The 57671-nt window shown below is 57.0% G+C and carries 43 protein-coding genes (1 of these 43 running past the window's edge); 30 read left to right on the top strand and 13 right to left on the bottom strand.

Annotated elements, in window-relative coordinates; all coding sequences use genetic code 11:
• Positions 1 to 1098, bottom strand: the 5' portion of a protein-coding gene (locus ACIQU2_RS12295) for an NAD(P)/FAD-dependent oxidoreductase (RefSeq protein WP_403140875.1). 306 nt of this gene lie to the left of the window's left edge; the window shows 1098 of its 1404 coding nt (coding positions 1-1098); its start codon is at positions 1096 to 1098; its stop codon lies beyond the left edge, outside the window.
• 50 nt (positions 1099 to 1148) lie between these two features.
• Positions 1149 to 1964, bottom strand: coding sequence for a helix-turn-helix domain-containing protein (locus ACIQU2_RS12290; protein WP_347804713.1), 816 nt, complete (start codon positions 1962 to 1964; stop codon positions 1149 to 1151).
• Positions 1965 to 2227: 263 nt separating this feature from the next.
• On the opposite strand from ACIQU2_RS12290, the gene ACIQU2_RS12285 reads away from it, so the two are divergent.
• The gene (locus ACIQU2_RS12285) at positions 2228 to 2500 is read left to right on the top strand and encodes a DUF1652 domain-containing protein (RefSeq protein ID WP_008156356.1); all 273 of its coding nucleotides are present in this window, start codon (positions 2228 to 2230) and stop codon (positions 2498 to 2500) included.
• A 65-nt stretch (positions 2501 to 2565) separates the two neighbouring features.
• Here ACIQU2_RS12285 and ACIQU2_RS12280 read toward each other — a convergent pair whose 3' ends face one another.
• A complete protein-coding gene (locus tag ACIQU2_RS12280) occupies positions 2566 to 5040 on the bottom strand; it encodes a UvrD-helicase domain-containing protein (protein WP_403140871.1) in 2475 nt (824 codons plus the stop codon).
• Between the two features lie 280 nt (positions 5041 to 5320).
• On the opposite strand from ACIQU2_RS12280, the gene ACIQU2_RS12275 reads away from it, so the two are divergent.
• Positions 5321 to 6016: a pirin family protein gene (locus ACIQU2_RS12275; protein ID WP_403140869.1), complete on the top strand. Its 696-nt coding sequence runs from the start codon at positions 5321 to 5323 to the stop codon at positions 6014 to 6016.
• A 62-nt stretch (positions 6017 to 6078) separates the two neighbouring features.
• Here the strand turns inward: ACIQU2_RS12275 and pgm are convergent, their stop codons facing one another.
• From pgm to ACIQU2_RS12255, 4 genes are all read right to left on the bottom strand, one after another.
• On the bottom strand, positions 6079 to 7725 hold the full coding sequence (pgm, locus tag ACIQU2_RS12270) for a phosphoglucomutase (alpha-D-glucose-1,6-bisphosphate-dependent) (protein WP_403140868.1): 1647 nt from the start codon (positions 7723 to 7725) through the stop codon (positions 6079 to 6081).
• Positions 7726 to 7837: 112 nt separating this feature from the next.
• Positions 7838 to 9238 carry a PLP-dependent aminotransferase family protein gene (locus ACIQU2_RS12265; protein WP_403140866.1) on the bottom strand — a complete coding sequence of 467 codons (1401 nt, stop codon included), beginning with the start codon at positions 9236 to 9238 and terminating at the stop codon, positions 7838 to 7840.
• 67 nt (positions 9239 to 9305) lie between these two features.
• Entirely contained in the window at positions 9306 to 10793 is a 1488-nt protein-coding gene (locus ACIQU2_RS12260; RefSeq protein ID WP_403140864.1) for a hypothetical protein, read from the bottom strand.
• 577 nt (positions 10794 to 11370) lie between these two features.
• The gene (locus ACIQU2_RS12255; protein ID WP_403140862.1) at positions 11371 to 12393 is read right to left on the bottom strand and encodes a zinc-dependent alcohol dehydrogenase family protein; all 1023 of its coding nucleotides are present in this window, start codon (positions 12391 to 12393) and stop codon (positions 11371 to 11373) included.
• 268 nt (positions 12394 to 12661) lie between these two features.
• Between ACIQU2_RS12255 and ACIQU2_RS12250 the strand changes: the two genes are divergently transcribed.
• From ACIQU2_RS12250 to ACIQU2_RS12220, 7 genes are all read left to right on the top strand, one after another.
• Positions 12662 to 13579: a LysR family transcriptional regulator gene (locus tag ACIQU2_RS12250; protein ID WP_347804706.1), complete on the top strand. Its 918-nt coding sequence runs from the start codon at positions 12662 to 12664 to the stop codon at positions 13577 to 13579.
• 323 nt (positions 13580 to 13902) lie between these two features.
• A complete protein-coding gene (gene mexE / locus ACIQU2_RS12245) occupies positions 13903 to 15156 on the top strand; it encodes a multidrug efflux RND transporter periplasmic adaptor subunit MexE (RefSeq protein WP_033054979.1) in 1254 nt (417 codons plus the stop codon).
• Positions 15157 to 15171: 15 nt separating this feature from the next.
• Positions 15172 to 18354, top strand: coding sequence for an efflux RND transporter permease subunit (locus ACIQU2_RS12240; RefSeq protein WP_403140858.1), 3183 nt, complete (start codon positions 15172 to 15174; stop codon positions 18352 to 18354).
• On the top strand, positions 18351 to 19772 hold the full coding sequence (locus tag ACIQU2_RS12235) for an efflux transporter outer membrane subunit (RefSeq protein ID WP_403140856.1): 1422 nt from the start codon (positions 18351 to 18353) through the stop codon (positions 19770 to 19772). The genes ACIQU2_RS12240 and ACIQU2_RS12235 overlap by 4 nt, the downstream gene beginning before the upstream one ends.
• A gap of 179 nt (positions 19773 to 19951) precedes the next feature.
• Entirely contained in the window at positions 19952 to 21007 is a 1056-nt protein-coding gene (locus ACIQU2_RS12230; RefSeq protein WP_403140853.1) for a tetratricopeptide repeat protein, read from the top strand.
• Positions 21008 to 21123: 116 nt separating this feature from the next.
• Positions 21124 to 22626, top strand: a complete 1503-nt coding sequence (locus tag ACIQU2_RS12225; protein WP_347806135.1) for an ATPase domain-containing protein — start codon at positions 21124 to 21126, stop codon at positions 22624 to 22626.
• A 14-nt stretch (positions 22627 to 22640) separates the two neighbouring features.
• Entirely contained in the window at positions 22641 to 24293 is a 1653-nt protein-coding gene (locus tag ACIQU2_RS12220; RefSeq protein WP_403141244.1) for an ATP-binding protein, read from the top strand.
• Between the two features lie 134 nt (positions 24294 to 24427).
• Here the strand turns inward: ACIQU2_RS12220 and ACIQU2_RS12215 are convergent, their stop codons facing one another.
• From ACIQU2_RS12215 to ACIQU2_RS12195, 5 genes are all read right to left on the bottom strand, one after another.
• On the bottom strand, positions 24428 to 24805 hold the full coding sequence (locus ACIQU2_RS12215; RefSeq protein WP_008146959.1) for a response regulator: 378 nt from the start codon (positions 24803 to 24805) through the stop codon (positions 24428 to 24430).
• A gap of 77 nt (positions 24806 to 24882) precedes the next feature.
• Positions 24883 to 26064, bottom strand: coding sequence for a hybrid sensor histidine kinase/response regulator (locus tag ACIQU2_RS12210; protein WP_347806137.1), 1182 nt, complete (start codon positions 26062 to 26064; stop codon positions 24883 to 24885).
• Positions 26058 to 26651, bottom strand: coding sequence for a chemotaxis protein CheB (locus ACIQU2_RS12205; protein WP_403140851.1), 594 nt, complete (start codon positions 26649 to 26651; stop codon positions 26058 to 26060). The genes ACIQU2_RS12210 and ACIQU2_RS12205 overlap by 7 nt, the downstream gene beginning before the upstream one ends.
• The gene (locus tag ACIQU2_RS12200) at positions 26648 to 27481 is read right to left on the bottom strand and encodes a CheR family methyltransferase (RefSeq protein WP_403140849.1); all 834 of its coding nucleotides are present in this window, start codon (positions 27479 to 27481) and stop codon (positions 26648 to 26650) included. The genes ACIQU2_RS12205 and ACIQU2_RS12200 overlap by 4 nt, the downstream gene beginning before the upstream one ends.
• A complete protein-coding gene (locus ACIQU2_RS12195) occupies positions 27481 to 30972 on the bottom strand; it encodes a response regulator (RefSeq protein WP_403140847.1) in 3492 nt (1163 codons plus the stop codon). The genes ACIQU2_RS12200 and ACIQU2_RS12195 overlap by 1 nt, the downstream gene beginning before the upstream one ends.
• Before the next feature lie 264 nt (positions 30973 to 31236).
• On the opposite strand from ACIQU2_RS12195, the gene ACIQU2_RS12190 reads away from it, so the two are divergent.
• From ACIQU2_RS12190 to ACIQU2_RS12090, 21 genes are all read left to right on the top strand, one after another.
• Positions 31237 to 31596 (top strand): response regulator, encoded by a 360-nt coding sequence (locus ACIQU2_RS12190; RefSeq protein WP_347805800.1) that lies wholly within the window; start codon positions 31237 to 31239, stop codon positions 31594 to 31596.
• A 165-nt stretch (positions 31597 to 31761) separates the two neighbouring features.
• Entirely contained in the window at positions 31762 to 33267 is a 1506-nt protein-coding gene (locus ACIQU2_RS12185) for a PhoPQ-activated protein PqaA family protein (RefSeq protein ID WP_403140844.1), read from the top strand.
• A gap of 168 nt (positions 33268 to 33435) precedes the next feature.
• Positions 33436 to 34731 carry a glycosyltransferase gene (locus ACIQU2_RS12180; protein WP_347805802.1) on the top strand — a complete coding sequence of 432 codons (1296 nt, stop codon included), beginning with the start codon at positions 33436 to 33438 and terminating at the stop codon, positions 34729 to 34731.
• A gap of 149 nt (positions 34732 to 34880) precedes the next feature.
• Positions 34881 to 35744, top strand: coding sequence for a phospholipase (locus tag ACIQU2_RS12175; RefSeq protein WP_403140841.1), 864 nt, complete (start codon positions 34881 to 34883; stop codon positions 35742 to 35744).
• A gap of 190 nt (positions 35745 to 35934) precedes the next feature.
• Positions 35935 to 36816: a phospholipase gene (locus tag ACIQU2_RS12170; protein ID WP_347805804.1), complete on the top strand. Its 882-nt coding sequence runs from the start codon at positions 35935 to 35937 to the stop codon at positions 36814 to 36816.
• A 79-nt stretch (positions 36817 to 36895) separates the two neighbouring features.
• On the top strand, positions 36896 to 37801 hold the full coding sequence (locus tag ACIQU2_RS12165) for an AraC family transcriptional regulator (RefSeq protein WP_347805805.1): 906 nt from the start codon (positions 36896 to 36898) through the stop codon (positions 37799 to 37801).
• Between the two features lie 320 nt (positions 37802 to 38121).
• Positions 38122 to 39432: an ABC transporter substrate-binding protein gene (locus ACIQU2_RS12160; RefSeq protein WP_403140840.1), complete on the top strand. Its 1311-nt coding sequence runs from the start codon at positions 38122 to 38124 to the stop codon at positions 39430 to 39432.
• Positions 39433 to 39601: 169 nt separating this feature from the next.
• A complete protein-coding gene (locus tag ACIQU2_RS12155; protein WP_347805809.1) occupies positions 39602 to 40501 on the top strand; it encodes a sugar ABC transporter permease in 900 nt (299 codons plus the stop codon).
• 10 nt (positions 40502 to 40511) lie between these two features.
• On the top strand, positions 40512 to 41342 hold the full coding sequence (locus ACIQU2_RS12150; protein WP_046047128.1) for a carbohydrate ABC transporter permease: 831 nt from the start codon (positions 40512 to 40514) through the stop codon (positions 41340 to 41342).
• A gap of 33 nt (positions 41343 to 41375) precedes the next feature.
• Positions 41376 to 42479, top strand: a complete 1104-nt coding sequence (locus ACIQU2_RS12145) for an ABC transporter ATP-binding protein (protein WP_403140838.1) — start codon at positions 41376 to 41378, stop codon at positions 42477 to 42479.
• A gap of 15 nt (positions 42480 to 42494) precedes the next feature.
• Positions 42495 to 43967: a mannitol dehydrogenase family protein gene (locus ACIQU2_RS12140; RefSeq protein ID WP_403140832.1), complete on the top strand. Its 1473-nt coding sequence runs from the start codon at positions 42495 to 42497 to the stop codon at positions 43965 to 43967.
• A gap of 184 nt (positions 43968 to 44151) precedes the next feature.
• The gene (gene xylB / locus ACIQU2_RS12135; RefSeq protein WP_403140830.1) at positions 44152 to 45648 is read left to right on the top strand and encodes a xylulokinase; all 1497 of its coding nucleotides are present in this window, start codon (positions 44152 to 44154) and stop codon (positions 45646 to 45648) included.
• A 13-nt stretch (positions 45649 to 45661) separates the two neighbouring features.
• Complete coding sequence (locus tag ACIQU2_RS12130) at positions 45662 to 46606, top strand: carbohydrate kinase (RefSeq protein ID WP_403140828.1); 945 nt, start codon at positions 45662 to 45664, stop codon at positions 46604 to 46606.
• 242 nt (positions 46607 to 46848) lie between these two features.
• Positions 46849 to 48897 (top strand): type VI secretion system tip protein VgrG, encoded by a 2049-nt coding sequence (locus ACIQU2_RS12125; RefSeq protein ID WP_403140825.1) that lies wholly within the window; start codon positions 46849 to 46851, stop codon positions 48895 to 48897.
• Complete coding sequence (locus tag ACIQU2_RS12120; RefSeq protein WP_403140823.1) at positions 48888 to 49754, top strand: DUF4123 domain-containing protein; 867 nt, start codon at positions 48888 to 48890, stop codon at positions 49752 to 49754. The genes ACIQU2_RS12125 and ACIQU2_RS12120 overlap by 10 nt, the downstream gene beginning before the upstream one ends.
• A gap of 29 nt (positions 49755 to 49783) precedes the next feature.
• Positions 49784 to 53329, top strand: a complete 3546-nt coding sequence (locus ACIQU2_RS12115) for a LysM peptidoglycan-binding domain-containing protein (RefSeq protein ID WP_403140820.1) — start codon at positions 49784 to 49786, stop codon at positions 53327 to 53329.
• A 19-nt stretch (positions 53330 to 53348) separates the two neighbouring features.
• On the top strand, positions 53349 to 54326 hold the full coding sequence (locus ACIQU2_RS12110) for a tetratricopeptide repeat protein (RefSeq protein WP_403140817.1): 978 nt from the start codon (positions 53349 to 53351) through the stop codon (positions 54324 to 54326).
• 34 nt (positions 54327 to 54360) lie between these two features.
• A complete protein-coding gene (locus ACIQU2_RS12105) occupies positions 54361 to 55329 on the top strand; it encodes a tetratricopeptide repeat protein (protein WP_403140815.1) in 969 nt (322 codons plus the stop codon).
• Positions 55330 to 55331: 2 nt separating this feature from the next.
• A complete protein-coding gene (locus ACIQU2_RS12100) occupies positions 55332 to 56303 on the top strand; it encodes a sel1 repeat family protein (RefSeq protein WP_403140813.1) in 972 nt (323 codons plus the stop codon).
• The gene (locus ACIQU2_RS12095; RefSeq protein ID WP_403140811.1) at positions 56300 to 56890 is read left to right on the top strand and encodes a hypothetical protein; all 591 of its coding nucleotides are present in this window, start codon (positions 56300 to 56302) and stop codon (positions 56888 to 56890) included. The genes ACIQU2_RS12100 and ACIQU2_RS12095 overlap by 4 nt, the downstream gene beginning before the upstream one ends.
• Positions 56891 to 56897: 7 nt before the next feature.
• Positions 56898 to 57287: a sel1 repeat family protein gene (locus ACIQU2_RS12090; protein ID WP_403140808.1), complete on the top strand. Its 390-nt coding sequence runs from the start codon at positions 56898 to 56900 to the stop codon at positions 57285 to 57287.
• 161 nt (positions 57288 to 57448) lie between these two features.
• Here ACIQU2_RS12090 and ACIQU2_RS12085 read toward each other — a convergent pair whose 3' ends face one another.
• Complete coding sequence (locus tag ACIQU2_RS12085; RefSeq protein WP_403141262.1) at positions 57449 to 57589, bottom strand: hypothetical protein; 141 nt, start codon at positions 57587 to 57589, stop codon at positions 57449 to 57451.
• Between the last annotated feature and the right edge of the window lie 82 nt (positions 57590 to 57671).

The raw sequence follows: 57671 nt of genomic DNA, 5'->3' as shown, positions 1-57671 counted from the left end.
GGCCTGATCGCACAGCATGTGCGGTTTGAAACGCCGGGACATCCCCAGATTGCCGCCCCAGGCATGGGTAATCCGTACGTTCTTGAGCTGCGGGAAGAGTTCGCCAAACAGATAAAGCCGCAGCTCCACTTCGCTGGTGGTCAAGTCGAAGTCATGGCGCAACTTGGCAGCAAACTGATAACCGCCCCGCGCGCCGAACACCAACCGGTTGTCAGCCGTGCGCTGACCGTAAGTGACCTGGCGACTGTTTTCGCTGAAGGCCTGGCCGCGACTCAGGCCGATTTCATCCCACGTGGCAGCGGATAGCGGCTCGGTGGCCACTATCAAGCTTTGCACCGGCAGCTGATAACGCCCCAAAGGTGGCAAGGTGACTGAGTAACCTTCGACCGCCGGCACGATCCAACGGCTGCGAACCGAGGCTTTCGCGGTGCGCAGGCCACCCGATTGCCACTGGGTGACCGGGCTGTTCTCGTAAATCCTGACGCCCATTTTCTCCACCACCCGAGCCAGATCTCGCACCAACTTTGCCGGGTGAATGGTCGCGACATGCGGTGCATAGATACCGCCATAAGGTTTGGCGACTCTGATCTGTTGCGCCAACTGCTCGGGGCTGAGCCAGCGGTAATCGCTTTCGGTCAATCCCTGGCTATAGAGCGTGTCGAGATAGTGCCGAAGGCTGGCTTCCTGTTCCGGATAGCGGGCAGCGCAATACAGCACCCCGCCTTTGCGGTAATCGCAGTTGATGTCTTCACGCTCGAGGACCCTACCGACTTCATCCGGAATGCCGTGCAGCAAATCGAAAGAAGCCCGGCGCTGTTCGGGCGGCAAGTCGGCGAGCAAGCGGTCTTCGCCCAGCACATTGCCCATCAGCCAGCCGCCGTTACGCCCCGAGGCGCCAAAGCCGGCGGTTTGCGCTTCAACGATGGCGATGCTCAGGCCGGGCGCCTGGCGTTTGAGGTAGTACGCGGTCCAGAGCCCGGTGTATCCCGCGCCAATGATGGCGACGTCGACGTCCAGATCCTGTTCCAGCGCTGGACGCGCCAATAATGGCTCGTCGAGTTGATCCATCCACAAACTGATAGTGCGCCACGCCGGCATGCAAGACTCCGCCACTCAATCTTCGATGGCGTCGATCCTAGTGCGTGGACTTAGAGGCTGTCTTGCGCGCGTGCACGCAAAGAAATTTGTTTTACGTAGGCCTTTGGCGACTGGCCGGTGTGCTGACGGAAGCAGCTATAAAACGCCGACAGCGAATTGAACCCGGCGGCAAACGCCAGTTCGTCGATACGCAGTGGCAGCGTGGCGCTCTCCAGTGCCGCGAGCAAATGCTGCAGGCGCGCCTGGTTGACGTATCGGTAGAAGCTCTGACCAAGCACCTGATTCAGCAAATAGGAAATCTGATTGCGGCTATACCCGCACTCCTTCGCCACCCGTTGCAGGTCGAGTTCGGGATCGAGATAAGGTTGTTGGCGCTGAAAATACTGCTGCAAGTCTTCAGCCATAAAACTTAGCTGACGCGCAGACAGTCCGAGTCGACTGACCGCCGGGCGTTGGCTGCTGGCGGCTTTGCTGACGGGCTGTTCATGCACCAGCGAGGCGTATTCGTTGACCCGCCAGATCAGTCCGTCACGGACGGTAATCGCCTCGCTGGCCCGGAATGACACCAGGCCTTCACCGCCGCGAAGGGTGATGCGGTACTGAATGAACGCCGTGTTGCCGTCCAGGCGAATACGGTCCGAGTGCTCCAGGGCTTCATCGGGATCGCGGGGCATGCTGCTGCGCACGTACTCACGCAATTCAGACAGCCCCATCACACGGTTCTGGAAAAAATCACTGTACTGAATCTCTGGGTGATAGAGCGCCATCACCCCGTCCAGGTCCCGGTGTTTCCAGCGCAAGTGATAACGCATCACCGTGTCACCCGTGGCCGGGGTTTGCAGCGGACCATCATCATCGGCGTGCATAAAGGACTCGACGAGAAAAAGCCGAGCTTGCCGAAGTTCTACGTCAGCTTCAATGGCCAACGGTGGTGGCCAATCGCTTAAGAACCAACGTTCACGTGACCTGCATCAAAAAAAACTGAAGCAATCGCTAAACGGACTGAAAAATCCACATTAATTTCACATCTGGATGCTACTTTTAAAGGCAGTCACCGGTTGAGCCATTGAAGGCTCTTCCCTCCTAACATGAGCTAAAGGAAGCGCTCGATGAATAAGGCGGGCAACACATGAATAAAGGGTTTAGTAAAGTCACCTTTCCAAACGCCTGCCAGCTGATGCGCTGGCATTTTCATCCCATGGGTTTCGAGGCGAGCATGGATGCGCCGGGCAGCATGATTGCCCGTCTATTTGACCGTGCCAGTGGCGAGACCATGATCGCCATCGCCGGCATTCCTTGCGCGACGGTCATGAATGCTGCGGATGTAGAACGAATAATCGAAGCGGTGGAAGACGAGCTTGAGGCTTTCATTCCACCCGCCGCCCTCAGGAGCTATGCCTGAAGGCTGAACACTCAACAACAAGCCCACGTTACGTGGGCTTTTTTGTACGCGACGATCTTTTACGGTCACGCCGATGTCTTGCCCAGTCGGTGATCGGCAAAGAACACTTTGCCTTTGCCGATCCGATCGGAAGCTTTAGGCAAGTTGGCCGCCTGGGTGTCTTGCCCATCGACATACCAATAGCAATGACTCACCGCCCGAGTGATGCCGACGTAAGCCAGTCGCAGGATCTCGTCTTTCTGTGCGCTGTCATACGCTTCGCTGTCGCCTGTCTTGCCAAAACCCGCCATGCGGTAGACCTGGTTCTTGTACGGAGAACTGGTCAGGTGCTGACAATCACCCAGCAGGAACACGGCATCAGCCTGAAGTCCCTTGGCGCTGTGATAAGTCAGTTGCTTCAGCCGTCGCGCTTCGTACGGCAAGCTAGAATCAACATTAACTACAGACTGAATATGCTCTTCTATCAATAACTTATCGCTGCTTTTTCGATAAAGCATCAAGATTGAATCGCCCTTTCTGTAGTGCTCCATCAGGCGCTGGGCCATGCCTTGATCGTCGCGATCGAGAACGTTAACCGGCAGCAATGCCTTCGGCTCGCCACTGGCCTTGGCCTTCTTGCCTGCGATCGCCGGCGCCGCACGAACGATATGTTCGGCGGCATCGATGATGTGCTGATGGCTGCGATAGTTGTCGCTCAGCATGACCTTGGTCGTGCTCGGTGAAGGGAATTCCTTGTTGAATTCCATGAAATACGTCGGCGAACTGCCCCGCCAGCCATAGATGGACTGCCAGTCATCGCCCACGCAGAGCAATGACGAACGTTGTGCGCCGCGCCCCACGTGCATAGCCGGCCCCCGACTGCGGATTTCCGTGAGGCTCGCGCGAATCCAGGAAACGATCTGCGGCGATACGTCCTGAAATTCGTCGATCATCAGGTGCGACATCGGCCTGAGCAGCTCATCGCTCAGCAGTTTCAGGTTTTCCGGCGAATGTTCGCTGAACAAGGCGAACATCCGGTTGTAGGTCATCACCGGTGGCTTCTGATCGAGCAGATGATCTTCCAGCGCTCGCCAGTACAGGCTCAAGGCCTCGAAGAAAAACCGGTCGGGGTCGTCCTTGGCAAAACTCATCTGGCCCACGGCATTGGGTACATCCAGGCCAAGATTCTCGATAAATCCTGCGGCAGCGACAAAACAGTCCAGCAACGGCGCAGAGCTGAGCTCGCCCTTGACCTTGTAATCGAAGCCCGGCCCGGCACTGGCATCGCCCCCAAGGGACGCCAATACACGCTTTGATGACTCGTAACTATCCAGCCATATCAATGGCTTACGACAGAAAGCTTGAAACAGGGTGCGCTTGACCGCCCATTCGGCGCGCACGCTCAATTTGGCATTAGGGCGGCTGACCTGCGGGTTTTCCCGGGGATCGAATCCCAGCACCACCCAAGCGTACAGGCTCGGAATATAGCCATGACAATGAAATGTCGAGCCGTTGATATCGAACGTCTGGCGCTTCGGCTCGATGCCTTTGATTGGCCAGGCGCCCGCGCGAAACCACAAATCTTCGATAGCGTCGCAGAGCTCTTCGTCACGCTTGGCGGCCAGTTCGGTCACGGCCATGCGTTTTTGTACGTCCGGGTGATCGCGCTCCAGCTCCTTGAGTTGCAGCGCGTGACGGGACAATGGCTTGATCAATTCGCGAAAGCGCTCATTGCGAGTGTGCAGGCTGTGATAGCACGCGTTGAGTTGTTGGCGCTGGGCGTCATTGATGCGCAGGTCGAAAGGATTGCTGTCGACCTCCTCATCGCCGCATTGCGCTCGGTGACTGAGGTTTTCGAAGGCTTGCAGACGCTCGAAGCCCGGCAGACTGCGAACCATCGGCAGGATTCGCGAATGGAAGGTGCGCACCAGATCACGCGCCTCTTTGAAACTGAGCGACCGGCCCCAGAGTGCAAACAGCTCGATCAGTTTGTTGATGAAGTCTTTGCGCGATTCACGGGTAAAGGTCACCACCGTCATCGAACTCAGCTCGAACCCCAGATAATGGGTCAGCAGCAAAATACGCAACACCAACGTGGTCGACTTGCCCGCACCCGCGCCGGCAATCACCGAGGTCGAGGGTGTGTCGCTGAAGATCATTTTCCACTGCGCGGCGCTGGGCTGGGCGTTCGGTGGCAGCAGTCGAGCGACATCCGTCTTCATGCGCTTCTTCAACTCAGCGCTCAACGGCAGACGCCAATCGTCGAACAGATTCTCGTCAACGTTGGGCGGCCGGTGTTCGGTCGAGCGCGAGTCGCGGATCAACAATACCTGCCGACCTTCCTCCAACCCTTCAAGTTTGCCTTCCTTATAGCCGTAATCCACCCCGGCGCTGTGCCCGCTGCGAAAGCCGTCAGCCTGGCCATGCAACCAGGACGCACGGTGTTGTGCGCGCAGACGCGTCAGGCCGTGACCAAAGAACCGGGCGGCCAGACGCTTGAGCAGCGGCATCTCGGCCAGGGGACGAAGTTCAGGAGGAAGATCGGGGGTGTGTTGCGGCACGCGGGCTGACTCCAGGGTGTGAGGCTGTTGAGGGCTATGGTGTCTGCATTTGCCGTTCAGTTCTAGTGAAATGCTTACAGGTCATTGGCTTATGCGATGAAGTGAAGGTTGGGTGAGAATTTTTCGAGGTTATTTGATATCAAATTATTCGATTGTATTGAGGCACTTTTTACGCTTTTTATCGATCAGTGCCTGATAGATGATGCTCGCCATCAACCACCGGTTCGCGTTTCGTGGCTCAGGCGCTCTGCCCCATGACGAACCTTTTCAGGAGACGATCATGCTTGAACTCAGACCCTTCAACTCCCTGGGCGGCGCCCACCATGGCTGGTTGGATGCTCATCACCACTTTTCGTTCGCCGAATACCATGACCCAAAACGCATGAGCTGGGGCAACCTGCGGGTGTGGAACGACGACGTGATTGCCTCTGGCACCGGGTTCCCGAAACACCCGCACCGGGACATGGAAATCATCACTTATGTCCGTGAAGGCGCAATCACTCACGAAGACAACCTGGGCAACAAGGGTCGTACCGAAGCGGGCGACGTTCAGGTCATGAGCGCCGGCACCGGGATCGCCCACAGTGAATACAACCTGGAAGCGACCGAGACCAGGATATTCCAGATCTGGATCATCCCTAACGAAACCGGTTTGGCACCGTCCTGGGGCGCCAAGCCTTTTCCAAAAGGCCAGCGCGAAGGTTTCGTAACGCTGGCGAGCGGTAAGGCCGGCGACGATCAAAGCCTGCGGATTCGAGCCGATGCGCGATTGGTGGCCGCGAACCTGAAGGCCGGTGAATCCACCGAGTATCGCCTTGACAATGGCCGTCGCGCCTATCTGGTTCCCGCTACCGGTGTCATTGAAGTCAATGGCTTGCGTACACAAGCTCGAGACGGTATTGCGGTTGCCGATGAGCAAGTGTTGCGGGTGACCGCCATCGAAGACAGTGAAATCGTCCTGGTGGACCTGGCTTGATCGGGTAAATGCGGGACAAAAAAAGGGGCGACCGTCATGGCCGCCCCTTTTTACATTCTGGATTACTTCGCAGAGATCGCGCCGTCCACCAGTGTTTGCGCTTCTGCCACCAATTGCTTGAGGTGGTCGTCACTGACGAAGCTTTCAGCGTAGATCTTGTAGATGTCTTCGGTGCCCGACGGACGCGCCGCGAACCAGCCATTCTCGGTCATGACTTTCAGACCACCGATCGCCTGGTCGTTACCCGGTGCGTGACTGAGGATGCTCTGGATCGCTTCGCCCGCCAGTTGGGTCGAGGTGACCTGGTCCGGCGACAATTTGCTCAGCAGTGCCTTCTGCTCAGGGTTGGCCTTGGCATCGACGCGCACCGAAAACGGTTCGCCCAGTTCTTCGGTCAAGGCGCGATAGGCCTGACTTGGGTCGCGGCCGGTGCGGGCGGTCATTTCTGCGGCCAGCAGTGCCGGGATCAAGCCGTCCTTGTCGGTGCACCAGACGCTGCCATCCTTGCGCAGGAACGAAGCACCGGCGCTTTCTTCGCCGCCGAAGCCCAGAGAGCCGTCGAACAGGCCATCAGCAAACCACTTGAAGCCGACCGGCACTTCGTACAGGCGACGACCCAAACGTTTTGCCACGCGATCGATCAAGCCGCTGCTGACCACGGTTTTACCCACGGCCGCATCGGCGCGCCATTGCGGACGGTTCTGGAACAGATAGTCGATCGTTACGGCGAGGTAGTTGTTCGGCGCGAGCAAACCACCGGACGGGGTCACGATGCCATGGCGATCGTGGTCCGGGTCGCACGCGAATGCTACGTCGAAACGCTCTTTCAGACCGATAAGGCCCTGCATGGCGTGAGTGGACGATGGGTCCATGCGGATCTGACCATCCCAGTCGACCGTCATGAAGCGGAAGGTCGGATCGACCTGTTTGTTGACCACTTCCAGGTCCAGACGGTAATGCTCGGCAATCGCCGACCAGTAGCGCACCCCGGCTCCGCCCAGCGGATCGACACCCAGACGCAGCTTGGCATCACGGATGGCGTCGAAGTCGATCACGTTGATCAGGTCGGCGACGTAGGTATTGAGGTAATCGTGACGATGGGTCGTGCTGGCCTTGAGCGCCTGCTCGTAGCTGATGCGCTTGACGCCGGCGAGCTTGTTGCTAAGCAGTTCGTTGGCCTTGGCTTCGATCCACTTGGTGATGTGGGTATCGGCCGGGCCACCGTTGGTAGGGTTGTATTTGTAGCCACCGCTTTGCGGCGGGTTGTGGGACGGCGTGATGACGATGCCGTCCGCCAGGCCCGACGTACGCCCGCGGTTGTAGCAGAGAATGGCGTGGGAAATGGCCGGTGTGGGGGTGTATTCGTCACCTTCGGCGATCATTACCGTCACGCCGTTGGCGGCTAGCACTTCAAGGGCACTGGCGCCGGCCGGGGTGGACAGCGCGTGGGTGTCGATGCCGACGAACAGCGGGCCGTCAATGCCCTGGGCTTCGCGGTACAGGCAGATCGCCTGGCTGATCGCCAGAACGTGCCATTCGTTGAAACTCAAGTCGAACGAGCTGCCTCGGTGCCCGGACGTGCCAAAAGCTACGCGCTGGGTCGAGATGGCGGCATCGGGCTGGCCGGTGTAATAGGCCGTCACCAGTCGCGGGATGTCGACCAACAGTTCTACCGGTGCCGGTTTGCCCGCAAAAGGACTGAGTGTCATGCAAAACCTCTGAAGTCGAGTGGTTCAGGAATAGGAACGCAGTTTACTGGCAGTTCGACCGCAACGCGATGGGATCGATCCATGAGTGTCACGCAGGGGTGTGCGGCCCCGTTCAATCGATCGACTCCAGACGCAAGGCGTCCCCTAACAAGCCCATTGCCGCGGCAAGGTCGTGATCACCGCCGAAGGTGTGACTCAGGCGCAAGTGTTGCGCGTGCAAGCCCTGGAGACTGAACAGCTCTCCCGGTGCGATCACCACCTGGTGCTTGAGCAGGCGCTGGAACACCCGACGTACATCGACCTGGCGCAGCGAACGAACCCAGATAGTTGCACCGCCCTGGGGTTCGACAAAGTGCAAGGCATCTCCCAGACGCTCCTGCAACAGCTGAGTCATCTGCACCTTGCGGTCCTTGAGCATCCGCCGTAATACCTGAAGGTGCTGATCGACACGTCCGTTGCCGTACAAGCGAGCGATGGCTTTCTGGCGAATCGGTGACAAGCGGAACGAACGCAGCAGAAAGTACCGTTGCAGTTCAGCACTGAAATGCCGCGACAGCAGATAGCCGTATGGCGCCTCCGGTCCGATGATTTTCTCGAAGGTGGAAAACACGATTAGCCGATCGGGGTCCAGCAAGTCGCGAAACCGCTGGCCGTCCGGTTCGAATCCGAGTTCGCCGTAGCAGTCGTTTTCCAACACCCAACTGCCATGTCGCTCCAGCAAGTGCGCGACGACTTGTCGGTTGTCGTCGGGTGCCAGGCTGCCTCGCGGCATGTTCAGCCCGGATGAAACCATCACCAGCCGCACCGGCTCAGTCTCCAGCAGCTCCTTGAGCCATTCGACGTCCAGGCCACCGCTGGATTGCACCGCCAGCTCGATCACTCGCACCTGCGCAGCCTGGAGCAACCGCAGAATCGCCCAGTCGCACGGCGACTCGACCAACACCGTGGCGTCCTTGAGATTCAACACAGCGATCAGTATTTCCAGCACGCCACGCAAGTCGGCGCCAATATAGACATCGTCGGCATGCCAGCAGCGCAGCGGCGAGGTGGTGTAGCGCGCTGCCAGGGCAATGCGCAACTCCAGCTCGCCGCAAGGTTGCGATGTCGGTTGTGGCTGACGCGGATACTGGCGCAGCAGTTCTCGTTCCAGCAGTAACAACGGACTGTCGAGGGGTTGCAACAACGCCGGTTCATCGGCGCTCAAGACCAGCATTCCGGGACGTCTGGCGTTGACATAAACGGTTTCGAGCAGGTCGTTGCCACTGCTGAACGTGCAGATGGAGGACACCGGTAACGCGTAATATCCGGACTTGGCCACCGAATAAACGCGCCCTTCCTTCTCCAGAAGCGAATAAGCGTACTGAATGGTCGAGATCGACACGCTCAGACGCTCCGCCAACTGTCGCAACGAAGGCAGGCGGACTCGTGTGTCACTGACCGGTTCGTTGATCAGGTTAGTCAGATATCGGTACACCGCCTGATACGCGAAGTCAGTTTCTCGTGGCCCTTTCATGGGCGAGGGCCGAATGCCGTGTGAACGTCATCATGCATCGTCAAGAAATCTGTCAAACCACGCACTTTCAGCGCCCCGCTGACCATTCATCCGCCACCGCCGTGTCGTCGTCGTAGTCGGCTGCTGCTTGCACACCCGCGCCGTCGATTTCCAGCGCGCCTGCCCTACCCTCATCCGCAGACACCGGGCCCATGCGGTAAAGCTTGCCGATCAAGCTGACAGGCAACCCGCTGACGTCGGTCATCCATTGCAGAACCTGCTCCGGCACCGGATTGCCCTGCATTGCCCGGTGCAAATCAGGCATCGCCACGAGCATGCCGGGGTGGCACTGACGCAGAAAACGCTCAAGCGCCGCGCCATTCTCGACGAAAGGTGAAAAAAGCAGGCACACCAGTTGAGCCTCGCTCAGGCCAAGGTTTTTTTGGGCCTCGGCCGCTGCCAGCACGCGCTGCTCGGCCAACGTTGCCGGATTGCCGAACGCCTCTACCGCTTGCTCGCACAACCGTTCCGCCAGCTGTTTGCGCCGCATCATCACCAATGCCCGTTGCAGGTATTCGGCAACACCCGTCTCGTAGTCGCGGTCGAGCACGAAGCACGACTGCAACCCCCGCATGTGTGCAGAGATAGAAAGACTGACGTACTCGTTGTCGCTGAGCTGAGCCGCCAGTTCGTCAGGTTGAAAACCGAGAAACTCTGTGAGCAGCGGCCAACGCTCTTCCAGGTTGCTGACCAGCATGTCGTGAATGTCGATGTACGTGGCACGACGACAGGCCTCAAATCGTTCGGCCGGACGCCACGCAACTTGGCCATGCTCAGCATAAAAAGCGCGGTAGCAGTCACTGCCCAGTTCATCGAGCAACGCGAAAAGCTCCTCGTAGCCGGTTTCGTGGTGATTCGTGGTCTTGAGCCCGGCCTTGGCGGCAGCACGCTTCAACCCCTCGAGAAACTGCTTCTGCTGACGAGGTGAGTCGCTGCTGATCAATGCATCGACACCGCTGTCCCAACGAGCTATTTGCCCATAGAACTCGCCGGTGGCCAGATACCCGTCGTCCCACAGATCAAGCGGCCCGTTCCAGGCGCGTCGATGGCCCACCATCAAAAGATTGAGCCGATTCGACTCACGGCCGCCTTCGGAAATCGGTGTCAGGTGGTTGAACGGCAGGACTTCCCGGTTATCGACCATCAACACTTCGACCCGAGGATCGTCGTAGAGGAACAAGGCGCTGTAGCTGCGATGGATGTTTTCCAGGGCCGTCGGGCTTACATCGTTCAAGCGCAAGGATGCCACTCGCAACTGGAATGTCGCTGGCGCCCGGCCGGCGATACTCAGTTGTGCAGCGCGCAGCAGCGCCAGGGTGTAACAACTGTCACGGGACCCGGACTGAATCGCCAAGACCTTGTAATCGCTAATACGCTCCATGCCCCCGGCGGCCACCACCAGTCGCTGAATCATCAGCTGCAATGCCGTGCGTTCGGCGCGCGAGAAGAAACTCAGCAATCGCTGCAGCACTTGCTGATAGACATAGTTCATCGCTTGGTCATGGATATTGGTCATCTTTATTTACCTGATGCTTTTAAGTTCGATATCGCGCCAACAACGACACGCATTGCGCAATGGGTTGCTTGCCACGATTGAAGTACTGGACGTTATTGCCAAATGCTAGCACTTAAGCCTTTAGTAATTATTTGAAATAACTAGAAGTCTCCCCTGCTCCCGCCAGAGACAGGTGGCCGCGAACCCCCGCAGAGCCAGCCTCTTGCGACTGCGGGCGACATCCTAGGAAATGTCCGACAGCGTCCCACAGACAATTAGCACAAAAAATAGAGAAAGAAGTCACCCATGTTTTTTTGGCAACTGCGCAACAACGAACTATTGGTCGGATATGTATTAACAGTGTGTATTGAAAAGTATCAAGCCGATACCCAGCCATGACTCATTCCTTGAGATGAAAGTAATCATTCAATTATCAAGGCTTATATGATGATTAGAAGATACAGATTGAGAGCAAAAACCAGTTCAGTTGCTGAACTGACCCATTGATGGGGTAATGGGACGTCTCATTTTGGCAGGTGCTGAAAACAGAAGAGTCCGTGGGGGCACGGACTCTTGCAGAGGGGCTTACATGAAGGGCTTATGCAGGTTCGACCTGGAGGGCGACCCGTTCGCGGCATGGGCATTCGTCCATGTAGCGGTGTGCTTCTACAAACTCGGCAAACGGGAAGACCCGAGTCTTGAGCGGCAGCAGCACGCGGTCGGCGGTCAGCTGGTTGATGTCGCGCAAGGCGCGTTGCAGTGCGACCTGGTCCTGGATGATGCCCAGTTCCGGCTTGCCGGTGAAGTTGCCGATGCAGTGCACAAAGAACTGGATGTTCTTCTGGAACGCTGCGCAGGCCGGGAATGGCGTCTGGTTGCCACCTTGCAGGCCGTACAACACCAGGCTGCCGCGAGGTGCAAGCACATCGCCAAGCAACGACATCTGTGGACCGCCGAGACCGTCGAACACAACGTCCACGCCACGGTTGTCGGTGATCTTGTTGATCTGCATCAGCAGATCCTGTTCCTCGGTGACGATGACTTTCTCGGCACCCAAGGACAACAGGTACTCACGCTCTTCCACCGTCTTGGTCGCGGCAATGACCCGGATACCCAGAGCCTTGCCCAGCTGTACAAAGGACGGACCGGCACAATGGCTGGCGTCGGTCACCAGAGCGAACTGCCCGGGTTTGACCCGTGCCAGATCGACATAAGCGAAGTAAGCGATCAGCAGCGGCGTGTAATGCACGCTGGCTTCGATCGGGCTGAGCACGTCCGGGTAACGGGTGAGTGCCGAGCGCGGCAGAACGATCTGCTCGCCGTAGACAGGATAATCGTTGGGGCTTTCAGCCGGGAAGCTGGCGACCTTGTCACCGACTGCCAGATCATCGACGCCCTCGCCGACCGCCGTCACGACGCCGGACATTTCATGGCCAAGGCCTGAAGGCAGACGAGCGTGGGACGAGGCCAGGTTCTGGCGCCAGAGAATGTCGTACCAACTGATGCCAATCGCCTCGACGCGCACCTGCACTTCGCCCGGCGCAGGGAGAGCGGCCGCATGCTCTTCGCATTTGAGCACCTCGGCTGGACCAAACTTGTGAAAACGGATCGTGCGGGACATCGCAAACCTCGTCAAAGAAACCTCTAATGCCCTGAACTCTATCTGGGCTTTCTACCCAAGACTATCAGTGGCTATTAATAGTCGACATGCCTGTCATTGATTCCGCAGCGCCGGCGACATCGTCAAATGCCGTGAAAACCGAAGCAGCCTTTTCAGGAAAACTGAATTACTCGGTGCAGAGTAGCAGCCTTTCCCCGTAATATTCATGCCGGCCATTGTTCTCATATGGCCGCTCTCGTCAAGCTTGATGACTCTGCCAGGACTCCAGATGAATCGTAATGACCTGCGTCGTGTCGACCTGAACCTGTTGATCGTTTTCGAAACATTGATGCACGAACGCAGTGTGACCCGCGCTGCGGAAAAACTGTTCCTCGGCCAGCCGGCCATCAGTGCGGCGCTCTCGCGCCTGCGCGGGCTGTTCGATGATCCGTTGTTCGTGCGCACCGGCCGCAGCATGGAACCGTCCGCCCGGGCAGTGGAAATCTTCGCCCTGCTCTCTCCTGCACTGGATTCGATTTCCACCGCAGTCAGCCGTGCGGCGGAATTCGACCCGGCCACCAGCACCGCGGTGTTTCGCATCGGTCTGTCGGACGATGTCGAGTTCGCGTTGCTGCCGATGCTGCTCAAGCGCCTGCGCGCCGAATCACCGGGGATCGTGCTGGTGGTGCGTCGGGCCAACTACATCCTGATGCCGAGCCTGCTGGCCTCGGGCGAAATTTCCATCGGCGTCAGCTACACCGCCGACCTGCCGGCCAACGCCAAGCGCAAAGTACTGCGCCGCAGCATGCCAAAGCTGTTGCGGGCCGACACGGTGCCGGGGCCGTTGAGCCTGGATGATTTCTGCGCACGGCCTCATGCGCTGGTGTCGTTCGCCGGCGACCTGAGCGGCTTTATAGATGAAGAGTTGGAAAAGCTCGGACGCAAACGACATGTGGTGCTCGCAGTGCCGCAGTTCAACGGACTCAGCACACTCATCAGCGGGACCGATATTGTCGCGACCGTGCCGGATTACACGGCTGAAGCCTTGACGGCGGCCGGTGGTGTGCGGGCTGAAGACCCGCCGTTGCCGGTGCGCAGTTTTGAATTGCACATGACCTGGCGCGGGTCGCAGGATAATGATCCGGGTGAGCGTTGGTTAAGGTCGCGGATTCAAATGTTCTTTGGTGATCCGGATAGTTTGGCCTGATCCTGATTATGTGTGAGGGCTTCTTGCCCCATCGCGAGCAAGCTCGGCTCCTACAGGGAATTTCATCAACGCCACACATCCCTGTAGGAGCCGAGCTTGCTCGCGATGGCAGCGACTCGATCTAACGCCTTATCTTTGCACTCCCCGCAACACAGAATTGTCATCAATCCAATTGATAGCCGCCTAACGAAAGGTGCACGCTAGAGAGCTTGGCTGGGGCTTATATCATTCCGAATGATAGTTACCTTTGCCTCATTCGATTCGTGCGATACAACCTCGCCGAGCATCATCCGTCCATTCTCAATACATTGGCGGATGCATCCATGGAACAATCACTCAAACATTTGCGCTTCCCGTTGGCCCTGTTGGCCGTACTGGTGATGAGCGCCTGCGGCAAGACTCCGGACACGGCCGCCACTATGCCCGCAGCCAAGGTCAGCGTGGCCAAGGTGCTGGAACAACCGGTCAACGAGTGGGACGAATTCACCGGGCGCCTCGAAGCGCCGGAAACCGTAGAAATACGTCCACGGGTCTCTGGCCAGATCGATGAAGTGGCCTTCACTGAAGGCGCTTTGGTCAAGAAAGGCGACTTGCTGTTCCAGATCGACCCGCGTCCATTCCAGGCCGAGGTTCGCCGCCTCGAAGCCCTGGTTGCCCAGTCCCGCGCCAACGCCACCCGCAGCGAAAACGAATCCCAGCGTGGCGAACGTCTGCGCACCAGCAACGCGATCTCCGCCGAGCTGGCCGACTCGCGCACCAGCGCGGCTCAAGAAGCCCGCGCCGCCGTCGGTGCCCTTCAGGCGCAACTGGACCTGGCCAAACTGAACCTGAGTTTCACCCGTGTTACCGCGCCGATCAGTGGTCGCGTCAGCCGTGCGGAAATCACCGCCGGCAACCTGGTGACCGCCGATACGACCGCGCTGACCAGTGTGGTGTCCACTGACAAGGTCTACGCCTACTTCGACGCCGACGAGCGCGTGTTCCTCAAATACACCCAGCTCGCTCGCCAGGGCAAACGCGGTGCTACCACGCCGGTTTACCTCGGCCTCTCCAACGAAGACGGCAACCCACACCAGGGCGTGATGAACTTCGTCGACAACCAGGTCAACCCGAAAACCGGCACCATCCGCGGTCGTGCCGTGTTCGACAACAGCGACGGCGCCTACACCCCAGGCCTGTATGCACGTTTGAAACTGGTCGGCAGCGGCACCTATTCCGCGGTGCTGATCAACGACGAAGCGGTCGGTACCGATCTGGGTAAAAAGTTCGTGCTGGTGATGGATGCCGACAACAAAACGGTTTACCGCTCAGTCGAGCTGGGTCCGAAGATCGAAGGCTTGCGCATCGTGCGCAGCGGCCTGAGCAAGGATGACACCGTCATCGTCAAGGGTCTGCAACGGGTACGCCCTGGTTCGCCGGTCACGCCAGAAGTGATCCCGATGGCCAGTGAACAAACCCTCGCGGCACTCGCACAACAACGACAAGCGCTGGAAGCCAGCAACCTGCCCCAAGTCGCACCTGCCAAGGTCGCGCCGGGTTCGGTTGTGAAACTGGCTGCTGCGACTCCACGCGGTTAAGGGACGACAACTCCGATGAATTTCTCCCAATTCTTCATTTCACGGCCGATCTTTGCGGCGGTACTTTCGCTGCTGATTCTGATCGCCGGCGCCATCTCGCTGTTCCAGTTGCCGATCAGCGAATACCCGGAAGTGGTTCCGCCGACCGTTGTGGTCCGCGCCAACTTCCCGGGTGCCAACCCAAAAGTCATCGGTGAAACCGTGGCCGCTCCACTGGAGCAAGCCATCACCGGCGTCGAGAACATGCTGTACATGTCCTCGCAGTCCACCGCTGACGGCAAGATCACCCTGACCATCACCTTTGCGCTGGGCACTGACCTGGACAACGCACAGGTACAGGTGCAGAACCGCGTGACCCGGACCGAGCCAAAACTTCCAGAAGAAGTGACGCGCATCGGTATCACCGTGGACAAGGCTTCGCCCGACCTGACCATGGTTGTGCACTTGACCTCGCCGGACAAACGCTACGACATGCTCTACCTGTCCAACTACGCCTTGCTCAACATCAAGGATGAGCTGGCGCGTCTGGGCGGTGTCGGTGATGTGCAGCTGTTCGGCATGGGTGATTACTCACTGCGTGTCTGGCTCGATCCGAACAAGACCGCTTCGCGCAACCTGACCGCCACCGACGTCGTGACCGCGATTCGTGAACAGAACCGTCAGGTGGCTGCCGGTGCACTGGGTGCGCCGCCTGCGCCGAATGCCACGGCGTTCCAGCTGTCGGTCAACACGCAAGGTCGTCTGGTTTCTGAAGAAGAGTTCGAGAACATCATCATTCGCTCCGGCGAAAACGGTGAAATCACTCGCCTGAAAGACATCGCTCGCATTGAGTTGGGTTCCAGCCAATACGCGTTGCGTTCGTTGCTGAACAACCAACCGGCGGTGGCGATCCCGATCTTCCAGCGCCCTGGTTCCAACGCGATCGAAATCTCCAACGAAGTGCGCGACAAGATGGCGGAGCTGAAAAAGAGCTTCCCGGAAGGCATGGACTTCAGCATCGTCTATGACCCGACGATCTTCGTGCGCGGTTCCATCGAGGCGGTGGTTCACACCCTCTTCGAAGCGCTGATCCTCGTGGTTCTGGTGGTGATCCTGTTCCTGCAAACCTGGCGCGCCTCGATCATTCCGTTGGTGGCGGTGCCGGTTTCGCTGATCGGTACATTTGCCGTGATGCACCTCTTCGGCTTCTCGCTGAACGCCCTGTCACTGTTCGGCCTGGTGTTGGCCATCGGCATCGTGGTGGACGACGCCATCGTGGTGGTGGAAAACGTCGAGCGGAACATCGGACTGGGGCTAACGCCGGTCGACGCGACCAAGCGTGCGATGCGTGAAGTGACCGGCCCGATCATCGCAACGGCGCTGGTGCTGTGTGCGGTGTTTATCCCGGCGGCTTTCATCTCCGGGTTGACCGGGCAGTTCTACAAACAGTTCGCCCTGACCATCGCGATCTCGACTGTGATCTCGGCGTTCAACTCGCTGACGCTGTCGCCCGCCCTGGCTGCGGTGTTGCTCAAAAGCCATGACGCACCGAAGGACCGTTTCTCCAAGGTCCTCGACAAGATCTTTGGTGGCTGGCTGTTCCGTCCGTTCAACCGCTTCTTCGACAAGGCCAGCCATGGTTATGTCGGCACCGTGGGCCGGGTTATCCGCAGCAGCGGCATCGCCCTGCTGCTGTACGCAGGCCTGATGGTGCTGACCTTCTTCGGTTTCGCCAACACCCCGACCGGTTTCGTACCCGGCCAGGACAAGCAATACCTGGTGGCCTTCGCGCAACTGCCGGACGCTTCGAGCCTGGATCGTACCGAAGACGTGATCAAACGCATGTCCGACCTGGCCCTGAAACAGCCTGGCGTGGAAAGTGCGGTGGCCTTCCCTGGCCTGTCGATCAACGGTTTCACCAACAGCCCCAACGCCGGCATCGTCTTCGTGACCCTGAAACCGTTCGATGAGCGTAAAGACCCGAGCATGTCCGCCGGTGCGATTGCCGGTGCGTTGAACGGCCAGTTCGCCGGGATTCAGGAAGCCTACATGGCGATCTTCCCGCCGCCGCCCGTACAAGGCCTGGGCACCATCGGTGGTTTCCGGCTGCAGATCGAAGACCGGGGTAACCTGGGTTATGACGAGCTGTACAAAGAAACCATGAACATCATCAACAAAAGCCACAGCGTGCCGGAACTGGCCGCGCTGTTCACCAGCTACACCGTGAACGTGCCACAGGTCGATGCGGCTATCGATCGCGAAAAAGCCAAGACCCACGGTGTGGCCGTCAGCGACATCTTCGACACCCTGCAGATCTATCTGGGTTCGCTGTATGCCAACGACTTCAACCGCTTTGGTCGTACTTACCAGGTCAACGTTCAGGCTGAACAGCAGTTCCGTCTCGAACCGGACCAGATCGGTCAGCTGAAAGTGCGTAACAACAAAGGCGAGATGATCCCGCTGGCGACCTTCATCAAGGTCAGCGACACCTCGGGCCCGGACCGTGTGATGCACTACAACGGCTTCATCACCGCTGAAATCAACGGTGCGGCAGCCCCCGGCTACAGCTCCGGCCAGGCCGAAAAAGCTATCGAGAAACTGCTCAAGGAAGAACTTCCGAACGGCATGACCTACGAGTGGACCGACCTGACCTACCAGCAGATTCTGTCCGGTAACACCGCACTGTTCGTGTTCCCGCTCTGCGTACTGCTGGCGTTCCTGGTACTCGCGGCTCAATACGAAAGCTGGAGCCTGCCACTTGCGGTGATCCTGATCGTACCGATGACCTTGCTGTCGGCCATCACCGGTGTGATTGCTTCGGGAGGCGACAACAACATCTTCACCCAGATCGGCTTGATCGTACTGGTGGGGCTTGCCTGTAAGAACGCGATTCTGATCGTCGAGTTCGCCAAGGATAAACAGCAGGACGAAGGCCTCAGCCCGCTCGCCGCGGTGCTCGAAGCTTGCCGTCTGCGTCTGCGGCCGATTCTGATGACTTCCTTCGCGTTCATCATGGGTGTTGTGCCTCTGGTCTTCTCCAGCGGTGCCGGTGCCGAAATGCGTCATGCCATGGGTGTGGCGGTGTTCTCCGGGATGCTCGGGGTGACCTTCTTCGGTCTGTTGCTGACGCCAGTGTTCTACGTACTGATTCGTAATTTTGTGGAGCGCGGTGAAAAGCGCAAAGCGGCCAAGGCCCTGAAACTGGAGGCGCAACAATGAGCCTGAAAGCCTTCCTGCCGAGTCTTCTGGTACTGGCCCTGAGTGCCTGTGCCGTCGGCCCGGACTACAAGACCCCAGCCACTGAGCCGGCCAACATCACGACCGCCACCGATGGCAGCGCCGGTCAGACGAACTACGACCGCTCGCGTTTCGAAGGCATCTGGTGGCAGCAGTTCGAAGATCCGACCCTCAACCAGTTGGTGACTCAATCGCTGCAAGGCAACCGTGATTTGCGCGTAGCCTTCGCTCGCTGGAAAGCGGCCCGCGCAATTCGCGATGACGTCAGCAATGACGCCATGCCAACCATCACCAGCCGGGCCAGCAGTGACCTGGGCAAGGGCCAGATTCCGGGCCAGACCACCAAGCGGGTCAATAGCGAACGCTACGACCTGGGCCTGGACATGGCGTGGGAGATCGACCTGTTTGGGCGTATCCAGCGCAACCTGGAATCCGCCGACGCCGAACAGCAAGCGCTCGAAGCCGACCTGTACCAACTGCAAGTCTCGATGATTGCCGAACTGGTGGATGCCTACGGCCAACTGCGCGGTGCGCAGCTGCGGGAAAAGATCGCCTTGGCCAACCTGAATAACCAGCAGGAATCGAGCAAGATCACCGTCAGCCTGCGTGATGCCGGTGTCGGCGATCAGCTCGATGTGGTTCGCGCCGATGCACGCCTGGCGTCCGTCGAAGCCAGCGTGCCGCAATTGCAGGCCGAACAGGTTCGGCAGAAAAACCGCATCGCCACTCTGTTGGGTGAGCGGCCGGATAAGCTGACCGTCGACCTGAGTCCAAAAGACTTGCCTGCGATCGCCAAGGCCCTGCCGATCGGTGATCCGGGTGAACTGCTGCAACGTCGCCCGGACATTCTCAGCGCCGAGCGCAAACTGGCCTCCGCCACCGCCCGTATTGGCGTGGCCAAGGCTGATTTGTTCCCTCGGGTCAGCCTCAGCGGTTTCCTTGGCTTCACCGCCGGGCGCGGTTCGCAAATCGGTTCCTCGGCGGCCAACGCCTGGGCACTGGGCCCAAGCATCACCTGGGCCGCGTTCGACCTTGGCAGTGTGCGCGCCCGTTTACGTGGCGCCGATGCTGATGCCGAAGGCGCCCTGGCGACCTACGAGCAGCAAGTACTGTTGGCGTTGGAAGAATCGGAAAACGCCTTTAGCGACTACGGCAAACGTCAACAGCGCTTGATCTCGCTGATTCGTCAAAGTGAATCCAGCCGCGCCGCGGCCGACCTCGCCCAAATCCGCTACCGCGAAGGCACTGCGGACTTTCTCGTCCTGCTCGACGCCCAGCGTGAGCGCCTGGCGGCTGAAGACACTCAGGCCCAGGCCGAAGTCGATCTGTATCGCGGCATTGTCGCGATTTACAAAGCCCTGGGCGGTGGCTGGCAACCAGAGACGGTCGCCAGCAAGTAAAGTTTTAACGAGCTCCTTTGGTTGGCCGCAACCAACCAATTCCTTTGCCCTGCGCCTCATTCGGTCGCGGGGCTTTTTTTGTCTGCTCACCACGTCCCCCCAACACCGGGTTTGACTCACAGCCTTGCCTGACCGAAGCTGGCAACTTTGCAACAGCTCGCCAGCTCCCGGATTCCTGCATGCCCCATTCCCGCCGCTACTTGCTCATCAGCCTCTGCGTCCTGTTTGCCATCGGCGTTGCCTGGTTTTTCCTGCGCAGCACACCCCCCGCCGTGCCGGAGGCGATCAAGCGTGGCTACAGCGAGGCGCTGAACCAGGCTCGCGCAGGCCAGCCGGGCGCAGCGCGGGTCCTCTACCAGCAATTGGGCCGCCCTGATATATCGCTCAAACGCCGCGTCTGGTTGCATGCCGAACTGCCCAACTACCCCAGCTCCGTGGCCTTGAAACTGGCGGATGCGGACTTGCAGCATGAATCGCCAGACGTGCGTATTGCGGCGATCAAAAGCATCAGCGGTCTGGTGCCCAGCGGTCAGCGCAGCCTGCTGCTGGGCCCGTTACTCGATGACGGCGAACAGCGCGTCCGCTATACCGCCGTGAACGCCTTGCTGGGGCTATCGCCGGACGATCTCGGTTTGTACTTCGGACCGCTGGAGCAAGCCATCGATGCCTGGGAACAGGACCTGAAGAGTCAACCGGAAAGCGCCGACAACCAATATCAATTGGCTCGGCTGCATCTTCATAACGCAGAATGGAAAGAGGCGCAGCAGGCACTGGAGAACACCTTGCGTCTTGCGCCCGGCAACCTGCCCGCGGTGGTGATGCAAATCGACGTGCTGGATCGCCTGGGCCAAAACGATGCTGCCCGGCAACTGTTGGCCAAGCAGCTAAAGGCTCAGCCCGATTCAGCCTACCTGCAACATGCCCTGGGGCTCTGGCTGTTGCATCACGGGCAAAGTGAGTTCGCCCTGCTCGGCCTTTCCAAAGCCGTGGAGCTGGAGCCGGACAACAAGGATTACCGCTACGATCTGGCCACCACGCTTCACGATGAACAGGAGCTGGAAGCGGCGCAGAAACAGTTGCAGGAGATCGTCCAGCGCCACCCGGCCGACCGAAAAGCCCGGGTATTGTTGATCAACTACTGGAAAGAAAGCGGCCAGCTGCAGAACGTACAGATTCTGTTGGCGCAACTTGAACAACTCAATCCCGACGACCCCGCCTTGCAGCAAGGGCTTTAACAACAGCAGAAATTTCGTTGAACTCGTCGTCTCGGCCAAGGGTCAAGAGAACAGGTAGTCCATTCAGGCACTTACGGCCTGCTGCCTCGTTCCCCCTAGTCATGAGAGGGCATTTTTTGTCTACATCTAACGAGTTGATCAGTGCAAAAGCCGCCACCGGCATCGAAGGTCTGGATGACATCCTGGCCGGTGGATTGTCCCGCGGGCATGTGTTTTTACTGGAGGGTGAACCCGGAACCGGCAAAACCACCGTCGCTTTGCATTTCCTGTTGGCCGGCGCTCGTGCCGGCGAGCGCTCGTTGTACATCACGCTGTCGGAAACCGAGCGGGAGCTGCGACAGGGTGCGTTGTCCCACGGTTGGGAGCTGGATGAGAACATCCACATCTTCGAGCTGACGCCCCCGGAAAGCCTGCTCAATGCCGAGCATCAGCAGAGCTTGTTGTATTCCTCGGACCTTGAACTGGGCGAAGCCACCAAGCAGATTTTCGAAGTGGTCGAACGGGTCAAGCCGACCCGTGTGGTGCTCGACAGTCTTTCCGAGATTCGTCTGCTGGCCCAAAGCTCATTGCGCTACCGTCGCCAGATCCTCGCAATCAAACACTACTTTGTGCGCTATGACGCCACAGTGGTGTTGCTGGACGACCTGACCACCGAATCCCTCGACAAAACCGTGCACAGTGTGGCCCACGGCGTCATTCGCCTTGAAGAACTGACCCCCAACTATGGCGCCGAGCGGCGGCGGATCCGTGTGGTGAAATACCGTGGCCAGAAGTACCGTGGCGGGTTTCATGACTTCACCATCATGGGCGATGGCGTGCATGTTTTTCCGCGTCTGGTGGCCGCCGAGCACCGCGGTCGCTATATCCGCCAGCAGTTGACCAGCGGCATCAAGGAGATGGACGCCCTGCTCGGCGGCGGGATCGAGACCGGGTCCAGTACGCTGATCCTTGGCCCGGCCGGTACTGGCAAATCGCTGATCTCGATGATCTTCGCCGCTGCCGCCGTGGCCCGTGGCGAAAAAGCTGCGCTGTTCATTTTCGATGAAGAGCTCGGGTTGCTGTTCGAGCGCATGAAGAACATCGGCATCGACCTCCAGGCGCTGCAAGACACCGGCAACCTGCTGATCGAGCAAGTGGACGCGGCCGAGTTGTCCCCCGGAGAGTTTTCCTACCGGGTTCGTCGCTGTGTCGATGAGGGCGATATCAAGACCGTGGTGATCGACAGCATCAATGGCTATCAGGCGGCGATGCCCGAGGAAAGCGCCTTGGTACTGCACATGCACGAGTTGCTGTTGTACCTCAATCGCCAGGGTGCCGCGACCTTCATGACCGTCGCCCAGCATGGGCTAGTCGGTGACATGCAAGCCCCTGTCGACATCACCTATCTGGCCGATACGGTCATCCTGCTGCGCTACTTCGAGGCATTGGGCAAGGTTCGCCGGGCGATCTCGATCATCAAGAAACGCACGGGCAGCCATGAGTCAACCATTCGGGAATACCGAATCAGCGCTCAGGGCATGACGATTGGTGAACCGCTGGATGCCTTTGAGGGCGTATTGCGTGGCGTTCCCACTTATCTGGGCGCCAGCAAACCCTTGCTTGAGGAACAAAGCCCGTGATTGCCCAGGAAGCGATGTCCGAGCGCGCGATCATTCTCGCGCCGCTGGGTCGCGACAGCCAGATTGCGCTGATGATGCTCAATGAAGCAGGTTACGACGGGGTGATTACTCGGGACCTGGTGGCGTTGTGCAGCGAGCTGGAGCAAGGGGCAGGCTTGCTGCTGATCTCTTCCGAGGCCTTGTTGGGCGGTGATCTTGAACCACTGTTCGAGCTGATCGAGCAACAGCCTGCCTGGTCGGACCTTCCGATTGTATTGATGACCCACCATGGCGGCCCGGAACAAAACCCGGCATCGCGCTACGGCCCACAGCTGGGGAACGTGACCTTTCTTGAGCGTCCCTTTCACCCGGTCACGTTGATCAGCCTGGTGACCACCGCGTTGCGCGGACGTCGACGACAGTACGAAGCCAGGGACCGGCTGATCGATCTGAGTCAAAGCGAACTGCGGTTGCAAAACACCCTCGAAACCCTCGAACAGCAGGTCGAGGAACGCACCGCCCAGCTACGACACAATGAAGAAGCCCTGCGCCAATCGCAGAAGATGGAAGCGGTCGGCCAGCTCACCGGCGGTATTGCCCACGACTTCAACAACATGCTGACCGGCATCATCGGCAGCCTGGAGCTGCTGCGCCGACGTCTGGCCCGTGGGCGCACCGACGATCTGGACAGTCTGATCGACCTGGGCGTGACCTCAGCCAACCGCGCGGCAGGTCTGACCCACCGACTGCTGGCGTTCTCCCGGCGTCAGTCGCTGGACTCCAAACCCGTTGAGATGAACACCCTGGTGGTCTCCATGGGCGAATTGCTTCAGCGCAGCATCAACGAAAGCATTCAGCTGGACATGCAACTGAGCGAACAACTCTGGGTGGCCGAAGCCGATCCCAACCAATTGGAAAGCGCCCTGCTCAATCTGGTGATCAATGCTCGGGATGCGATGCCCGATGGCGGAAAACTGGTGGTGAAAACCAGCAATCAGTCTCTGGACATTGGCTTCACCGAGGCCCAGAGCAACCTTCAACCGGGTGATTACGTGGTGCTGAGTGTCACCGACACCGGGTGTGGCATGCCGCAAAGCACCATCAACCGGGCCTTTGATCCGTTCTTTACCACCAAGCCCATCGGCCAGGGCACAGGCCTTGGACTGTCGATGATCTATGGTTTCAGCAAACAATCACGCGGCCACGTCGCCATTCAAAGTGAAGTGGGCGAAGGCACCACGGTGAGTCTGTTTCTCCCGCGATTCGGCGGTGACGTGCCTCAGGACAACCCGGTGCACATCCAGCACGCTCCGTTCGCACAGAATGGCGAAACCGTGCTGATCGTCGAGGACGATCCGGCGGTGCGGGTGTTGGTCAGTACGGTGTTGAGTGACCTGGGCTATGCCTTCGTCGAGGCTGGCGATGCCGACAGCGCGGTGCCGATTCTCGATTCCGGGCAGCGTATCGATCTGTTGATCAGCGACGTTGGATTGCCCGGCATGAATGGCCGGCAACTGGCGGAAATCGGCCGGCAATACCGGCCGGATCTGAAGGTGTTGTTCATCACCGGCTACGCCGAACACGCGGCGGTGCGCGGCGGTTTCCTTGATCCTGGCATGCAGATGATCACCAAGCCGTTCACCTTCGACCTGCTGACGGCGAAGGTGCGGGAGATGATTCGGATTTGACGCGCCCCCTGTAGCAGCTGCCGTAGGCTGCGTTCGAGGACGAAGTCCTCGCCAAGGGATTGTGTAGCCCAGATAAGCGGCCGCTGCGCGCCCGAACGCAGCCTTCGGCAGCTGCTACACAGAACATGCGGCTCTCAGGAAAGCATTTCCTGCATAAGCTCTTGCAGTACATCCAGATCAAACGGCTTGGCCAGAATCGGTGCTTTACGGGTGATCGGGCTGTCCGTCTCGCGGATTTCCTGCGGATAACCGCTGATGAAAATGACCTTGAGTTCCGGTCGCAGCTTCACGGCGGGTTCAGCAATCTGAACGCCAGAGATTCCGCCCGGCAGGCGGAAGTCGGTGATCATCATGTCCAGATGTGGTTTGCTCGACAGAATCTCGAAGGCCTGCTCGCCGTTTTCGGCCTGCAATACCCGATAGCCCTCCCCCGACAGATAGGCCGACAGCACCATCAAAATCGAGGGGTCATCTTCGACGATCAATACGACGTCTTGTGCATCTTCACTCATGGGAAGCCTTTGTTCGGTCAATAGCTGCTGATACGACCGTGGGGTCGATCAGAGGTTGCGTTTATCTGGCTGTTTTCCTACAGCGGCAGACAAACGCGAAACAAGGCGCCTTCGCCAATCCGGCTTTCGACGGTAATGGAACCGCCATGGGCGGCCACAATCTGTTCGGAAATAAACAACCCCAGGCCCAACCCCGCGACAGCGTGTTTGGCCGTGACGCGTTCGAACTGCTGGAAAATACGCTTCTGGTTCTCTTCGCTGATACCGATCCCAAGGTCGCGCACTTCCACCCGAGCCTGACCGCTCTCACTGTACACCTTAACGGTGATCGGACTCTTGGCGCCGTAGCGCAAAGCATTGGTCAGCAGGTTGGAAATCACCTGTTCAATGCGAAATTCGTCCCAGTTGCCCACCACCGGTTGCTCGGCCTCGAAGGTGACCGAGGACTCGGCAGCATCGATCTGCGGTGCAAAGTTCTGCAACAAGCCGCGAACCAGCGCCGACATATCGAAGCGCGTCGGTCGTATCGACAACTTGCCGGTACGAATGCGCGACACATCGAGCATGTCTTCGATCAGGCGGATCAGGCTTTTGATCTGCCGCTCATCGCGATCGACCATCGCGTGCATCTTGTCCAGGGTGAACGCCGCGGCGTTATCCCGGGCCAGGTGCATCTTGCGCAACTGGGTTTCGAGGATCAGGCCATTGAGCGGCGTGCGGACTTCGTGGGCGACGATGGACATGAAGTCATCACGCATGCGCACCGCTTGCTCCAGTTCCAGCTGGGTACTCTGTAACTGCTTGAGCAGCGCTTCCTGCTCACGGCGGCTTTGCTCCAGTTCTTCGACCTGCTGTTTCATTGCCTTGCTTTGGCGAAACAGTTCGACGAACACGTTGACCTTGCTCTTGACCGCATGAATATCCAGCGGCTTGTAGAGGAAATCCACGGCGCCGCTTTCGTAGCCCTTGAACGCGTAGTTCAGCTCACGACCGGCCGCACTGACGAAGACAATCGGGATGTTCCTGGTCTTTTCCGTGCCGCGCATCAGCTCGGCCAGCTCGAAGCCGTTCATGCCGGGCATCTGCACGTCGAGAATAGCCATGGCGAATTCGTGTTGCAGCAACAGCGACAAGGCTTCGTCGGCGGACAAGGCTTTATAGACGATACGGTCTTCGCGCTTGATCAGTGCCTCGAGCGCCAACAGGTTCTCCGGCAGATCGTCGACGATCAGCAGTTTGGCTTGGATAGTACTTAGCATGCGATTCGTTCCAGCTCGACAAGCAGACGGCCGATGCCGCGTATAGGGAGAATGTGGTCCGGCTGGTGTAGATCAAGCGCAGCCTGAGGCATGGTCGCGACCTGGGCTTCATCCGGGTCCTGGACGATGGTCATGCCGCCACGACGCTTGACCTGGGCCAGGCCGTGGGCGCCATCACGGTTGGCTCCGGTCAACAACACCGCGGCCAGGGCTGAACCGTAGGCATCGGCGGCCGACTCGAACAGGTAATCGATGGCCGGTCGCGAATAATGCACGCGGGCTTCCAGGCTCAAGGAAAAACTGCGGTCTTGCTCCACCGACAAGTGATAACCCGGTGTCGCGAAATACAGCGTTCCGGCTTCAACCAGCGTCTTGTCGCGGGCTTCCAGTACAGGCATGGATACTCGCCGTGCGAACACCTCGGCCAGAGGGCTGCGACGTTCGTCCGGCAGGTGCAAAACCACGATGATCGGCAGCTTGAAGCCTTCTCGCAATGGGCTGAGGATGTTCAGCAACGCCTCCACACCGCCGGCCGAGGCGCCAATCACGATGGCCTCTATAGAAGGCAAATCGGGTGCACTGTTCATGATTTGCGGTAAATCCGTTCTTGTTTGACCAACGGTTCGAACTGGTTGCCGTAGGCCGAAAAATCCAGGGTTTCCTTGCTACCCAGCACCAAAAATCCTCGATGACAAAGGGATTCATGGAACAAACCGAAAGCACGATCCTGAAGCTTTTTGTTGAAATAAATCAATACATTACGACACGAAATTAATTGAGTTTCTGAAAAGACACTGTCGGTCGCCAAGCTGTGATCGGCGAAGGTCACGTTCTCACACAGCGTCTTGTCGAAAATGGCGTAACCGTAAGCCGCCGTGTAGTAGTCGGCGAACGAACGCTGGCCACCTGCCTGCTGGTAGTTATGAGTGTAGGCGCGGACATTCTCCATGGAGAATATCCCTTGCTTGGCTTTATCCAGCGAGCGCGGATTGATGTCGGTGGCGTAGATGATGGTGCGATCGAGCAAGCCTTCTTCGCGCAGCAGAATGGCCATCGAATAGACCTCTTCACCGGTGCTGCAACCGGCGATCCAGATCTTGATCGAGGGGTAAGTCTTGAGCAGCGGCACCACTTCCTTGCGGATCGCCAGGAAATGCGAAGGGTCGCGGAACATTTCGCTGACCGGGATCGTCAGCAGTTGCAACAACTGCATGAACGCCGTCGGGTCGTGCAGGACCTTTTCCTGCAACGCTGAAATGGTCGTGCACTCGAACTGGCTCAACGCGTGATTGACCCGGCGCTTGATCGAAGCGCCGGAGTAGTCGCGAAAGTCATAGCTGTATTTGAGGTAGATCGCCTCGATCAACAAGCGAATTTCGATCTCGCTATTTCGCTCCACTGAATAATTGCGTTCCACTAAATGCGTTCCATTTTCGGTAACCACACGCGAATCAGCGAGAACAGGCGATCCAGGTCAATGGGCTTGGCCAGGTAATCATTGGAGCCCGCTTGCAGGCAGCGCTCCTGATCGTCCTTCATGGCCTTGGCCGTCACCGCGATGATCGGCAGCTTGCGCCAGCGCGGGTCCTTGCGGATCTCGATGGTGGCTTCGTAGCCATCCATCTCCGGCATCATCACGTCCATCAACACCAGATCGATGTCCTCGACTTCATTCAGTCTTTCAATCGCTTCACGACCGTTTCGGCCGATGACCACGACTGCACCCTTTTGCTCCAGGGCGCTGGTGAGGGCAAAGATGTTGCGCACATCGTCGTCCACCAGCAGCACCTTGCGACCCTCGAAAACCTTGTCGCGACTGCGCGCGGTCTTGAGCATCCTCTGGCGTTCATGGGACAACCTGGATTCGACTTTGTGCAGAAAGAGTGTGACCTCATCCAGCAAACGCTCGGGCGAGCGGGCGCCCTTGATGATGATCGAGCGCGAATACTTGCGCAGGTCGGCCTCTTCGTCCCGGGTCAGGTTGCGCCCGGTGTAGACGATCACCGGCGGGAACGAGCAGATGTCTTCCGTGGACATGCGCTTGAGCAAGTCGTTGCCGAGCATGTCCGGTAGCTTCAGGTCGATGATCATGCAGTCAAAAATTGTCGTGCGCAGCAGGTTCAGTGCATCCTGGGCCAGGCCCACGGCAGTGATCTCGATGTCATCGTCGCCGATCAGTCGGGCAATGCTGTCGCGCTGCACATCGTCGTCTTCGACCAGCAGGACGCGTTTGACTTTCTGGGTCAGCTTGGCCTCAAGGCGGGCAAACACGTCCTTGAGTTCTTCGCGGGTAGTCGGCTTGACCGCGTAACCAATGGCGCCCATGTGCATCGCGGCTTCGACCCGGTCTTCCACCGAAATCACATGCACCGGAATGTGCCGGGTTTCAGCGCGTTCCTTCAGGCGTTGCAACACAGTCAACCCGGAATGATCCGGCAGACGCATGTCCAGCAGAATGGCGTCCGGGATGAATTCCCTGGCCAGGTCGTAACCCTCGTCCGCGCCGTGCGCCACCAAGCACTGATACCCCAGCTCATGCGCCAGGTCATAAAGAATATTGGCAAAGTTCGGCTCGTCTTCCACCACCAGAATGCAACGAGTGGCGAATGGCGCCTTGGTGCGATCGTCGTCGAAACGCGGGATATCGACTTCGGCAATCAACGGCACCAGCGCGGCGGGCGTCACTCTCGGTGTAATGGCAACCGGCGTGGCTCTCATCGGCTCGACAGGATCCTCGCCCGGTTCAACGTATTGCTGCGGCAAAACCAGCGTAAACACACTGCCCTGCCCCGGCTCGCTGGTGACACTGATGGAACCGCCAAGCAAGGCGGCCAGGTCACGGGAAATCGACAAGCCCAGGCCGGTGCCGCCGTAACGGCGATTGGTGGTGCCATCGGCCTGGCGGAAGGCTTCGAAAATGCTGTCCTGCTGATCCGCGGCAATGCCAATCCCCGAATCGCGAATGATAAAGGCGATACCGTCGCCTGGCTGACTGGCAACCGTCAGGCTGACCGTGCCTTTTTCGGTGAATTTCACCGCGTTGGACAGCAGGTTCTTGATCACCTGCTCCAGACGCTGGCGGTCGGTGAAGATCATCATGGGCGCACCGGCCTGCACCTCGACCTGGAAGTCCAGCTTCTTGTCGGCAGCCAATGGCTGGAACATCCCGCGCAAGCCATCCACCAGGCGCGCGATACTGGTGTTCTCCGGTCGCATTTCAAGCTTGCCGGCCTCGACCTTGGAAATGTCGAGAATGTCGTTGATCAAGTTGAGCAAATCATTGCCGGCAGAGTAGATCGACTCGGCAAACATGACCTGCTCGGCGCTGAGGTTTTCCTGGGGGTTTTCCGCCAGCAGCTTGGCGAGGATCAACGAGCTGTTCAGCGGCGTGCGCAACTCGTGGGACATGTTGGCGAGGAATTCAGACTTGTACTTGCTCGAGCGTTGCAACTCTTCGGCGCGTTCTTCGAGCTGAGTCTGGGCCTGATTGAGCTCGGTGTTCTTCAGGTCCATGGCGTCGCGCTGGTCGGCCAGAATCTGCGCTTGCTCGGCGAGTTGCTCATTGGTTTGTTCAAGCTCGACCTGCTGGGTCTCCAGATGCGCCTGAGACTCCTTGAGAATCCGCGACTGCTCTTCCAGCTCTTCGTTGGCGGTCTTGAGTTCTTCCTGCTGGACTTGCAGTTCTTCATTGAGCTGCTGGGTTTCGGCCAGCACTTCCTGCAAGCGCTGGCGATAGCGAGCGGCCTCGATGGACGTGCCGATGTTGCCGGCAATCAGTTCAAGCAATTCGACATCACGGTCCGTCAGCGGGCGCAGGAAGCCCAGTTCGATCACACCGTTGACCCGATCGTCGTCACTGGTCGGCACCACCAGCACGCTATGGGGAAGACCTTCGCCCAGGCCGGAGCTGACCTTGAAGTAATCGCTCGGTACATCATCAAGACGAATCAAGCGAGCCTGGTTCGCCACCTGGCCGACAATGCCTTCATCGCTGTAAATCTGCTGTTCGCGCGCTTCCTGCTCGCGGGAGAAACCGTAAGAGGCAATGCGCTTGAGTCCACCGTGCTCTTCACGAACATAAATAGCTGCTACGGCGGTGCCCAGGTACTGCGCGCAGAACTGCAGAATGTTGCGGCCCAGCAGATTAAGCGACAGTTGCCCCAGCACTTGTTCGGCCAGTTCGGTCTGGCCATTGCGCAGCCAGGCCTGCTGTTCCAGACGCTGGGCGCTGGCCTGTTGCAAGGCGAGGTTGGCGCTGTAACTTTGTGAAAGGTTGAGCAAGTCCCGACGGCCAATGTAGGCCAGCAATGCGCTGATCCCGGCGATGAACAACAGATAAAGGCTGATGCTCCAGATCGTGGTGCGGCGCACTTCCTCGTTGCGGGTGGTGCGCAACTGTTGCTCCATGTCGATCACGTCTTCGAATTGCTTGCGGATCTCATCGGTCAGCCGCTTGCCGCGCCCGGCCTTGACCGCGCTGCGGTAATCGCCGCTGGATCGCTGCAATTCAATTATTGTCTGCGCGAAAGTGGCCCACTCATTCTGCAAGGCCTGGAGCCGGTGCAGGCGGTCGGTCTGCACCGGGTTGTCCGCGGTCAGTTCGAGCAAGGTATTGAGGGCGACAGCGATTCGCGGCTTGGCCGTTTCGTAGGGTTCAAGGAAGTGCTCGTCGCCAGTAAGCAGGAAGCCGCGCATACCGGTTTCCAGATCGACGGTCAGCTTGGTCGCTTCATTGGCGTTATTGATCACCCGGTCGGTGTGCTCGACCCACTGGATCACCGACAGCAGGTAAGTGATCAGCGAGACAAAGAACACTGCACTGAGCACGCCGACACCCAACGGCAGGCTGACGTTGCGGCTCAGGAGTTTACGAAATCGTTGCTCATCAACCGAAGACGCGGATGTCATGGGGGAAACCTTGTCGAGCTGTTGAAAACCAAGGAGTTTGCCCCAAAAGCGGCGGATTGATCCAATTTTTTGACGCGTTTTCGCGCAAAATCCTACATTCCACTGCTCCAACGCAAAGGAGCGGTTATCCTTGTCAGCACGAGTACAGCTATTCTTTTTTCCACGGCGTTGGGAACTTGTCGGGTTCCGTCACTTACTCAAACAAGAGCCCGGCGATTTCGATCGATCGGCAACCGCGAATTCAATCTCTGAGAACCCCCCACTATGTACTCCAACACGTCCATCATCCTTGTAGTCGAAGACGATGACATTGTGCGCATGCTGATTGTCGATGTGCTGGAGGAGCTGGAGTTCAAGGTGCTTGAGGCCGATGGCAGTGAAAAGGCGCTGGAATTCCTCAACGATGAGGACCAGTACATCGATTTGATGATGACCGACGTCGGCTTGCCGGTGATGGATGGCCGTGAATTGGCCAACCAGGCCCGGATGCTGCGCCCTGAGTTGCCGATCCTGTTTGCCAGTGGCTATGCCGAAAGCATTGATGTGCCCGAAGGTATGCACGTGATTGGTAAACCGTTTTCCATTGATCAGTTGCGCGACAAGGTCAAAGGCATGCTGGCCTGAGACAGTTGGCTGGGCATCCTGGCCCCACCACTTTTCTGCATAAACCGACGTAAGGCTGCATTTTTCGGCGTTTTTGGGCTCTGACCTGTCAAGTTTGACAGTAGAAAAGGCCGCCCGCCTGGCGTTTGATTGGACCGGTGATCCCACTCATAAGGAACCGAGTCCATGCCGAGTCGAACCCAACGCTACGCACGTTATTTGAAAGTCAGCGGATTATTGCTGATGCTCATCGCCGGATATGGTTGCCAGTCAGCCTCTTCCGACAATCCCCAGCACTGCTTTGAACAGAGCGGACAGGCGTTCAGCGAAGTATTGAGCTGCTATCGCAAAGCCGAAGCGACGCAACCGCTGCGCTACATCAGTAAGGGACAAGAGCAACAGCCCGGCGTCAACATCCGGCGCTTCGAGTTGACGTCACAGTCCTGGGGTCAGGGCGGTCAAGTCGCCCCGGCAGACTGGACCCATGGAGTCGACCTGTACATTCCCGACAACGTCAAGGGTACGCGTGCCGTGCTGGTCGCCAACGACGGCGTCAACAAGCCTTTGCCCGGTGAGTCTCCGGGAGCACCCAACAACTTTTCGCAGCAAACACTGCTCAACATTGCCCGCCAAACCGGTTTGATCGTAGTGGCTGTCAGCAATGTCCCTAACCAGTATTTGACCTACAGCGATGACGGCGTGCCGCGCACAGAAGATGGCAGCGTTGCCCACAGCTGGAAACTATTCATGCAGGCCCCGGAACAACAGCCTTTTATGTCGCTGCATGTGCCGATGATGGAAGCGCTGGTCAAGGCCATGGACCTGGCGCAAAAGGAAACGCAGCCAGGCCAGGTGGTGAGTTTTCTTGCCACCGGCGCGTCGAAACGCGGTTGGGCGGTATGGCTGTCCGCCCTTGCGGACTCACGCGTCGATAGCATCGTGCCGTTTGTCATTGACGTCTTGAACACGGACAAAGTGTTCGACGAGACGTTTCTGACCTACGGCGGTAACTGGCCACTGGCGTACATCGACTACTACTTGCAAGGTGTGATCGCCCAACGCAAGACCGAGCCATTCAAGAAGCTGATGCAGGTCGAAGATCCGATGACCTATCGGAATCTGTCCGGCTATACCGACCGCTTGAAGATCCCGAAATACATCGTCAACGCCAGTGGCGATGACTTCTTCATCCCGGATGCTTCACGCCAGTATCTTGCGGACCTGCCGGGTGACAATACACTTCGGGTCATTCCCAATTCCGCCCACGATGTGCGGGCGTTTGTTGAAGCGAACCTGATTCCTTATATCAAGCGGCGGCAGACCGGCAATACCGCACCGAGATTAAAGGCACAGGAACAACGCCTGGACGCCACATCGACCAAGTTGCACCTGACCTTGTCCGAAATGCCGATCAGGACGACTCAGTGGACAGCGCTCAACCCAAAGGCCCGGGACTTCCGGTACAACTGCGGCGTGCGCTACACCGCAAAACCATTGCCGGTCGCAATGGACGTCCAAGCGACTCTCCGTGCTCCCAAGGTGGGTTGGGCCGCAGAGTTCTTCGAAGCTGAGTACGCGGACGGCGTTGTCGAGACGACGATGGTCAAGGTTCTTCCGGATACGTATCCGAATCAGGCGCCACCCGCCGATGAGGCGTTTTGCAGAACGCTACCCGCCACCCTGGGTCAGTAAATCAAGACACGACAATCTCAACCCTTTTGCTCTGTGGGATTGTCGTGTTTCCTTGACTGTTCTCGGTCATCCATTTTCTTGCGCCTGACACCGGAGCGTTCAGTTCAATGCCACGCTTGCTGTGGTTTAATTGCGCCCCTGCCCGATTACCCGTCTCAAGGAATACCGATGACCCAGCCCCGCGCAACCAAAGTCCTCGTCATTGGTTACGTCTGGCCCGAGCCCCGTTCTTCAGCGGCCGGTGGGCACATGATGCAAATTCTCGAGACCTTCTTGCAGCAAGGCTGGAACATTACGTTCAGTAGCCCGGCTGGCACCGGTGAACACCGGGCAGACCTGACGGTCTTGGGCATTCGCGAAGTCCCGATCGAATTGAACAACAGCAGTTTCGACACGTTCATCAGCGAACTGGCCCCGGATATCGTTCTGTTCGATCGGTTCATGATGGAAGAACAGTTCGGCTGGCGAGTTGAGAAGCACTGCCCCGATGCCTTGCGCGTGCTTGAGACCTCCGACCTGCAAAGCCTGCGAGATGCCCGCCATCAACGCCTCAAGGAGCGTTTGAAGGCCAGTGACGACGCCAATGACTTCAACGATTTGTTCGCCCCGGCGTTGCGTGAAGAGTTCGAACTCATGGCCGAGACCGATCTGGCCAAACGGGAAATCGCAGCGATTTATCGTTGCGACTTGAATCTGATGATCTCCGAAGTAGAGATCGAGTTGCTGATCGAGCAATTCAAGCTGCCGCGCCACTTGCTGCACTGGTGCCCGCTGATGGTCGATCTACCGAGCGTGCCACCGGTTTCTTTTGAAGACCGCGCGCACTTTCTCAGCATCGGCAACTTCCGTCATGCGCCCAACTGGGATGCGGTGCTCTGGATGAAAACCACTCTCTGGCCGCTGATTCGCGCACAACTGCCAACGGCTCAATTGCACATTTACGGTGCTTACACACCGCCCAAAGCGACTGCGTTGCACAACCCTGGCCAGGGGTTTCATGTGATGAACTGGGCGGAAGATGCGTTAGAAGTCATGTCTTGCGCGCGGATATGCCTGGCCCCCTTACGCTTCGGTGCCGGCATCAAAGGCAAGATTGTCGACGCCATGTTGTGTGGCACGCCCACGATCACAACGCCAATCGGCGCAGAAGCGATGCACGGCGAACATCTCTGGCCCGGCGCGGTAGCCAGCACAGCACAGGCGTTCGCCGATTGCGCGGTTCGGCTGTACAAGGATGAAACACTTTGGACAGACGCCCAATCCCTGGGTCAGACATTACTGGCTGATCGTTATCGACAGTCCGAACATGGCCCGGCATTGATCGAAAAGCTGGTGTACTGCCAACAACACCTGACGCAACTTAGAAGTGATAATTTTACAGGTAGCATGTTGCGTCATCACCATCACAAAAGCACGCAATACATGGCGCAATGGATTGAGGCAAAGAATCGAAATCCGCTATAACACTCACCCTAATAACAAACATTTTGCATTATCACTATTATTGACCAAGCTTAATACCATCTCTATAAATACCGAGCCGAACGCTAACTTGATTAGTTAAGTTCGGCGCAACTACCCGCCCCTGATAAATCAATGCAAGGATGCATTAAATGGACAACTTTGTTCAGAATAATTACACACTTAACAACTGGATGACCGCTACTCCGGCAATTGATACATTGTCGCTCTGCGAATTGACGCTGCCAGGCACCCATAACGCGGGCAGCGACTGGAAAGCATCCTGGCCGCTGATTCCAGGTGCCCACTGGCTCGCCTGTCAGCACCAATCGTTTTATGCCCAGCTGAGCCACGGCTCTCGAGCACTCGATATCCGTTTAATGTACGACGCTGACGCGCAGGGACTCGGGAAATTCTGCATTCATCACAACGGTTACCGCAATGGTCGTACCTTGGGGCACCTTGTAACCGACGTGGAAAAATTTCTTCAGGAGAACCCCAACGAATTCATCATCCTGGACTTTCATGAACTGAAAGGGGAGCAGTTTGATTTCGCTTACTTCAACAGCATGATGATGCTCTTTCTCGGCCGTCGCATGATCCCCACCAAAAACCGGTCTCTGAGTCTTCGTCAACTCAAACAAATCAGCTCTACACAAAGAATTTTAGTCGCCGCACCATGGCACAGAGCGCTTGATCAAAACGTATTTCACGAGCAGATCGGGCACAAATGGTCTGGCAGCGGTATCACCAATGCCGCAGATTTGGAAAAGCACATTATTAATGTGCTGAAATACCCGCCAGGCACATGGGCACCGTGGTCGCTTTCCGCCACCAGTTACAGCGCTCTCGGCGGCCCCGTGGACATTCATGATGAGCTTAACTCCTGGTTCGACCCGAAGAAAAGTGACTGGGCGTTAAAGTGCAACATCATCAATGTCGACTTTATTGAAGAGTCCAACATTGTCTCTTATTGCCGAATGGTAAACCTGATGAAAGCGAGCAAGCGAAATTAACAATTTCCGCGCCATCAAATAGCTATTCTTGTGTACGTGTTTCCGACACTGGCAATACTGCCACGCACTTCTATGCTGGGTTATGAAAGCCTTTTGTCTCAGGCGAGTGATACGGATGTGGCACCCAGCCACATCCGACACATGAACTTCTTTTCCCCACGGATGGGGCGAATCACGACAAGGAACTGTCATGACCCGCAATACAGCAACCACACTCGACAAACAGAAATGGATGAGCAACGTACTGGATATCGGCCGGTTGAGGCTGACCGACATCGTCTGGCCGGGCACGCACAACGCCGGCATGGACAAAAAAGCGCCCAACTATGAGGTGGTGGTCGGCAACTGGACGACGTGCCAGAACGACTCATTTGCCTGGCAACTGGCCAACGGCGCACGGGCGTTCGATATCCGGCTTGGCTGTACCGCCGGCCCGGTAGTACCGGTGTTTTACTTCCATCACAACGGCTATCAGTCCCACCGCATTCTTGATGAACTGATCGACGCGGTGACGACATTCCTCGACCGAAACCCGGACGAATTCATCGTCCTCGACTTCCACCAGTTAGGGGATGCAGCGAAGCCTTTCGACTACCAACAACTCAATGATCTTCTGATGCGCGGCCTGGGCTCGCGCTTGATCCGCTCTTCGGATGCGCGCAGTACCGTGGACCAACTCAAGCGCGCCAACTCGCAGCGCCGCTGCGTCATGGCAGCGCAGGCGAAGCCCGGGCTGGACAGTGAGTATTTCTGGCCGCAAATACCTCACAAGTGGAACGGCGAGGCATTCACCGACACCAGCGATCTGCAATCGCATATCCAGACCACCCTTGTGGGGGCGCCTTACGATACATTTCTCTGGTCTTTGCCGGCGACGTGCTATTCGCTGTTGGGTGGCCCGCAGCACATCAAAAACCAAATCAACGACTGGTTCCACACCACCCGCGACTGGGTCACCCGTTGCAGCATCATCAGCACCGATTTCTTTGACGAGGCGGATATTGTCCGCTTCTGCTGGAGCGCCACCAGCATGAAAGCGGTTTACGGAGACAGGTTGCACAAGCCGGCATAAACGAAAGTCGCGGCAGGCTGGCACAGCAGGCGCCAAAAGAGGCATGATCGGATAGCGATAACAAGAAAAGCACCCCGACATGACTCGAACAGCCCGCGTGACAGACCCCTCCTACGAACTGATGGACGACCACAACGGGTTGTCCATCATCTATCGTCAGCACGGTTTTCCCTGCCCGTTGGTGCGCTGGCATTTTCACAAGGAATACGAACTGCACCTGATTGTCGCCAGCTCCGGCAAAGTGTTCATTGGTGACTACATCGGTAACTTCTATCCAGAATCGCTATTCCTCACCGGCCCCAACCTGCCCCACAACTGGATCAGCCAGGTGGCCGAAGACGAAGTGGTGCCCAAGCGCGACATGCTGGTCAACTTCACGGATGAGTTATTCGACAGCGGCCACTTGGTGTTCGCCGAGCTCAAAACGCTGGCGCCGCTGTTGGAGCGCGCCCAGTACGGCATCGAGTTTCGCTGCAAGCGCACCATTCGCCAGGCCGTGACTTTGATGCAGCGCATCGCCGACACCAAAGGCGTGACGCGCCTCGGGCACTTTTTCATTCTGCTGGAGTTACTGGCGGCCTCTGACGACTATCAGCTGCTGTCCGGGGCTACGACACCGCAATTGGCCGACGAGCACAATATCGATCGCACCAACCGGGCGGTGGATTACATCTTCGCGCATTACGCTCGGGAACTGCCGCTGGAGGAAGTCGCCGAGCACTTGGGCATGAAGCCGACTTACTTCAGTCGAGTGTTCAAGCAGGCCACCGGCCGCTGCTTCATCGAATTCGTCAATCGACTGCGCATCAGCAAATCCTGTGAGCTGTTGGCCGACGGTGACAAACCGGTAACCGATGTGTGTTTCGAATCGGGCTTCAACAATATTTCCAATTTCAATCGGCGCTTTCAGCAACTCAAGGGCATGACGCCGTCGCATTACCGGCGGTTGGCGGTGCAGCGGTTGACTGAGCAGAACCTCGGGTAAAGAAAGATCAAAAGATCGTAGGCTCCGCCAGCTCCTACAGGGGATCGCATTCCAATGTAGGAGCTGGCGGAGCCTGCGATCTTTTGATCTTGGGGCCCGAAAACCTGTACGGAATCCATAGGGTCTAACCGCTAAAAAGCCGTTCCCTGCACCTCTCCCTTCAAACCTCAGTGCAAAATAGTATCGATTCAAGTGCGATGGATGATTTGTCACGTCATCAATTGAAGGCTGTAATCAGTGCACATTCTTCCCTCCGCAGGAAGACACAAAAACAATAACTGTCCTTCTGTAACCCACCGGGTGCAGAAAAGGAGTGCACGATGCAACCTTCTGTAAAAGCTCTGCTTGCCCTCACCTGCATGACCCTCAGCAGCGTCAGCCTCGGCGCGCAGACCCTGACCATCGCCACCGTCAACAACAGCGACATGATTCGCATGCAAAAGCTCTCGAAAACCTTCGAGGCCGAGCATCCGGACATCAAGCTCAATTGGGTGGTGCTGGAAGAAAATGTCCTGCGCCAACGCCTGACCACCGACATCGCCACTCAGGGCGGACAGTTCGATGTACTGACCATCGGCATGTACGAAGCCGCACTCTGGGGCTCCAAAGGTTGGCTGGAGCCGATGAAGGACTTGCCGGCCAATTACGCCCTCGACGATGTGTTCCCATCGGTGCGTGAAGGCCTGTCGGTCAAGGGTTCGCTCTATGCCTTGCCCTTCTACGCCGAAAGCTCCATCACCTATTACCGCACCGATCTGTTCAAGGAAGCCGGGCTGACCATGCCCGAGCACCCGACCTGGACCCAGATCAGCGAATTCGCCAGCAAACTCACCAATAAGGATAAAGAACAGTACGGCATCTGCCTGCGCGGCAAGGCCGGCTGGGGCGAGAACATGGCGCTGATCACCACCGTCGCCAATGCCTATGGTGCGCGCTGGTTCGATGAGCAGTGGAAGCCGGAATTCACCGGCCCCGAGTGGAAAAACGCGCTGAACTTCTACGTCGACACCATGAAAAAATCCGGCCCGCCGGGTGCGTCGAGCAACGGATTCAACGAAAACCTCGCGCTGTTCAACAGCGGCAAATGCGCCATCTGGGTCGATGCCAGCGTCGCCGGCTCCTTCGTCACCGATAAGACCCAAAGCAAGGTCAGCGACCACGTCGGCTTCACCTACGCACCGCACGAGACCACCGACAAGGGCTCGGCCTGGTTGTATTCCTGGGCGCTGGCAATTCCGACCAGTTCCAAGGCCAAGGACGCAGCAAAAACCTTCAGCGCCTGGGCCACCTCCAAGGAGTACGGCGCATTGGTTGCCGAGAAAGACGGCATTGCCAACGTACCGCCAGGTACCCGCGCTTCGACGTATAGCGATGAGTACATGAAGGCTGCGCCGTTCGCCAAGGTGACCCTTGAATCGCTAAAAGCCGCGGACCCGAGCAAGCCGACTCTCAAGCCCGTGCCGTATATCGGCATCCAGTTGGTGACCATTCCTGAATTCCAGGCCGTGGGCACCCAGGTGGGCAAATTGTTCTCGGCAGCGCTGATCGGCCAGACCACGGTCGACCAGGCCCTGACCGCTGCCCAGTCAACCACCGAACGTGAAATGAAGCGCGCCGGTTACCCCAAGTAACCCGCGTCCCCCTGTGGGAGCGAGCTTGCTCGCGATGAGGCCATGACATTCAACATCTATGTCGGCTGATCGTTCGCTATCGCGAGCAAGCTCGCTCCCACAGTTGTTCTTCATTTGTCTGTTCCTTATCGGTTCTATCGCCATGAATATTTCAACTGCCAAAGCTCACATGGACATTCCCCAACCGGTGAGTAAAAGCCGGTTGGCCAACCCCGGCTGGTTCCTGGTCAGCCCCTCGGTGGCGTTGTTGCTGCTGTGGATGATCGTGCCGCTGGGCATGACCGTTTACTTCTCGCTGATCCGCTACAACCTGCTCTACCCCGGCGAGAACGAGTTTGTCGGTCTGGAGAACTTCAGCTACTTCCTCAGCGACTCGGGTTTCCTGCCCGGCGCCACCAACACCTTGTTGCTGGTCGGCAGCGTGCTGCTGATCAGCGTGGTGTTCGGCGTGTTGATCAGTGCGCTGCTGGAGGCCAGTGAGTTTCTCGGTCGCGGCATCGTACGGGTGATGCTGATCTCGCCGTTTTTCATCATGCCCACCGTCGGTGCGCTGATCTGGAAGAACCTGATTTTCCATCCCGTGTCGGGGATTCTCGCCTACGTCTGGAAGCTGTTCGGCGCGCAGCCGGTGGACTGGCTGGCGCACTACCCGCTGCTGTCGATCATCATCATTGTGTCCTGGCAATGGCTGCCGTTCGCGATCCTGATCCTGATGACCGCCATGCAGTCCCTCGACCAGGAGCAGAAGGAAGCCGCGCGCCTCGACGGTGCCGGGCCGATCGCGATTTTCTGGCACCTGACCTTGCCGCACCTGGCACGGCCGATTGCCGTAGTGGTCATGATCGAAACCATCTTCCTGCTCTCGGTGTTCGCCGAAATATTCACCACCACCAACGGCGGCCCCGGCTACGCCTCGACCAACCTCGCCTACCTGATCTACAACCAGGCGCTGGTGCAGTTCGACGTCGGCATGGCGTCCGCCGGTGGCTTGATCGCGGTGGTGATCGCCAACATCGCAGCCATCGTGCTGGTGCGGATGATCGGCAAAAACCTGACAGACAAAGCCTGAGGCCTGCGCCATGACCCTTCAACAATCCCGCCGTCTGCAAAGCCTGCTGCTCGGCACCCTGGCCTGGGCCATCGCGATCCTGATCTTCTTCCCGATCTTCTGGATGGTGATGACCAGTTTCAAAACCGAAATCGATGCGTTCGCCACGCCGCCGCAGTTCATCTTCACGCCCACGCTGGAGAACTACCTGCACATCAACGAGCGCAGCGATTACTTCAGCTTCGCCTGGAACTCGGTGGTGATTTCGTTCAGCGCTACCGCTCTGTGCCTGCTGATCGCGGTGCCGGCGGCCTACTCGATGGCGTTCTACGAAACCCAACGCACCAAAGGCACGCTGCTGTGGATGCTCTCCACCAAGATGCTGCCACCGGTGGGCGTGCTGATGCCGATCTACCTGCTGGCCAAGAGTTTCGGCCTGCTCGATACGCGCATCGCGCTGATCGTGATCTACACGCTGATCAACCTGCCGATCGTGGTCTGGATGATTTACACCTACTTCAAAGACATCCCCAAAGACATCCTCGAAGCCGCGCGCCTCGACGGTGCCACGCTGTGGCAGGAAATGGTCCGGGTGCTGCTGCCGATCGCCAAGGGTGGTCTGGCGTCCACGGTGCTGCTGTCGCTGATCCTGTGCTGGAACGAGGCGTTCTGGTCCTTGAACCTGACCTCGTCGAAAGCCGCGCCGTTGACCGCATTGATCGCCTCCTACTCAAGCCCCGAAGGTCTGTTCTGGGCCAAGTTGTCGGCGGTGTCGACGCTGGCCTGCGCGCCGATCCTGATCTTCGGCTGGATCAGCCAGAAACAATTGGTCCGCGGCCTGTCGTTCGGCGCCGTGAAATAGCCCTCAAAGAATAAGCACAAAAGGAGCGCCACCATGGCCAACCTGAAAATCAAGAATCTGCAAAAAGGCTTCGAAGGCTTTTCCATAATCAAAGGCATCGACCTGGAAGTGAACGACCGCGAGTTCGTGGTGTTCGTCGGCCCGTCGGGCTGCGGCAAATCCACGTTGCTGCGACTGATCGCCGGCCTGGAAGAAGTCAGCGGCGGCTCCATCGAACTCGATGGCCGCGACATCACCGAAGTCAGCCCGGCCAAGCGCGACCTGGCGATGGTGTTCCAGACCTACGCCCTGTACCCGCACATGAGCGTGCGCAAAAACATGTCGTTTGCCCTCGACCTGGCCGGCGTACCAAAAGCCGAAGTCGAGAAGAAAGTCGGCGAAGCGGCGCGCATCCTGGAACTCGGGCCTATGCTCGAACGTAAACCGAAACAGTTGTCCGGCGGTCAGCGTCAGCGCGTGGCCATCGGCCGCGCCATCGTGCGCAATCCGAAGATTTTCCTGTTCGACGAGCCACTGTCCAACCTCGACGCCGCCCTGCGGGTGCAGATGCGCCTGGAACTGTTGCGACTGCACAAAGAACTGCAAGCCACGATGATCTACGTAACCCACGACCAGGTCGAAGCCATGACCATGGCCGACAAGGTTGTCGTACTCAATGGCGGCAAAGTCGAACAAGTCGGCTCGCCCCTGGATCTGTATCACCAGCCGGCCAATCTGTTTGTCGCCGGGTTCCTGGGCACGCCGAAAATGGGTTTCCTCAAGGGCAAAGTCACCCGCGTCGAAAGCCAGAGCTGCGAAGTGCTGCTGGACGCCGGTACCCGCATCACGTTGCCGCTGAGCGGCGCCAACCTGAGTGTTGGTGGCGCGGTGACCCTGGGCATTCGCCCGGAGCATCTGAATCTCGCGCAAACCGGCGACTGCACTTTGCAGGTCACGGCTGACGTCAGCGAACGCCTGGGCAGCGACACTTTCTGCCACGTGGTGACCTCGTCCGGCGAAGCCTTGACCATGCGCGTTCGCGGCGACCTGGCCAGCCGTTACGGCGAAACACTGAGCCTGCACCTGGACGCCGAACACTGCCATTTATTCGATGCCGACGGTGTGGCGCTGACCCGCCCACTACGCGCTGCAGCCTGATTTCGAGACCTTGTGATGAAACTCAATAAACAGAACCTCAATCGCCTCGCCCCCGAGGTGGTCCTGCCCGCCTACGCCCTGAGCGATACCCGCCAAGGCATCGCGCACATCGGAGTCGGTGGTTTCCACCGCGCCCATCAGGCGTATTACACCGATGCGTTGATGAATACCGGCGAAGGCCTGGACTGGGCGATTTGCGGCGTCGGCCTGCGCGCCGAAGACCGCCGCGCCCGGGACGATCTCAAAGAGCAGGATTACCTCTTCACCCTGTTCGAGCTGGGCGATACCGACGACACCGAAGTCCGGGTCATTGGCGCGATTCGCGACATGCTGCTGGCCGAAGACGGTGCGCAAGCGCTGATCGACAAACTCGCCAGCCCCGAGATCCGTATCGTTTCGCTGACCATTACCGAAGGCGGCTACTGCATCGACGACAGCAACGGTGAGTTCATGGCCCAACTGCCGCAGATCCAGCACGACCTGGCACACCCGAACGCACCGAAAACCGTGTTCGGTTTTCTCTGCGCCGCGCTGGCCAAACGTCGTGCAGCCGGCACGCCTGCGTTCACCTTGATGTCCTGCGATAACCTGCCGCACAACGGCGCGGTCACTCGCAAAGCGTTACTGGCATTCGCCGCCCTGCGCGATGCTGAGCTGGGGGACTGGATCGCCACCAACGTGAGTTTCCCCAATGCCATGGTCGACCGCATCACGCCGATGACCAGCACCGAACACAAGCTGCAACTGCACGATAAACACGCTATCGACGACGCCTGGCCGGTGGTCTGCGAACCGTTTGTACAGTGGGTGCTGGAAGACAAGTTCGTCAACGGTCGTCCGGCCTGGGAAAAGGTCGGCGTGCAGTTCACTGACGACGTCACGCCTTATGAAGAGATGAAAATCAAACTGCTCAACGGCAGTCACCTCGCACTCACTTATCTGGGTTTTTTGAAGGGTTACCGCTTCGTTCACGAAACCATGAACGACCCGCTGTTCGTGCGCTACATGCGTGCCTACATGGACCTGGACGTGACCCCCCAACTGTCACCCGTGCCGGGGATTGACCTGACCGAGTACAAAAACACCCTGGAAGCACGCTTCTCCAACCAGGCGATTGCCGATCAGCTGGAGCGCGTGTGTTCGGACGGTTCGTCGAAGTTTCCGAAGTTCACTGTGCCGACGATCAATCGATTGATTGCTGATGGGCAGGAGACCAAACGAGCGGCATTGGTGGTGGCGGCTTGGGCGTTGTATTTGAAGGGCGTGGACGAGAATGGCGATACCTACAGCATTCCTGATCCGCGTGCGGCGTTTTGTCAGGCGCTGGTGGCGGATGATGCGTTGATCACGCAGCGGTTGCTGGCGGTTGAGGAGATTTTTGGTACGGCGATCCCGCATTCGCCCGAGTTTGTGGCGGCGTTTGAGTGGTGCTGTAACAGCTTGCGGGGTGTAGGGGTGACAAAAACCCTTGAGCGGGTATTGGCGTAATTCCTGAGGCGAAGCTGCTATCGCCATCGCGGGCAAGCCCGCTCCCACAGGGATCAATGTCGTTCACAAATCTGTGTTCCACCACTGACCACTGTGGGAGCGGGCTTGCCCGCGATGGCGGACTGACAGACAACCTATATGTTGAATGTGCACTGAAACCGACCTGACGATCCAAGGATCTTCCATGGCAAACCAACACTTTTTCCTCGGCATCGACTGCGGCACCCAAGGTACAAAGGCCATCGTTCTCGATGCGGTTAGCGGCAAGGTCCTCGGCCAGGGCGCCGCCGCGCACAGCCTGATCAGTGGCGCCAATGGCCGCCGCGAGCAAGACACCTCCCAATGGCTGGAAGCGTTCGCGCTTGCCACCCGCCGTGCATTGTTCGCGGCGAAGGTCGACGGCCAGGACATCCTCGGCATCGGCGTTTCCGGCCAGCAACATGGGTTGGTGCTGCTCGACGATCAGGGCCAGGTGCTGCGTCCGGCCAAACTCTGGTGTGACACCGAATCCACCCCGGAAAACGACCGTCTGCTTGCCCATCTGGGTGGCGAAAAAGGCTCACTGGAACGCCTCGGCGTCGTGATCGCGCCGGGCTACACCGTCTCCAAACTGCTATGGACCAAAGAACAACACCCGCAGATTTTCGCTCGCATCGCGCGCATCCTGCTGCCCCATGACTACCTCAACTATTGGCTCACCGGCCGCAGTTGCAGCGAGTACGGCGACGCCTCGGGCACCGGCTATTTCAACGTGCGCACTCGCCAATGGGATTTGCAGCTGCTGCGTGACATCGATCCCACCGGGCGACTGCAAGCCGCGCTGCCGGAGCTGATCGACGCTCATCAAGCCGTCGGCACGATCCTGCCGAGCATCGCCGAACACCTGGGCATCAACCCGCAGGCGCTGGTCTCCACCGGCGGCGGTGACAACATGATGGGCGCCATCGGCACCGGCAACATCAAGTCCGGCGCTATCACCATGAGCCTCGGTTCTTCGGGTACGGTGTACGCCTATGCGGATCAACCGAAAGTCAGTCCGGACGCTTCAGTCGCAACGTTTTGCTCCTCCAGTGGTGGCTGGCTGCCGCTGACCTGCACCATGAACCTGACCAACGCAACCGGGGTGATTCGCGAGTTGTTCGAGTTGGATATCGAGCAGTTCAACGCCCTCGTTGAGCAAGCACCCATCGGTGCCGAAGGCGTGTGCATGCTGCCGTTCCTCAACGGCGAGCGCGTCCCCGCCCTGCCCCATGCCACCGGCAGCCTGCTGGGCTTGACCATGACCAACCTGACCCAGGCCAACCTGTGCCGCGCGGTGGTCGAAGGCACGACCTTCGGTTTGCGTTTAGGACTGGACCTGCTGCGCCAGAATGGCTTACATAGCTGCAGCATTTGCCTGATCGGCGGCGGCTCAAAAAGCCCGGTGTGGCGGCAGATCGTCGCTGACATCATGAACACCCCAGTCATCTGCACGGAACAAAGCGAAGCCGCGGCTCTTGGCGCCGCGATTCAGGCGGCGTGGTGCAAGTCCTGGGAAAACGGGCATGAAGACAGCCTGGCGGACCTTTGCGAGCGTTGCGTGAAGCTCGATCCGGCCAGCGAAACCTTGCCGATCGCAGACAATGTGGCAGCCTGTCAGCAGGCTTACGAACGCTATCAACAGCATGTCGCAACCCTTTAAAGAGTGAATAACTATGTACCTGGTGTGTGGCGAAGCGCTGTTCGATTTCTTCAGTGAAGACGATGCCAGCGGCCTGGCTTCAAAAGTGAATTTCAAGGCGATTGCCGGCGGCTCGCCGTTCAATGTCGCGGTGGGTTTGCGCCGTTTGGGCGTGGACGCGGCGCTGTTTGCCGGCCTGTCCACCGACTACCTCGGTCGACGCTTGCAGCAGGTCCTGCAGGATGAAGGCGTGCGCCCGGATTACCTGGTGGATTTCGCGGCGCCTACGACCCTGGCGATGGTGGCCGTCGGTGCCAATGGTTCGCCGCATTACAGCTTCCGGGGTGAAGGCTGCGCTGATCGTCAGTTGAAAACCGAGCATCTGCCGGAACTGGGCCCTGAAGTACGCGGCTTGCACATCGGTTCGTTTTCGCTGGTGGTGCAACCAATCGCCGACACGCTGTTGGCATTGGTGCAGCGGGAAAGCGGTAAACGCATGATCAGCCTTGACCCCAACGTGCGGCTCAATCCTGAGCCGAATATCGACCTGTGGCGCTCGCGGATTGCGACCTTGGTTGAGCTGGCCGACCTGATCAAAGTCAGCGATGAAGATTTGAGCTTGTTGTATCCCGAGCAGGATCCGCAGCGGGTGATTGAAGGCTGGCTGCAGCATCGTTGTCAGTTGGTGTTTCTGACCCGTGGTGGCGAGGGGGCGACGGTGTTCAGCCGTATGCATGGTTCCTGGTCGGTACCGGCAAGTTCAGTGAAAATCGCCGACACCGTGGGCGCTGGCGATACGTTCCAGGCGGCGTTGATTACCTGGCTGACGGAGCAGCAGCTGGATTCGGTTGAGGGCGTGCAATCGCTCGACCACGAGCAGATCGACGGGATGCTGAAGTTTGCGGTGCAGGCCGCGGCGCTGACCTGCAGCAAGACCGGGCCGGATCTGCCGTATCGCCATCAGTTGGATCTTCGCTGAAGGTGGTGGCCTCTTCGCGAGCAAGCTCGCTCCCACATTGGATCGCGGTCGAATGCGGGAGCGAGCTTGCTCGCGATGGCGGCGTAACTCACACCGCCAACGGGGGTAAGTGCCAATGACGGCAAAGGGCTGCTACGGACTTCAGACGACTTTAGTCTGTAAATGACTGCCCGTTGCCTTGAACGAGGCGCTTTAATCCTGCACCATCCGCCCCAGCTTATTCAAAGGACGGAATTAAAGGCATGCTGGACGCGAACGCAACCCATATTTCCCTGACGCTGGAAGGCGTTTCCGTTGACCTTCAGGTACTCAGCTTCGTCGGTCGCGAAACCCTCAACCAGCCGTTCTGCTTCGACATCGAACTGGTCAGCGCGCGCCCCGACCTGAAACTCGAAGAGTTGCTGCACAAGCCCGGCTGCCTGACCTTCGGCGCCACCGGCAAAGGCATCATCCACGGCTTGGTATATCGCATCGAGCAAGGCGATTCCGGCAAAAGCCTGACCCGTTACAGCATTAGCCTGGTGCCGCAACTCGCCTACCTGCGCCACAACCATGACCAGCAGATTTTCCAGCATTTAAGTGTGCCGAAGATCATCGCTCAGGTCCTCGAAGCGCGCGGCATCCTGGCCGATGCCTACAGCTTCCAGCTCGGCGCGATCTACCCGGAACGCGATTACTGCGTGCAGTACGACGAATCCGACCTGCATTTCATCCAGCGCCTGTGCGAAGAAGAAGGCATTCACTTCCACTTCCAGCACAGTGCCAGCGGCCACAAACTGGTGTTCGGCGATGACCAGACGGTATTCCGTAAACTCGCGCCCGTAAGCTACCAGCAAGACTCCGGCATGGCTGCCGAGAAACCAGTGATCAAGCGCTTCAACCTGCGTCTGGAAACCCGCACCACCCGCGTCAGCCGCCGCGATTACGACTTCGAAAAACCGCGCATCCTGCCCGAGGGCTCCGCCAAAAGCGCGTTCGCCCCGGACCTGGAAGACTACGACTACCCCGGCCGCTTCACCGACCGCGAACGCGGCAAGCAACTGGCAACGCGCGCCCTGGAACGCCACCGCAGCGACTACAAACTTGCCGAAGGCAAAAGCGACGAGCCCACCCTGGTCAGCGGCCACTTCATGGCCCTGAGCGAACACCCGCGCGCCGAGTGGAACGACCTCTGGCTGCTGCTGGAAGTGCAGCACGAAGGCAAACAGCCGCAAGTGCTCGGCGCAAACGTCACCAGCGACGTCACCCAGAACAAAGACGATTTCCACCAGGGCTACCGCAACCGCTTCCTCGCCACCCCGTGGGACGCACACTTCCGCCCTGCCCTCGAACACCCGAAACCCAAAGTCCTTGGCAGCCAGACCGCCATCGTCACCGGCCCTGCGGGTGAAGAAATCCATTGCGATGAATACGGTCGCGTCAAAGTCCAGTTCCACTGGGACCGCGAAGGCCAGGCCGACGACAAGACCAGCTGCTGGCTGCGCGTCGCCACCGGCTGGGCCGGCAATGCCTACGGCGGCATCGCCATCCCGCGCATCGGCATGGAAGTGCTGGTGTCGTTTATGGAAGGCGACCCGGACCAACCGCTGATCACCGGCTGCCTGTACCACAAGGAAAACGTCGTCCCCTACGACCTGCCGGCGAACAAGACCCGCAGCACCTTCAAGACCCTGAGCTCACCCGGCGGCAACGGTTACAACGAGTTTCGGATTGAAGACAAGAAAGGTGCGGAACAGATTTATCTGCACGCCCAACGCGACTGGGATGAAAACATTGAGCATGATCAGAAGATCCGCATCGGCAATGAGCGCCACGACACCGTCGAGGCCAATGTTTTCAGTGAGTTCAAGGTTGAAGAACATCGGATTACCCATCTGGATCGCAAGACTGAAACCCGGGCGGATGATCACCTGACGGTTGCCGTTACTCAGCATGTAAAGGTAGGGACGGCGCAGTTTGTCGAGGCGGGTCAGGAGATTCACTACAACGCAGGCGAAAAAGTTGTGGTTGAGGGTGGGATGGAGCTGACGGCCAAGGCTGGCGGGAGCTTTGTGAAGATTGACGCGGGGGGCGTGACCATCAGTGGTGCGCAGGTGATGGTTAACTCGGGGGGTGGGCCAGGTTCGGGGACGCCTGCTGCGCCGTTGTTGCCGGGGCCGATGAAAGTCGCGGATGCGGATGTAGCGGGCAAGGCGCCTCTCCCCAGCCGCCTCAACGAATCGGGCATCACTCCGTTATGCGGTAAACAAAGCAACGGCGCCTGCAGCCGTAAGGATTGCACATGCATGTAACCGCCATGAACACCCTGCTGGCCGCACCGCGTTACGGATTCGAGTCGCTGCCCAGGGAACAGTCCAGTCAGGTCCTGTGTTTCATCATCGATCGCGCACGCCAGCCCGAAGCGATGTCGCGTCTGTATCGCATCGGCGAACCGATGAGTGCTCAAGCCTTGTTCAGCAGCACTGACTTTGCGGAAATCGCCAACGAAGGACCGCTCTGGCTCACAGCGCCTTGGGGCAGTCGGTTGGCGGTCGAAGCCACGCGATTGTGCGAAGAAAACTACTCGGGAATTGCTCTGGTCGCAGACGACGCCACTCAGGCCCTCGCACATGCGCGCTGGCTGCTACGAGCCAACGACGGTTCCGGTGGGCAAAGCCTGTTGAGCTATCACAAACCGAGTCTCTGGGCTGCATTGGCCTACACCGCGGGTGACGCGTCCATTCAATTGTTCGGTCCTTGGCAAGCGGTGTACAGCCCTGCCCCGAGCCACTTCGGCAAAGAGCGCGGCGCGTGGCTGTCGTGGACGGCGAAATCGAAACTGAAGTGGCGTGGCGATGGCCCGGCGTTCAACCTTCCCGACAACGCAGCAAAGGTTCAAGCGCGACTGGGGTGGCTGTACTGGGTCGATGAGCAATATGCCGCGTTCGGTGAGCCCGCTGATGATCGGATCAATGAAATTGCCGAGAACCTGGACCTTTTGCTCAAATACAACATCTACGAAGGTGACCATTTGCTCAAGCTCGCCTCTGTCGTCGACGGACCGCTGCTTGAAACACGGCCAGAAGCAATGGCCATCCTGCAATCCAGGGAAGAGTCGTTCATCAAGGTTGAACAGCTGATGCAAACAGCATCCGCCAATCCCCAATGAACCCGACGCAACAACAGAACGGAAGCATCATGGAAATTACCAATCATTTAGTCAATCCTGGTGAAACGCTCAGCCAGATTGCTACTCGCTACAACACCAATGTTGCGCAACTGCGCCAGATGAATCCCTTCATTACCACCCCGAATGCGATTAAGCCGGGTTGGAATCTTAGTGTTCCCAAGAGTGCTCAGGTGGGTTCTGCCGCGCAATCGACAGCGGCTCCAGCGGCGTCTGCGACACCAACTGCGAAGGCCAATGCTCCAACTTCAACAAAAGAAGTCACCACACTGAACCCGCCCAAGGACTTTTCGGAGTCCTGTACAACGACTTTCAAGCCACATCCAAAGCCTTGTTCCGATACCTACGCCACCGCTATCTATGCAACAGATGAACAACAGTTTTGGTTGTTGCCCGAGCGCGCGGCTGCGTCAATGAAAGAGGCCATGCATGCGCTGGAAAAGCAAATTGCACCGACCAAGTCCCGTGAAGAGCGGATCAAGGGGCTTCAGGACACAGGACTGCTTGAGTACTTCCTCGAACCAAAGCTGAGTAATTTCCTCAAGGGCGAGCAGCGCCAACGGATGGAGGAAATAGAGGCTCAGAACATCGAGATGGATCCTGGGATGGCTCGGCGTAGCAAGACCGAGGCCAATGCCAAATCACAAAAAGCTGCACCTAAAGCGATTCCCCAGGAAGAAACGGCGAACTCGCGCATGGAAAGACTTATTGCTGATGTCGATGCCCAAGATCACATCAACGATGAAGTGAACGCCTTTCATAAGTTGCGAGCCGAATGGTCTGCACTCAAGCGAGTTGCTATTACCGAAGCGGAGCTTCGAGGCTACACCTACGAAAGTGGCACCTTGTTTTCGGAAAATGCCATCGAGGCACGCTCTCGCGTCCAGAGCTACCTAAAAGCTCGCAAGGCGTTATTCAGCAATAAGGATTTCACACAGTTCCCGGTGGATGAAGTCGAAAAAGCGCTTACCGCACATAAGCAACAAATTGAAAACCTGCGCAGTTGCATGGTCACCTGCTCGGCGGATCTCGTCGGCTACGTCGTCGAGTACTATCAGAACGCCGATAAGCTTGATTACCACGAATACACTAATGCCATTATCAAAGCTTCCGAATACGGTATCGCCCTCCCAGAGTTCGCGTTGATTTCGGATGATCTTCCGTCAGGCATTTCGCAATTCAAGCTGTACGTAGAGACAGAAAAGAAACAAACGGAAGTCACCTCCCGACTGCAGGAAAAATATAAAAACTGGATCGAAGCAACAGGCCAGAACGCACAGGCACCGGCAGGTCTGGTGGACACAGAGCGCGCAGAATGGGACCGCTTGCAGACTGTTAAGGATAAGTTGCGAGAGCAAGCCCAAAATAACGTCGCAGCTGCGCCTATTCGACGCCATCTGCTTTGGGATCCGGAGCAATTTCAACCGCAACCGGTAGACCGTTTGGTCAACGCCGGCTTTCCCCTGCGCGAGGTCAGCCGCTCTGACACTAAAGGCACCCCTTTAGGTTGGTTCAGTTTGATGAACCTCAAAGACGCACCAACAATCATGAAAGAGGATATGGATAAGGCTAAGGGACAACCGAAAAAAATCCTCGAAAGCCTTCCCAAAAACGGCGCCGACGGTGCCGATAAAAATTCCGCCCGCGGAGTGTTTCGCCAGTGGCTGATCGCTCAAGGCGCTCGTTGTGTCGATGACCAAGGTGACTGGTTCGATGCCAAAGGCTGGTTTGAAGTAAAACGATTCCACGACTCTCTGAAAAAACAGGGCTGGACGGTTACCGAACTTGAAGACAGTGCAACACTTAATGATTGGGGCGACCACCTCAAGCAGTTGGTATTCAAGAAAAGCATTCGTGGTGAAGTGAGGTTGTTCGACAAAAGTCCTCAAGCGCAATTTGTTCGTTGCTTGACGCCACCACAGTCCAAACTTCATGGGGAGGTAAAACTGGAAGGCCCCCAATTTACCGCCGCAGAAGGCTTTCAAGTGTCTGCAAGCGTCGCCTTGAGCCTTGATCTGGCGCGTGGCGAGGTAGAGTTGATGAAAATCGACATGCCATCGCGAGAAAAAGCCAAAGACACCACCCTTGAATACTACCTGGAAGGCAATTCTCAAGTTCAAAACATGAATTTCGGACGATTCTCTTTCCATTTCGGCGTAAGAGCCTGGGGGTATGCGGGAGCGTCATTGATGCTGGCCGGTAGCGTTGAGCTAAACCCTATTTTCGGCAACATGAAATATGGCGCAACACTCAGCCCGGTAAAACCAGCACAACGTGAAGACGCTTCAGCCAAAGCTGAGCGCAAAGATCACGAAGAGATGAAAAAAGCCAAAGCCGAAAGTGGGGATACCAGTCCTACCCCCGATCTCGAGTACAAATCCAAGTCTGGCACCTACACAGAGACAAAAACCTCAGGGCAAATGGTCAGTGGACGTGCTGCCAACGTACAAATTGAAAATGGCGCCAAGGCCAGTTTCAACATCTTCGGCGGCATACAAGCCGCAATCGAGCTCACCGGCGCCCTGAACTGGGCACCCCCGAAAGAGCTCGCCGCACTGCGCACCGCGCCTACGACCGGAATCAACAACAGCAAAGATGCCAAGAGTGCCAGTCAGTGGTTAACACTAGCCAAACTGAATGGATCCGTAGGCGCTGCACTCGGTGCAGGCTTTCAAGGGAATGCCCAAATTTCCTTGGATAAAGGACGGTTTATCCTCAACCTCAAGGCCGCGGTCGTACTTGGGCCTGGGGCCAGTGGCAGTTTTAAGCTAGAAATTGGCTATGAGGCCGTCGTGGATATCCTCAACTTGTATCGTCGCGAACTGCATAAGACGCAAGGCAAACGGATTCTATGGATGGCACCGGATGCAGCAGATTATGCGTCCACACTGAACCTGCTGGGCGCTGCCGGACTAGACGTACAAATGGTCTACGTGATGGGCTGGGATATCGTAATGAATCTCTACGAGGCGATGACTCGCGGTGGCAAGGGCGGACCGATTGCTGATGCAATTGTCGAGTACGATAATCAATCAGAAATGGAAAGCTGGTGCATCAATGCAATTCCTGAGGCTCTAGGGCCGTTGCTAATGACCCTGACTAGCCGTGCGAGCTCATTCACGGTCACTACCAATAATTCTTCTTCCGACGGATCGACGCAAGGCAAGCGCACATACGACCGGGATCAAGCGCATTTGCTTCAGCAAAAAGCAATTGAACTCATACTTGGCTGGATAGTTAAGAATGCCACGCAACAAAATACAATCGATCAAGCGCAAAGTCAGTTTGAAAAAATATGCATGCGAATGAACGGCTTTGGTGTGAAAGCTCCGAAAAGCGGACAGGATTACTGCGTCAACCGCCTCAACTTGGATAACTTCATGGCGGAGGCTGTATTGGGCTTAGCCAAGCCTGAAAACAACAGAATGCGTGAACGCTATACAAAACATGTTTCCATCCTAGGTGCAAATCTTGATAATTTTTGTCAACGCACTAAATTTCATGGGCGTAATTATATCCCAACAGGATTGGCAACCTACACCGGGCCTTCCCAATAGAAAAAAGGATGTCTTCACCGTGACAAAACTCAAAGTTTTTTTTATTTGTTTCTTATCATTTATGTCGCTTCAAGCTTTTGCAGCTATGACATCAGAGCAGATTACGGCAAAAGAAAAAGGGATCATCCTTTATAATCAATATAAAACCACCCTAGCAATCCCTTATCTACTTACTGCCTCTGAAGCCGGTGACTCAGAGTCTCAATATTATTTAGGCGAAGCGCTGAGAAAAAAAAACCGCCACATGACTTCTGAGGCTCAGAGATGGTACGAAGCAGCCGCTGAAAAAGGGAATCTCTATGCAATGATCCAACTAGGGCGGATCGGAAATGACATTTGCAAAACTATGGAGAACTGCCCTGCGACAAAGAAAAATCCCGCAGCGTGGCTGACTGAAGCAACTAATCTCGCGAAACCCAAAGCAGAGCAAGGTGATGCGGAAGCGATGTACATTATGTACGAACTATCTTTGGACCGAGTTTGGCTTGAAAAATCTGCTAATGCTGGGGATGCCACAGCCCAATTCTGGATGGCCATTGGCGATAAACAAGGGGAAGGATTTTTGCTTCCCTGGAAGCGCAAAGAGGCTGTTGGCAACTGGTTTAAAGCATCTGCTGAGGGCGGAAACCCACGCGCGATGATGGAGTATGCAGTCTATCTTCATGAAAACCAGGGTGATCTTGCGGTCGCTCGCCATTGGATCAAAGCAGCCGCCGAACAGGGATATGAAAGCGGCGTGAGCAGTTACGGTGCTTATTTGGCTCACGCTCCTTCTCTATTTGATTTCGAACTTGACCTGACCAAAGGTTACGCAATGACTTCCCTGCTAAAGGAGTTAGACGGAGGCGGAAATATTCAAACCTATGTTGAAGAAGTTCTTCCAGAAATCGCAGAAAAAATGACTCCCGAGCAACTCAAGGAAGCAAATAAATTTGCTGCTGAATGGAAGGATTCACACCCTCCGCTCTCGTTTTTTCCTGATAAGTTGAGCCGTTAACTTTGAGAGGGGTATTTCTTGTATGCGGACTATTATGAGAAAACTCATTACCGGTGCATTATTCGCTTTAGCGTTATCAGGTAACGCAAACGCACACCTTACTACTGATGAGCAAGCAGCCAAATCGCGAGGCATCTCGCTATTCAATCAATATAAAAATGCGCAACTTGAGTTGCGTATTGCAGCTGAAGCTGGAGATGCAGAAGCACAGTTTTATTTAGCCGAAAGACTACGCAAAGAAAAGCAGTTTATGACCGCCGAAGCTCAAAAGTGGTACGAGGAATCAGCAAACCAAAATAACGTTTATGCGATGATACAGCTCGGACGTAGTGGTGATAATCTCTGCGTCAACATGGGCAACTGCCCTGAAAGTACAAAAACACCGGCGCAATGGTTGAAAGGCGCACTAGATTTGACTAAACCTGTTGCTGAAAGTGGTGATCCCGAAGCGATGTACTTAATGTATGAGCTAACGCTTGAGGAGGAATGGCTTGAGAAATCTGCAAATTCTGGATATGCATTAGCTCAATACTGGATGGCAATTGGAACTAGGCAAGGAGACGGTTTCTTCTTGCCGTGGAAGCGGCATGAGGGAATTGGGAATTGGCTGAAACTATCTGCAGAAGGAGGATACCCCCCTGCAATGATGGAATACGCTGCGTTTATTTATGAAGATCAAGGTGATTTAACAGTCGCTCGCCATTGGATTGTCGAAGCAGCTAAAAAGGGGTACAAGTCAGGCGTCAGCAGTTACGGCGCATATTCAGCCCACGCACCATCGCTTTATGACTTCCCATTAGATAGGGTTAAAGGTTATGCGTTGACCTCGCTACTATCTGAACTTGACGGTGGCGGAGATGTACAGGTTTACGTAAATGAAACCCTTCCGGAAATTGCCGAAAAAATGACACCGGAACAAATTTCAGAAGCTAACGAATTTGCAAAAAACTGGAAAGCGACTCATCCACCCCTGTCGTTTTTTCCGGAAAAGTTGAGCCGTTAACATTGATTAAGAAAAGTCTATTTACCGCACTGTTAATTATTGCGCTTGCAAATCCAGCATCCGCCGAACTTTCCTCGGAACAGCAAGCAGCAAAAATACAAGGAATAACTCTCTACAATCAGTACAAAGCCGTTACTGCTACCCCCTTCCTGACCATTGCCGCGGAAGCCGGCGACCATGAAGCACAGTATTATCTGGGCGAAGCACTGCGAAAAGTCAAACGGTATATTACACCTGAGGCACAGAGCGCTTATGAAGCATCTGCATTTCAAGGCGATATATATTCAATGATTAGACTCTTTGGAAACAAGAACGATCTTTGTATTGTTATGAAGAACTGTCCAAAAGGTCGAAAAGAACCAACTGAATGGCGAAAAATGGCATTAGATGCTGCTAAAAAAGAAGCGACCAAAGGAGATGCGGAAGCCATGTACCTGTTGTTTCGCCTAACTGGAGACGACAAGTGGCTTGAGCAATCAGCGGAGAGTGGATATGCCTTCGCACAGTATTACCTGGCAACCGGGTACCGTGATGGAAAAGGGTTTTTCCTGCTTCCATCAAAGAGAGCAGAAGTAGTTGAACGCTTAATGAAAGCATCTGCTGAAGGTGGCTACCCTTTAGGTATGATGGGGTATGTAGAAGTTCTTGCGTACAAAAACGATTTTGAAACGCTCAGATTCTGGAATGAAAAGGCTGCGAAAGCTGGATATGCAAGTGCTGTATTCGGATATGGTTCTTTTTTATCTAAGAACCCATCAGAACTCGGATTCCCTTATGACCCAGTAAAATCATACGCTTTAATTTACACGCTACTTGAGCTTGACGGTGGTGGCGGCTTGCAAGATTACGCTAACGACATGCTCCCTGAAATCGCAGCAAAACTAACGCCTGAACAAATCGAACAAGCAAAGCAGATGTCGAAAGAATGGAAAGCAACACACCCGCCGCTATCATATTTCCCAGATAAATTATGAAGCAGAGATCAGCACGAGCATTGTGCTTTATAGCCTTTCTCTTAGCAGGAATATCCTCACCAGTTTGCGCAAAGCTTACGAGCGAGCAGCAGTCTGCCAAGAGTCGAGGTATTGAGCTTTACACCCAGTTCAAGGCTATCTCTGCATTCCCCTACCTACAAATCGCTGCCGCTGCCGGTGACAGCGAAGCTCAATACTATCTAGGCGAAGCAATACGAAAAAACAAACGATATATCGACACAGCGGCCAAAGATGCTTACGAGGATTCTGCTAAGCAAGGCAATATTTATTCAATGATTCGACTTGGCCAGATGGAGGGTGATCTCTGTGCAACCATGAATAACTGCCTAAAAAGTCAAAAAACCCCTAAGGAATGGCTGGCAAGCGCAAAATCATTGGCCGCTAAGGAAGCCGCACAAGGCAACGCCGAATCAATGTATTTAATGTACGAGATTACTGGCGATAAAAAATGGCTTGAGCAATCAGCGGAAAACGGCTTCGCACTATCACAATACTTATTAGCAACTGATTATCGTGAAGGAGGAGGTTTTTTTTCTATTGCCTTCAAGTCGAGCAGATGCAGTTGAACGCTGGATGAAAGCCTCCGCGGAAGGTGGTTATCCTAGGGGAATGAGTGGACTGGCAGCAGCCTTGCTAGAAAAAAATGACCCAGAAGGCGCTAGAAACTGGACCGAACGGGCTGCTGCTACAGGATATGTGGAGGCAATTTTTAACTACGGCTACTATTTATCTGGAAAAAACACCGACTTCGGATTTCCAGTAGACTTTGTGAAATCGTATGCATTGCTTTCGCTCTTCCTTGAACTTGATGGCGGCGGCGCTAAGGAAGATGCAGAATACGTCATATCCAAAATCAAAGAGGAAATGAATAATGCTCAATTAGATGAGGCAGATAGATTTGCTGCCAACTGGAAAAAAACTCATCCAGCTCTTTCGTTTTTCCCTTTCAAGTTAAGCCGCTAAAAAAGTGGAAAACCTCTCATCCCCGCTTTCATTTTATCCTGACAAACTTGGATACTGATTCTTCTATCAATTTTCAGCCAATGATAAAAGTCTCTTGGCAACTCAATTCTCCCAGACAAGCCAGCTCCTCAGGAGCTTGGCTTGTTCGTTGAGGTATAGCGTCAGACCGGCGCCTTCCACCCCATCATCTGCTGCTGCGCAACCAGCAGCAAATCGTGCCCATCTTGCGTCAGCAGATAAAGCGCATGAGTAATGTGCGGAATGTCTTGAACATCACCGTTCTTGAAACGTATGCGATCCATGAAGCACACCTTCCGTCAGATGCGCTTCCCGTTTACCGTGGCATTTCCGGCGAGCAGTTCCACGGCAGCAATGCTTCATAGT

The organism is Pseudomonas sp. NPDC098740, from assembly GCF_044760065.1.
Lineage (GTDB): Bacteria > Pseudomonadota > Gammaproteobacteria > Pseudomonadales > Pseudomonadaceae > Aquipseudomonas > Aquipseudomonas rossensis.
The sequence above is the reverse complement of the archived record's forward strand: the minus strand, read 5'-3'. Positions and strand labels throughout refer to the sequence as shown.

Bases quoted from the DNA above. Each gene is read 5' to 3' on its own strand.
- ACIQU2_RS12105 (WP_403140815.1), top strand. From the start codon at position 54,361: ATGAGAAAACTCATTACCGGTGCATTATTCGCTTTAGCGTTATCAGGT.
- ACIQU2_RS12090 (WP_403140808.1), top strand. From the start codon at position 56,898: ATGAAAGCCTCCGCGGAAGGTGGTTATCCTAGGGGAATGAGTGGACTG.
- ACIQU2_RS12165 (WP_347805805.1), top strand. From the start codon at position 36,896: ATGACTCGAACAGCCCGCGTGACAGACCCCTCCTACGAACTGATGGAC.
- ACIQU2_RS12130 (WP_403140828.1), top strand. From the start codon at position 45,662: ATGTACCTGGTGTGTGGCGAAGCGCTGTTCGATTTCTTCAGTGAAGAC.
- ACIQU2_RS12125 (WP_403140825.1), top strand. From the start codon at position 46,849: ATGCTGGACGCGAACGCAACCCATATTTCCCTGACGCTGGAAGGCGTT.
- xylB (WP_403140830.1), top strand. From the start codon at position 44,152: ATGGCAAACCAACACTTTTTCCTCGGCATCGACTGCGGCACCCAAGGT.
- ACIQU2_RS12095 (WP_403140811.1), top strand. From the start codon at position 56,300: ATGAAGCAGAGATCAGCACGAGCATTGTGCTTTATAGCCTTTCTCTTA.
- ACIQU2_RS12155 (WP_347805809.1), top strand. From the start codon at position 39,602: ATGGACATTCCCCAACCGGTGAGTAAAAGCCGGTTGGCCAACCCCGGC.
- ACIQU2_RS12180 (WP_347805802.1), top strand. From the start codon at position 33,436: ATGACCCAGCCCCGCGCAACCAAAGTCCTCGTCATTGGTTACGTCTGG.
- ACIQU2_RS12170 (WP_347805804.1), top strand. From the start codon at position 35,935: ATGACCCGCAATACAGCAACCACACTCGACAAACAGAAATGGATGAGC.
- ACIQU2_RS12190 (WP_347805800.1), top strand. From the start codon at position 31,237: ATGTACTCCAACACGTCCATCATCCTTGTAGTCGAAGACGATGACATT.
- ACIQU2_RS12260 (WP_403140864.1), bottom strand. From the start codon at position 10,793: ATGACCAATATCCATGACCAAGCGATGAACTATGTCTATCAGCAAGTG.
- ACIQU2_RS12235 (WP_403140856.1), top strand. From the start codon at position 18,351: ATGAGCCTGAAAGCCTTCCTGCCGAGTCTTCTGGTACTGGCCCTGAGT.
- ACIQU2_RS12120 (WP_403140823.1), top strand. From the start codon at position 48,888: ATGCATGTAACCGCCATGAACACCCTGCTGGCCGCACCGCGTTACGGA.
- ACIQU2_RS12140 (WP_403140832.1), top strand. From the start codon at position 42,495: ATGAAACTCAATAAACAGAACCTCAATCGCCTCGCCCCCGAGGTGGTC.
- ACIQU2_RS12115 (WP_403140820.1), top strand. From the start codon at position 49,784: ATGGAAATTACCAATCATTTAGTCAATCCTGGTGAAACGCTCAGCCAG.
- ACIQU2_RS12285 (WP_008156356.1), top strand. From the start codon at position 2,228: ATGAATAAAGGGTTTAGTAAAGTCACCTTTCCAAACGCCTGCCAGCTG.
- ACIQU2_RS12205 (WP_403140851.1), bottom strand. From the start codon at position 26,651: ATGAACAGTGCACCCGATTTGCCTTCTATAGAGGCCATCGTGATTGGC.
- ACIQU2_RS12195 (WP_403140847.1), bottom strand. From the start codon at position 30,972: ATGACATCCGCGTCTTCGGTTGATGAGCAACGATTTCGTAAACTCCTG.
- ACIQU2_RS12150 (WP_046047128.1), top strand. From the start codon at position 40,512: ATGACCCTTCAACAATCCCGCCGTCTGCAAAGCCTGCTGCTCGGCACC.
- ACIQU2_RS12215 (WP_008146959.1), bottom strand. From the start codon at position 24,805: ATGAGTGAAGATGCACAAGACGTCGTATTGATCGTCGAAGATGACCCC.
- mexE (WP_033054979.1), top strand. From the start codon at position 13,903: ATGGAACAATCACTCAAACATTTGCGCTTCCCGTTGGCCCTGTTGGCC.
- ACIQU2_RS12185 (WP_403140844.1), top strand. From the start codon at position 31,762: ATGCCGAGTCGAACCCAACGCTACGCACGTTATTTGAAAGTCAGCGGA.
- ACIQU2_RS12265 (WP_403140866.1), bottom strand. From the start codon at position 9,238: ATGAAAGGGCCACGAGAAACTGACTTCGCGTATCAGGCGGTGTACCGA.
- ACIQU2_RS12255 (WP_403140862.1), bottom strand. From the start codon at position 12,393: ATGTCCCGCACGATCCGTTTTCACAAGTTTGGTCCAGCCGAGGTGCTC.
- ACIQU2_RS12210 (WP_347806137.1), bottom strand. From the start codon at position 26,064: ATGCTAAGTACTATCCAAGCCAAACTGCTGATCGTCGACGATCTGCCG.
- ACIQU2_RS12240 (WP_403140858.1), top strand. From the start codon at position 15,172: ATGAATTTCTCCCAATTCTTCATTTCACGGCCGATCTTTGCGGCGGTA.
- ACIQU2_RS12175 (WP_403140841.1), top strand. From the start codon at position 34,881: ATGGACAACTTTGTTCAGAATAATTACACACTTAACAACTGGATGACC.
- ACIQU2_RS12160 (WP_403140840.1), top strand. From the start codon at position 38,122: ATGCAACCTTCTGTAAAAGCTCTGCTTGCCCTCACCTGCATGACCCTC.
- ACIQU2_RS12220 (WP_403141244.1), top strand. From the start codon at position 22,641: ATGTCCGAGCGCGCGATCATTCTCGCGCCGCTGGGTCGCGACAGCCAG.
- ACIQU2_RS12275 (WP_403140869.1), top strand. From the start codon at position 5,321: ATGCTTGAACTCAGACCCTTCAACTCCCTGGGCGGCGCCCACCATGGC.
- ACIQU2_RS12230 (WP_403140853.1), top strand. From the start codon at position 19,952: ATGCCCCATTCCCGCCGCTACTTGCTCATCAGCCTCTGCGTCCTGTTT.
- pgm (WP_403140868.1), bottom strand. From the start codon at position 7,725: ATGACACTCAGTCCTTTTGCGGGCAAACCGGCACCGGTAGAACTGTTG.
- ACIQU2_RS12290 (WP_347804713.1), bottom strand. From the start codon at position 1,964: ATGCACGCCGATGATGATGGTCCGCTGCAAACCCCGGCCACGGGTGAC.
- ACIQU2_RS12085 (WP_403141262.1), bottom strand. From the start codon at position 57,589: ATGGATCGCATACGTTTCAAGAACGGTGATGTTCAAGACATTCCGCAC.
- ACIQU2_RS12250 (WP_347804706.1), top strand. From the start codon at position 12,662: ATGAATCGTAATGACCTGCGTCGTGTCGACCTGAACCTGTTGATCGTT.
- ACIQU2_RS12145 (WP_403140838.1), top strand. From the start codon at position 41,376: ATGGCCAACCTGAAAATCAAGAATCTGCAAAAAGGCTTCGAAGGCTTT.